Annotated in this window: 53 protein-coding genes and 2 pseudogenes (1 of these 55 running past the window's edge); 30 read left to right on the forward strand and 25 right to left on the reverse strand. The window is 63.1% G+C overall.

Translation table 11 applies throughout. The features are described 5' to 3' along the window. Window positions 1-748: 748 nt before the first annotated feature. Together O9Z63_RS20040 and O9Z63_RS20045 are read right to left on the reverse strand one after the other, a co-directional pair. Window positions 749-1,285 (reverse strand): YceI family protein, encoded by a 537-nt coding sequence (locus tag O9Z63_RS20040; protein WP_270129454.1) that lies wholly within the window; start codon window positions 1,283-1,285, stop codon window positions 749-751. Window positions 1,286-1,427: 142 nt separating this feature from the next. Next, window positions 1,428-2,477, reverse strand: coding sequence for an RNA-guided endonuclease InsQ/TnpB family protein (locus tag O9Z63_RS20045; protein ID WP_270129456.1), 1,050 nt, complete (start codon window positions 2,475-2,477; stop codon window positions 1,428-1,430). Window positions 2,478-2,514: 37 nt separating this feature from the next. On the opposite strand from O9Z63_RS20045, the gene O9Z63_RS20050 reads away from it, so the two are divergent. Continuing rightward, window positions 2,515-2,700 carry a hypothetical protein gene (locus O9Z63_RS20050; protein WP_270129457.1) on the forward strand — a complete coding sequence of 62 codons (186 nt, stop codon included), beginning with the start codon at window positions 2,515-2,517 and terminating at the stop codon, window positions 2,698-2,700. A gap of 93 nt (window positions 2,701-2,793) precedes the next feature. Here the strand turns inward: O9Z63_RS20050 and O9Z63_RS20055 are convergent, their stop codons facing one another. Continuing rightward, window positions 2,794-2,916, reverse strand: a complete 123-nt coding sequence (locus O9Z63_RS20055) for a hypothetical protein (RefSeq protein ID WP_270129458.1) — start codon at window positions 2,914-2,916, stop codon at window positions 2,794-2,796. Window positions 2,917-3,278: 362 nt separating this feature from the next. Between O9Z63_RS20055 and O9Z63_RS20060 the strand changes: the two genes are divergently transcribed. The 4 genes from O9Z63_RS20060 (at window position 3,279) to O9Z63_RS20075 (ending at window position 6,114) form a co-directional block, all read left to right on the forward strand. After that, entirely contained in the window at window positions 3,279-4,022 is a 744-nt protein-coding gene (locus O9Z63_RS20060; RefSeq protein WP_044018010.1) for a ParA family protein, read from the forward strand. Window positions 4,023-4,034: 12 nt separating this feature from the next. Further along, window positions 4,035-4,664, forward strand: coding sequence for a hypothetical protein (locus O9Z63_RS20065; RefSeq protein WP_270129460.1), 630 nt, complete (start codon window positions 4,035-4,037; stop codon window positions 4,662-4,664). Between the two features lie 390 nt (window positions 4,665-5,054). Beyond that, window positions 5,055-5,624 carry a TetR/AcrR family transcriptional regulator gene (locus O9Z63_RS20070; RefSeq protein ID WP_270129462.1) on the forward strand — a complete coding sequence of 190 codons (570 nt, stop codon included), beginning with the start codon at window positions 5,055-5,057 and terminating at the stop codon, window positions 5,622-5,624. A gap of 55 nt (window positions 5,625-5,679) precedes the next feature. After that, window positions 5,680-6,114: a hypothetical protein gene (locus O9Z63_RS20075; RefSeq protein ID WP_270129463.1), complete on the forward strand. Its 435-nt coding sequence runs from the start codon at window positions 5,680-5,682 to the stop codon at window positions 6,112-6,114. 38 nt (window positions 6,115-6,152) lie between these two features. On the opposite strand, the gene O9Z63_RS20080 is transcribed toward O9Z63_RS20075, so the two are convergent. After that, window positions 6,153-6,530, reverse strand: coding sequence for a cupredoxin domain-containing protein (locus tag O9Z63_RS20080; RefSeq protein WP_270129465.1), 378 nt, complete (start codon window positions 6,528-6,530; stop codon window positions 6,153-6,155). 6 nt (window positions 6,531-6,536) lie between these two features. Continuing rightward, window positions 6,537-8,810, reverse strand: a complete 2,274-nt coding sequence (locus O9Z63_RS20085) for a heavy metal translocating P-type ATPase (RefSeq protein ID WP_270129468.1) — start codon at window positions 8,808-8,810, stop codon at window positions 6,537-6,539. 374 nt (window positions 8,811-9,184) lie between these two features. Between O9Z63_RS20085 and O9Z63_RS20090 the strand changes: the two genes are divergently transcribed. The 8 genes from O9Z63_RS20090 to O9Z63_RS20125 all read left to right on the forward strand — a co-directional run bounded on the left by O9Z63_RS20090 (window position 9,185) and on the right by O9Z63_RS20125 (window position 18,811). Further along, window positions 9,185-9,661, forward strand: a complete 477-nt coding sequence (locus tag O9Z63_RS20090; protein ID WP_270129470.1) for a hypothetical protein — start codon at window positions 9,185-9,187, stop codon at window positions 9,659-9,661. Between the two features lie 308 nt (window positions 9,662-9,969). Beyond that, window positions 9,970-10,917: a heavy metal-binding domain-containing protein gene (locus O9Z63_RS20095; protein WP_270129472.1), complete on the forward strand. Its 948-nt coding sequence runs from the start codon at window positions 9,970-9,972 to the stop codon at window positions 10,915-10,917. Between the two features lie 130 nt (window positions 10,918-11,047). After that, window positions 11,048-11,773, forward strand: coding sequence for a DUF305 domain-containing protein (locus O9Z63_RS20100; protein WP_270129473.1), 726 nt, complete (start codon window positions 11,048-11,050; stop codon window positions 11,771-11,773). Between the two features lie 72 nt (window positions 11,774-11,845). Beyond that, window positions 11,846-12,397 carry a heavy metal-binding domain-containing protein gene (locus O9Z63_RS20105; RefSeq protein WP_270129474.1) on the forward strand — a complete coding sequence of 184 codons (552 nt, stop codon included), beginning with the start codon at window positions 11,846-11,848 and terminating at the stop codon, window positions 12,395-12,397. 69 nt (window positions 12,398-12,466) lie between these two features. Further along, window positions 12,467-13,708, forward strand: a complete 1,242-nt coding sequence (locus tag O9Z63_RS20110; RefSeq protein ID WP_270129475.1) for a TolC family protein — start codon at window positions 12,467-12,469, stop codon at window positions 13,706-13,708. A 1-nt stretch (window position 13,709) separates the two neighbouring features. Continuing rightward, complete coding sequence (locus O9Z63_RS20115) at window positions 13,710-14,321, forward strand: hypothetical protein (protein WP_270129477.1); 612 nt, start codon at window positions 13,710-13,712, stop codon at window positions 14,319-14,321. Beyond that, entirely contained in the window at window positions 14,305-15,450 is a 1,146-nt protein-coding gene (locus O9Z63_RS20120) for an efflux RND transporter periplasmic adaptor subunit (RefSeq protein WP_270129478.1), read from the forward strand. Before O9Z63_RS20115 ends, O9Z63_RS20120 begins: the two co-directional genes overlap by 17 nt. A 157-nt stretch (window positions 15,451-15,607) precedes the next feature. Further along, the gene (locus O9Z63_RS20125) at window positions 15,608-18,811 is read left to right on the forward strand and encodes an efflux RND transporter permease subunit (RefSeq protein WP_270129479.1); all 3,204 of its coding nucleotides are present in this window, start codon (window positions 15,608-15,610) and stop codon (window positions 18,809-18,811) included. Between the two features lie 317 nt (window positions 18,812-19,128). Here the strand turns inward: O9Z63_RS20125 and O9Z63_RS20130 are convergent, their stop codons facing one another. After that, window positions 19,129-20,004, reverse strand: a complete 876-nt coding sequence (locus O9Z63_RS20130; RefSeq protein ID WP_270129481.1) for an NAD(P)/FAD-dependent oxidoreductase — start codon at window positions 20,002-20,004, stop codon at window positions 19,129-19,131. A gap of 69 nt (window positions 20,005-20,073) precedes the next feature. Here O9Z63_RS20130 and O9Z63_RS20135 point away from each other — a divergent pair. Continuing rightward, window positions 20,074-20,777, forward strand: a pseudogene (locus O9Z63_RS20135) (ABC transporter ATP-binding protein). Between the two features lie 22 nt (window positions 20,778-20,799). On the opposite strand, the gene O9Z63_RS20140 reads toward O9Z63_RS20135, so the two are convergent. Genes O9Z63_RS20140 through O9Z63_RS20150 form a run of 3 tightly spaced genes read right to left on the reverse strand, consistent with a single transcriptional unit; the run spans window position 20,800 to window position 21,510 of the window. Beyond that, a complete protein-coding gene (locus tag O9Z63_RS20140; RefSeq protein ID WP_044018000.1) occupies window positions 20,800-20,991 on the reverse strand; it encodes a hypothetical protein in 192 nt (63 codons plus the stop codon). Window positions 20,992-21,030: 39 nt separating this feature from the next. Next, window positions 21,031-21,288, reverse strand: a complete 258-nt coding sequence (locus O9Z63_RS20145) for a HipA N-terminal domain-containing protein (protein WP_270129483.1) — start codon at window positions 21,286-21,288, stop codon at window positions 21,031-21,033. 3 nt (window positions 21,289-21,291) lie between these two features. Further along, window positions 21,292-21,510 (reverse strand): helix-turn-helix transcriptional regulator, encoded by a 219-nt coding sequence (locus O9Z63_RS20150; RefSeq protein WP_270129484.1) that lies wholly within the window; start codon window positions 21,508-21,510, stop codon window positions 21,292-21,294. Between the two features lie 337 nt (window positions 21,511-21,847). Between O9Z63_RS20150 and O9Z63_RS20155 the strand changes: the two genes are divergently transcribed. Then, window positions 21,848-22,285, forward strand: coding sequence for a PD-(D/E)XK nuclease-like domain-containing protein (locus O9Z63_RS20155; RefSeq protein WP_270129485.1), 438 nt, complete (start codon window positions 21,848-21,850; stop codon window positions 22,283-22,285). A 129-nt stretch (window positions 22,286-22,414) separates the two neighbouring features. After that, the gene (locus O9Z63_RS20160) at window positions 22,415-23,716 is read left to right on the forward strand and encodes an amidohydrolase family protein (protein WP_270129486.1); all 1,302 of its coding nucleotides are present in this window, start codon (window positions 22,415-22,417) and stop codon (window positions 23,714-23,716) included. A gap of 38 nt (window positions 23,717-23,754) precedes the next feature. Here O9Z63_RS20160 and O9Z63_RS20165 read toward each other — a convergent pair. The 8 genes and pseudogenes from O9Z63_RS20165 to O9Z63_RS20200 all read right to left on the reverse strand — a co-directional run bounded on the left by O9Z63_RS20165 (window position 23,755) and on the right by O9Z63_RS20200 (window position 31,081). After that, a pseudogene (locus O9Z63_RS20165) lies at window positions 23,755-24,804 on the reverse strand (PDDEXK nuclease domain-containing protein). Window positions 24,805-25,070: 266 nt separating this feature from the next. Beyond that, window positions 25,071-25,229, reverse strand: coding sequence for a hypothetical protein (locus O9Z63_RS20170; RefSeq protein WP_270129487.1), 159 nt, complete (start codon window positions 25,227-25,229; stop codon window positions 25,071-25,073). Between the two features lie 134 nt (window positions 25,230-25,363). Beyond that, on the reverse strand, window positions 25,364-26,608 hold the full coding sequence (locus O9Z63_RS20175; protein ID WP_270129488.1) for an alpha/beta fold hydrolase: 1,245 nt from the start codon (window positions 26,606-26,608) through the stop codon (window positions 25,364-25,366). Window positions 26,609-26,991: 383 nt separating this feature from the next. After that, the gene (locus O9Z63_RS20180; protein WP_270129489.1) at window positions 26,992-27,588 is read right to left on the reverse strand and encodes a hypothetical protein; all 597 of its coding nucleotides are present in this window, start codon (window positions 27,586-27,588) and stop codon (window positions 26,992-26,994) included. A gap of 166 nt (window positions 27,589-27,754) precedes the next feature. Beyond that, entirely contained in the window at window positions 27,755-29,644 is a 1,890-nt protein-coding gene (locus O9Z63_RS20185; protein ID WP_270129490.1) for a carboxypeptidase-like regulatory domain-containing protein, read from the reverse strand. Window positions 29,645-29,874: 230 nt separating this feature from the next. Beyond that, the gene (locus O9Z63_RS20190; RefSeq protein WP_270129491.1) at window positions 29,875-30,513 is read right to left on the reverse strand and encodes a hypothetical protein; all 639 of its coding nucleotides are present in this window, start codon (window positions 30,511-30,513) and stop codon (window positions 29,875-29,877) included. Window positions 30,514-30,567: 54 nt separating this feature from the next. Beyond that, window positions 30,568-30,879, reverse strand: coding sequence for a hypothetical protein (locus O9Z63_RS20195; protein ID WP_270129492.1), 312 nt, complete (start codon window positions 30,877-30,879; stop codon window positions 30,568-30,570). After that, window positions 30,869-31,081, reverse strand: a complete 213-nt coding sequence (locus tag O9Z63_RS20200) for a hypothetical protein (protein WP_270129493.1) — start codon at window positions 31,079-31,081, stop codon at window positions 30,869-30,871. The genes O9Z63_RS20195 and O9Z63_RS20200 overlap by 11 nt, the downstream gene beginning before the upstream one ends. 252 nt (window positions 31,082-31,333) lie before the next feature. Here O9Z63_RS20200 and O9Z63_RS20205 point away from each other — a divergent pair, with 252 nt between their 5' ends. Then, on the forward strand, window positions 31,334-31,504 hold the full coding sequence (locus O9Z63_RS20205) for a hypothetical protein (RefSeq protein WP_270129494.1): 171 nt from the start codon (window positions 31,334-31,336) through the stop codon (window positions 31,502-31,504). Window positions 31,505-32,091: 587 nt separating this feature from the next. Here the strand turns inward: O9Z63_RS20205 and O9Z63_RS20210 are convergent. The 5 genes from O9Z63_RS20210 to O9Z63_RS20230 all read right to left on the reverse strand — a co-directional run bounded on the left by O9Z63_RS20210 (window position 32,092) and on the right by O9Z63_RS20230 (window position 39,396). Further along, entirely contained in the window at window positions 32,092-35,547 is a 3,456-nt protein-coding gene (locus tag O9Z63_RS20210; RefSeq protein WP_270129495.1) for a hypothetical protein, read from the reverse strand. Next, the gene (locus O9Z63_RS20215) at window positions 35,544-36,881 is read right to left on the reverse strand and encodes a DNA/RNA non-specific endonuclease (protein ID WP_270129496.1); all 1,338 of its coding nucleotides are present in this window, start codon (window positions 36,879-36,881) and stop codon (window positions 35,544-35,546) included. The genes O9Z63_RS20210 and O9Z63_RS20215 overlap by 4 nt, the downstream gene beginning before the upstream one ends. A gap of 292 nt (window positions 36,882-37,173) precedes the next feature. Then, window positions 37,174-37,422 carry a hypothetical protein gene (locus tag O9Z63_RS20220; protein ID WP_270129497.1) on the reverse strand — a complete coding sequence of 83 codons (249 nt, stop codon included), beginning with the start codon at window positions 37,420-37,422 and terminating at the stop codon, window positions 37,174-37,176. Between the two features lie 77 nt (window positions 37,423-37,499). Then, a complete protein-coding gene (locus O9Z63_RS20225; protein WP_270129498.1) occupies window positions 37,500-38,816 on the reverse strand; it encodes a Y-family DNA polymerase in 1,317 nt (438 codons plus the stop codon). 112 nt (window positions 38,817-38,928) lie between these two features. Then, window positions 38,929-39,396: a LexA family protein gene (locus tag O9Z63_RS20230; RefSeq protein ID WP_270129500.1), complete on the reverse strand. Its 468-nt coding sequence runs from the start codon at window positions 39,394-39,396 to the stop codon at window positions 38,929-38,931. 440 nt (window positions 39,397-39,836) lie between these two features. Here O9Z63_RS20230 and O9Z63_RS20235 point away from each other — a divergent pair, with 440 nt between their 5' ends. Beyond that, window positions 39,837-40,055, forward strand: a complete 219-nt coding sequence (locus O9Z63_RS20235) for a hypothetical protein (RefSeq protein WP_270129501.1) — start codon at window positions 39,837-39,839, stop codon at window positions 40,053-40,055. A gap of 69 nt (window positions 40,056-40,124) precedes the next feature. Here O9Z63_RS20235 and O9Z63_RS20240 read toward each other — a convergent pair whose 3' ends face one another. Both O9Z63_RS20240 and O9Z63_RS20245 read right to left on the reverse strand, forming a co-directional pair. Next, on the reverse strand, window positions 40,125-40,754 hold the full coding sequence (locus O9Z63_RS20240) for a hypothetical protein (protein ID WP_270129502.1): 630 nt from the start codon (window positions 40,752-40,754) through the stop codon (window positions 40,125-40,127). 216 nt (window positions 40,755-40,970) lie between these two features. After that, complete coding sequence (locus O9Z63_RS20245) at window positions 40,971-42,164, reverse strand: replication initiation protein (RefSeq protein WP_270129503.1); 1,194 nt, start codon at window positions 42,162-42,164, stop codon at window positions 40,971-40,973. A 2,241-nt stretch (window positions 42,165-44,405) separates the two neighbouring features. Here O9Z63_RS20245 and O9Z63_RS20250 point away from each other — a divergent pair. The 3 genes from O9Z63_RS20250 (at window position 44,406) to O9Z63_RS20260 (ending at window position 46,613) form a co-directional block, all read left to right on the forward strand. Further along, window positions 44,406-44,873: a hypothetical protein gene (locus O9Z63_RS20250; RefSeq protein WP_270129504.1), complete on the forward strand. Its 468-nt coding sequence runs from the start codon at window positions 44,406-44,408 to the stop codon at window positions 44,871-44,873. 1,165 nt (window positions 44,874-46,038) lie between these two features. Continuing rightward, complete coding sequence (locus tag O9Z63_RS20255; RefSeq protein WP_270129505.1) at window positions 46,039-46,197, forward strand: transposase; 159 nt, start codon at window positions 46,039-46,041, stop codon at window positions 46,195-46,197. A 161-nt stretch (window positions 46,198-46,358) separates the two neighbouring features. Further along, window positions 46,359-46,613 (forward strand): hypothetical protein, encoded by a 255-nt coding sequence (locus O9Z63_RS20260; protein WP_270129506.1) that lies wholly within the window; start codon window positions 46,359-46,361, stop codon window positions 46,611-46,613. Between the two features lie 270 nt (window positions 46,614-46,883). Here O9Z63_RS20260 and O9Z63_RS20265 read toward each other — a convergent pair whose 3' ends face one another. After that, window positions 46,884-47,249, reverse strand: coding sequence for a winged helix-turn-helix transcriptional regulator (locus tag O9Z63_RS20265; RefSeq protein ID WP_270129508.1), 366 nt, complete (start codon window positions 47,247-47,249; stop codon window positions 46,884-46,886). 133 nt (window positions 47,250-47,382) lie between these two features. Here O9Z63_RS20265 and O9Z63_RS20270 point away from each other — a divergent pair, with 133 nt between their 5' ends. The 9 genes from O9Z63_RS20270 to O9Z63_RS20310 form a co-directional block, all read left to right on the forward strand. Beyond that, window positions 47,383-48,054, forward strand: coding sequence for a nitroreductase family protein (locus tag O9Z63_RS20270; RefSeq protein WP_270129510.1), 672 nt, complete (start codon window positions 47,383-47,385; stop codon window positions 48,052-48,054). A 305-nt stretch (window positions 48,055-48,359) separates the two neighbouring features. Continuing rightward, window positions 48,360-48,953, forward strand: a complete 594-nt coding sequence (locus O9Z63_RS20275) for a recombinase family protein (protein WP_270129511.1) — start codon at window positions 48,360-48,362, stop codon at window positions 48,951-48,953. A 103-nt stretch (window positions 48,954-49,056) separates the two neighbouring features. Further along, the gene (locus O9Z63_RS20280; RefSeq protein ID WP_270129513.1) at window positions 49,057-49,734 is read left to right on the forward strand and encodes a response regulator transcription factor; all 678 of its coding nucleotides are present in this window, start codon (window positions 49,057-49,059) and stop codon (window positions 49,732-49,734) included. Continuing rightward, window positions 49,731-51,005 (forward strand): sensor histidine kinase, encoded by a 1,275-nt coding sequence (locus tag O9Z63_RS20285; RefSeq protein WP_270129515.1) that lies wholly within the window; start codon window positions 49,731-49,733, stop codon window positions 51,003-51,005. Before O9Z63_RS20280 ends, O9Z63_RS20285 begins: the two co-directional genes overlap by 4 nt. A gap of 129 nt (window positions 51,006-51,134) precedes the next feature. Continuing rightward, the gene (locus O9Z63_RS20290) at window positions 51,135-51,851 is read left to right on the forward strand and encodes a phosphatase PAP2 family protein (protein WP_270129516.1); all 717 of its coding nucleotides are present in this window, start codon (window positions 51,135-51,137) and stop codon (window positions 51,849-51,851) included. 71 nt (window positions 51,852-51,922) lie between these two features. Continuing rightward, window positions 51,923-52,753, forward strand: a complete 831-nt coding sequence (locus tag O9Z63_RS20295) for a phosphatase PAP2 family protein (RefSeq protein WP_270129518.1) — start codon at window positions 51,923-51,925, stop codon at window positions 52,751-52,753. A 24-nt stretch (window positions 52,754-52,777) separates the two neighbouring features. Further along, window positions 52,778-53,530 carry a COG4705 family protein gene (locus O9Z63_RS20300; protein WP_270129590.1) on the forward strand — a complete coding sequence of 251 codons (753 nt, stop codon included), beginning with the start codon at window positions 52,778-52,780 and terminating at the stop codon, window positions 53,528-53,530. A 64-nt stretch (window positions 53,531-53,594) separates the two neighbouring features. Further along, on the forward strand, window positions 53,595-54,308 hold the full coding sequence (locus O9Z63_RS20305) for a phosphatase PAP2 family protein (protein WP_270129520.1): 714 nt from the start codon (window positions 53,595-53,597) through the stop codon (window positions 54,306-54,308). A gap of 264 nt (window positions 54,309-54,572) precedes the next feature. Continuing rightward, window positions 54,573-55,664, forward strand: the 5' portion of a protein-coding gene (locus tag O9Z63_RS20310; protein WP_270129522.1) for a TolC family protein. 273 nt of this gene lie beyond the right edge of the window; only the first 1,092 of its 1,365 coding nucleotides appear in the window; it begins with the start codon at window positions 54,573-54,575; its stop codon lies beyond the right edge, outside the window.

A 55,664-nucleotide genomic window follows, 5' to 3' on the forward strand; every position in this document is an offset into this window, starting at 1 on the left:
GATAATACAGATAATACAGATAATACAGATAATACAGATAATACGATTCTTATATCCGCTTTTTGTATTACCAGTATTGCTTGTATTATGCGTGTTACCCGTGTTATTGATATTATGTATGTTATGCGTTTCAAAGCAGGGCAGGCGAAATGTATGTCTGGTAACACCTGTAATATCGGTCACACGAATAACACCAGAACTCGCTTCCAGGGGCCCAGGTAGACCATGCCGGTAGCTTTGGGGAAGCCTGCCTATCAGTTTCAGCAGGCCACTTCAGCAGCATGATGGGGCGCCAATCGGAAGTTTGTGAGATGACCTGCGTGGGGCGGCTTCGCGAGCATAAGAACGTCACCGTCGCGGCGCCAGGGTAGGCCACACCCCAGGATGCCAGGTGGCAAGGCAAACAATGCCGAGTAACTGACAGCGTTGTTTCACAAGAATATATAGCTGAAAAGCAGATGCTTAAGCTAGTAAGCGCACGATAATGTTACCTGGTAACATCAATAATACCAGAGCGCCCGTCACGGCATCAGTAGGCGGGGCGGGCAGAGGATATCACAGACCGGAAACCGGCTAAACGAATGTTGGCGGCGAGCTGCGCAACGTGGGAAGCAGCTTGTTTTGTGGCCTGTTAGTTTGGGGCTACCAGATGCTGTGTGGTGCAGCTGGTTTGTCGCCGGCTTTTCCCGGAGCGGCCTGGGAACGATTTCGCCCGGCTGGCCCTGAAAATACCCGGTAAGGCGCTACCCTAGCGCCTCACCGGGACCCGCAGCATGACGTCGAGCTCCTCGCCGACAGTGAAGCCCAGCGCGTTGCCGTTGATGCCGAAGTCTCTGCGGTTCACCTTGAACTGGCCGGTGAACACGCCTTTGTCTCCTTGCTGGCTGAACTGAAACGGAATGGTCACTGGCTTCTTTACGCCGTGCAGGGTCAGGTCGCCGCGCACGGCATAGCCGCTGCCGACGCGGGTGAAGGCCGTCGACTGAAAATAGATTTTTGGATAGGTCGCCACGTCGAACCAGTCTTCTCCGCGGGCATGCTTGTCTTTCAGAGAGTTTCCCGTTTTGATGGTGGCTGCGTCCACCGTCACGCGCATGGAGGCGCTGCTCAGCTCAGCCGGGTTGTAGGTGATGGTGCCCGTCAGGCCCGTGAAGGTGCCTTCAGCCCGGCTACCCGCAAACCTGATGGTGTAGTTGGGGTCGAGGTTCCAGCTGCTGACCAGCAGCCCGGCAATAGGGGCGAGCAGTAGCGCGGCTTTGGCCATCACGGGACGTAGAAGAAACATGGGCGGAGAAGGAAGGAGAAACCAGAGAAAAAAAGGACGGGACTGAAAACCCCAGGTGCCAGCAAGGCAGCAGCCGGTCGGGTAGCCCGTGCGGCAAATCGAGTGACTGGAAAACGAACACCGGATTGACATCCTCTCCCGCCTAAAGGCAGGGAGATTCCCTTTGGCGCTGGATGTCCCCAGCGGAACGCAGGATATTTGCCGCAGCATTCTGGTCCCGGTTGTGTTCCGTTCCACAGGTGCTACAGCCCCACGTTCTTACCCCCAACGCGCTTAGTCCACTCGGACCCGTCCTTTCGGAACAGACCGAGCAAGTCACGGTGGAGAAAGATTCGTTGACTTCGAGGTACGTGATGCCGAGTCGTAGGCTCTTGTAGGAAAGCATCGTTTTGAAGTCTGCCCAACCGGCGTCTGACACCGATTTAGCCATTGTTGTCTTTTTGAGTTTGGAACTACTCACATTGCCCACCACCAATACGTCGTACTCATTGGTCAGCAGCGTGGTTTGCTTGTGGTTCCAGTCTTTGCGCTTGTTCTTAATCTTGGCGTGAATCCGCGTTACCTGCTTTTTCTTGCGGGCACGTTGCGCCGTGGCAAGCTGCACTTCAAAGGTGCGCGTCAGGCTTTCGCGTGTGAGTTCTACACCGTCTGAGAGCGTTGCCAGCGTTTTCAACCCGAGGTCGATACCGGCTTGCTTGCCAGTTGGCGCACGTTCGGGCGTGAGGTCTTCACAGACGAAGTTCACGTACCAGCGCCCTTGCGCATCTTCGGCAAACGAGCCGAAGCGCACCTTGCCGGGCAATGGACGCGAAGACCAGAAGCGGAACGTATGCCCGTTGTACGTTACGCTATCGGCGCTAACCTTCACGCCCACGGCTTTGAACGGTATCCAACCGAGGCTACGCTTGCGGCTACGCCAGTTGAGTTTCGGGCGCTTGAACTGCTTGCCACACTTGGCGTATTCATCCACTACGGCTTGCACCGTTTGGCTATGCAAGCCCAGCTCTTTACCAACGCCAGCGGTCAACTTATGCAGGTCGAAGGCAGAAAGCAGCTTGCGGCGAAACGACCACTGATAGGCATTGCGCTCGTTGCAGTAGTTCCAGATATCGTTACACGCCCAGCCCAGCTTGCGCAGGCGAACCCGGCAAGCTGAATCTTTGAGGCGGAAACGATACGTGGTGAGTTTCATTTGATAAACATACGAAACAACATACTATATTTGCAACATGAGCAAGCAAAAACCACCCTATCAAGTGCGTATGTCGGATGAACTCTATGCTCTTGCGCAAGCCAAAGCGAAAGCCCTTGGCATCTCATTTGCCGCCTACGTGCGCCTGTTAATCGCCAAAGACAGCAACGATTCAGTTCACGTTTCCCATCCCCTGCCTAAAGGCGAGGGGCTTTCAACTTAGCGTAACCTGAGCAATGGCCGTCTGTTTGGCATAGCACCTGCCGGCGCCTCATCCGTCGCAGGAAGAGAGGGCCGGCATGCTTGCGGAGCATCTTCAGGGCAATATGTAGATCAGCCCCAGGACGGCCAGGTCGTGGAAGCGGTGGTAGGTGATGGCGTCGCGCTCATGCTTGCTACCACCCCGCCGGGCCGGATAACTGTGCCAGGAGCGAGACAAAGCGCGACAGGAGGGAGGGGCACACTGAATGCTGTGACAAAAATCGGCTTTGAACTCAAGGCCGACACGGGCAGTGAGTTCGGAGACTGCGACTGCCCCATATTTCTTGATGCACGCCATACTCTTGTGCCTTCTGCGCGGGCGCTACGAACGCCCGGACGACCCGCACTGGGTCTTCACCAAGCAGGCCTGCGCCCTCGTTACCCTCAAGACCTGCTTGCGGTTTTGCTGGAAAATCTGAAGCACGAGGTAATCTAGAGCACATATAGTAACACTAGTAACATAAATAATACGGATAACCCGATGCGCATGAGTAACACTATATTCATGGATAACTTCGATAACCTTCGTAATATTGGCCCATGGCTAAAATCATTGCACTGAGCAACCAGAAAGGGGGCGTTGGTAAAACCACTTCCACCGTGAACATCGGCGCCGGCCTGGCCCGTGCCGGCCATAAGGTGGTGCTGATTGACCTGGACCCGCAGATCAACCTGACGCGCGGCCTGCGCCTCGACCATTCCGAAAACAATATCTACGGCGCCCTGCTAGGCGAATATGCGTTCCGGGCCCAGCCGCTGCAGCCCAACCTGGCCGTGGTGCCCGGGGCCCCGGCTTTGTCGAGCTTCGACAAGGTGAAGGGTGACGAGCTGGACCGCGAGTACCTGCTCAAGGACCTGCTCACGCCCATCCTCGACAAGTGCGACTTTATTCTGCTGGACTGCCCGCCGGCCCTGGGGCTGATTACGCTCAACGCCTACGCCTGCGCCGACTCGCTGCTGATTCCGCTGGAGGCGCAACTCTACGCTACCGACGGCCTGGAAAAGGTGCTGGAGCTGGTCTCGCGGGTACAGCGCCGCCTCAACCCGACCCTGAAGATTGACGGCATCTTCTTCACCCGCTTCGACGGCCGCAAGATTCTGCGGCGCGAAACGGCCGAAGCCATCCGCGAGAAATACCCCGAGCTGGTGCTGCGCAACGTCATCCGCGAAACCATCGGGCTGGGGGAGGCCCCCCACCTGGGCCAGGACATCTTCTCCTACGCCCCCAACAGCTCCGGCGCTACCGACTACCAGCAGCTCATTGCCGAAATCCTCACCCGCTAACCTTCCTTCCGCATGGCCAAGTCCTTCAAGCAGCTGTCCTCCGGCACCGCCCAGCCCACTAAACGCACCTCGGAAATAGACCTGCTCGACTTCCTGGAGCAGGACCGCCAGACCACCGCGGCCACCCCGGAGCCAGCCGTGGCCGCAGCACCTGCCGCCGCACCTGTTACGGATAGCTCCGGCAGCACCGCCCCGGCCAAACCCGGCCGCCGCCCGGCCGCCGCTCCAGCTGCTCCGGAAGCTGCCGCGCCTGCCCGCAAGGCCCCCGGCCGCCCGAAGGCCGTCGCGCCGGCCCGGCCGACGCCGGTTACCGAAAGTGCCGATGTTACAGATGTTACTAGTGTTACTGCTGCCACAACAGTTGCCGAAGCAGCTGTTGGCACGGCGGCGACCGGTGTGGAGGAAGCGTCCGACAGCGACGTGCGGCAGACCTTCGTGCTGAGCCGGCAGTACCTGGAGAAGCTGAAAAACTTTGTGCACACCCAGCGCATGGGCGGCCAGTACGACTTCACCCAGAAGCAGGCCCTGCACCAGGCCCTGGACCTGCTGTTTGATAACGCCGAGATTGAGGAGCGCCCGCTGCAGATCCGGCAGAAAGAGGAAGTGCGGCGCCAGCAGATCCGCAAGGGGCGGGGCCGGTAGGGGAGGGGTTTGCCTGTCTGGCCGGCCGGAGCTGTACCGCTGTGTGGGCTGCATCCATTCAAAGTCACTGGAGTTGCCGCGGAGTCGGATTCCCATGAAGTGGATTATCCCGTAGGATTGGCTGGGAGCCGTTGAAAGCCGGCCACGAGGTCAGCAGGATTCGGCCCACCATTCCCAGGCATGTTTCGCCGGCAACGGTCAGGAGCCGGCCAGCATCGACATCATGCCCCGAAGCCGGAATTTGCCGGGCTTTTCGCCAAGCTCTGAACCGGCTCCGGTACAATGCGCTTGCCCTGACTGACCGGCATCCGTTAGCGGGAGAAGGGCAGCAGGCGAGGCAGGGCGCCACCCATGGCCCGCCCGGCGGCAGGAATTCCCTATGTTCGACACATGAAAGAAGACCCCACGGCCATCTGGCTGCAGACGGGCTACGCCCTGTTTGCAGCCACCGGCCCCGACGGCCTGAAAGTGGAGGTGCTGGCCCGCAAGGTGGGCATCAGCAAGTCCTCGTTTTACCACCATTTCGCTGATTTGGAGGTGTTCACCCGGCAGCTGCTGCGCTACCACGTCGGGCAGGCGCGGCTGCTGGCCCGGCGCGAGGCGGCGTGTGAGAGCCTTGACCCCGGCCTGATTACGGTGCTGCTGGAACACAGCACGGACCTGCTGTTTCAGAGGCAGCTGCGGGTGCACCGCCGGCACGGCCTCTATGCCGAGTGCCTGGTAGAGGCTTCGGGGCCGGCGGCTGAAGCGTTTCTGGCCCTCTGGGCGCGGGAGCTGCCCCCGCACCTGACGCCCCACCTGCTGGGCGGGGTGTTTCAACTGGCCCTGGAAAACTTCTACCTGCAGCTGACCGACGCCACGCTGACCCGCGAGTGGCTCTCGGCCTACTTCCGTCAACTTACGCAACTGGTGCGCACGCTCAGCGCGGGCGGGGCGCCCACATTGGACGGTAGCGGCTAAAATCCGCGCCGGCGGGGCCTTACCTATGTGGCGGATTCACCAATTCAGCCCCATTATGCCGCATTATTTCAGCTCACACAGATTTCACCGGTTCTGGCTTAAAGTCACCGCGCTGGTAGTCGGCTCGTTCGGGCCGGTATTCACGCTGGGCACGCGGGCGGCCACGGCCGGCCCCGCCCGCTTTACACTAGACCTGCTAAGCTGGCCTCTGGATGGCAGCAGCACCTTTGCGGCCCCCGACACCCGCTTTCTGTCGGCCCTGACGGGTGGCTTTCTGGCCGGCTGGGGCGTGATGATCTGGCTGCTAGCCGGGCGCGTCTACGATCAGGCGCCGGAGGACGTGCGCAAAGCAGTGCTCGGAGGCGTGCTCACTTGGTTTGTGCTGGACAGCGCCGGCTCGGTGGCCTCGGGCAACCCATCCAACGCGGGCTTCAACGTGCTGGTGCTGCTGCTGGCCGTGGGCCCGCTCTGGCGGCCGGCCCGCACCTGAGCGTGGCGGGCAGGCCGCCAGAGCAGCGGGGCCGGCACTCACTTCACTACCAGACGGCCGCGCAGCATGCCCATGCCGCAGGTAAACGCAAACGTGCCCGCCTGCTGGGGCAGCAGCTCTACCAATGTGGTTTTGAAGGCCGGCAGGTCGCGGCGGATGCTGAAGTCGGGGAGCAGCAGCTCCTCGGAACAGCTGTTTTCCTCGTCGCGGTAAAAGCTTAGCTGCACGGGCTTGCCGCGCTCCACCTCAATTACGTCGGGCGAGTAGCCGCCTTTCACGGTGATATCCACCTGCTGCACGCCGCCGGAGGACGATACGGCGCTGGTCGTCGGGCGGGCGGAGAGGAAGAAGTACCAGACCACGAAGGCGGCCAGGGCCAGCCCCACCAGGGTTACAATGATTTCGGTAGTATCCATGGGTGGTTAGGACGGGAGAGGGGAGAAGCCGCGCAGGCGCAGTGAGTTGGTGAGCACCGATACCGAGCTCAGGGCCATGGCCCCGGCCGCCAGCATGGGTGAAAGGAGGATGCCAAAGAAAGGATACAGCAGCCCGGCGGCAATGGGAATGCCCAGCGTGTTGTAGATAAAGGCGAAAAACAGGTTCTGCTTGATGGTGCGAATCGTCTGGCGCGACAGATCGATGGCCGTCACCACACCTTGCAGGTCGGAGCGCATCAAGGTGATGCCGGCCGCCTCCATGGCCACGTCGGTGCCGCCGCCCATGGCCAGGCCAATGTCGGCCTGCGCCAGGGCCGGCGCGTCGTTGATACCGTCGCCGACCATGGCCACCGTCCGGCCCTCGGCTTGAAGCTCCTTCACCTTGCCAGCCTTGTCGGCAGGAAGCACCTCGGCGAAGTAACGCGCGATGCCCACCTGTTGGGCGACCTGGGCCGCGGTCTGGGGGGTGTCGCCGGTCATCATCACCACTTCCAGGCCCATGGCCTGCAGGCGTTTGATGGCGGTGGCCGAGGTTTCGCGCACGGTATCGGCTACGCCAATCACGCCGGCCGCCTGGCCCGCTACTGCCACGTAGAGCACCGTTTTGGCCTGGGCCAGCAGGGCATCGGCGGCCTGGCGCACGGCGGGAGGCAGGGAGATGCCGGCTTCTTCGAGCAGGCGGAAGTTGCCGATGAGCACGGGCTGGCTGTTTACCACCGCCTGCGCGCCTTTGCCTTCGATGGCCTGAAAACCCGCGGCCGCAATAACGCTGGCTTCCTGGGCCTCGGCGTAGCGCACCACGGCTGCGGCCAGCGGATGCTCGCTCTGCCGCTCTACTGCCGCTACAACTTGCAGCAGCGCGCCCGCATCCTGCCCGGGGGCCGGCACGAAGTCTGTCACGGCGGGCTCCCCGCGGGTGATGGTGCCGGTTTTGTCGAGCAGGACGGTGTCTACTTGGTGGGCTTTTTCCAGCGCCTCGGCGTTGCGGATGAGCACGCCGTGCTCGGCGCCTTTGCCGGTGCTGACCATGATGGCCGTGGGCGTGGCCAAGCCCAGCGCGCAGGGACAGGCAATGATGAGCACGGCCACAAAGTTGACCAGCGCCAGCGGCAGGCGGCTTTCCACCGGGGCCAGATCAAACCAGAGCACGAACGTGAGGATGGCAATGACGACCACCGTGGGAACGAATACGGCACTCACCTTATCGGCCAGCCGTTGGATGGGCGCGCGACTGCCCTGGGCGTCTTCCACCAGCTTTACAATCTGAGAAAGTAGGGTGTCGGCACCTACTTTGGTGACGCGGAAGCGGAAGGAGCCGGTTTTGTTGAGCGTGGCCCCGAACACCAGGTCGCCGCCGCGCTTTTCCACCGGCAGACTTTCGCCGGTGAGCATGGCCTCGTCCACAGCCGAGTGGCCTTCCTCGATCAGGCCGTCGGTGGCGACCTTCTCGCCCGGCCGCACCAGGATGATGTCGTTCAGCTGCACCTGCTCGATGGGCACGTCCACTTCCTGGCCGCCGGGGCGCACTACGCGGGCGGTTTTGGCCTGCAAACCCATCAGAGCCTTAATGGCGGCCGAGGTCTGGGTTTTGGCCCGCAGCTCCAGTAGCTTGCCAAGCAGAATCAGGGCAATGATGGTGGCGGTGGTATCGTAATACACCTCGGGCATGATGCCCTGGCGCGTAAACCAGCCCGGCACCACCGTGGCGGCCAGACTGTAGAGGAACGCGGCGCCGGTGCCCACGGCAATGAGTGTATCCATGTTGGCGGCCCGGTGCCGGAAGCCGTTCCAAGCCGAGACATAGAACTCGCGGCCACTGTAGAGCAGCACCGGCAGCGTGAGCAGCAGAAGGCCGTAGTTCAGCACCTGCATGTTCATCTGCTGCATCAGCGCGGGCCAGAGCATGAGCATACTCAGCGGCATGATGAGGACGGCCAGGCCCGCCGCCACCCAGAAGCGGCGCTTGAGCTTGCCGTAAGCCACGGCTTTCTGCTGGTCGATTTCCGCCTGCCGGTCGGCGGCCGAGGTGTCGGGGTCGCGCTCTGTTACGCCGTAGCCGGCCTTCACTACTGCTTCTTTCAGCGTGGCCGGGCTGGCTTGCGTGGGCAGGTAGTCGATGGTGGCCTTTTCGGTGGCGAAGTTGACCACGGCCCGCTGCACGCCCGGCGTGCGGGTCAGGGACTTCTCGACAAACGACGCACAGGAGGCACAGGTCATGCCTTCGATGTCGAGGGTTTCCGTTTTGGTGGTTGGTTCCATAAAAGTCAGTAGGAGGGGCAACGGTGCCGGCCGGCGGAATCCGCCAGCCCCCGCAAACACTCTGCAAAGGAACGGCGCTCCGGACCCGTAGTTGGTACGGAATCCATCCGGAAACATGCATAATTTGCACTTGAGCCCGGCAGGCCGGGTTTACAGAATCCGGCTGAACTCATGCATAATTTCGCTGGCTAATGGCCCGGCGGCGGCTGGTGGCACTCGCCGGAAATCCCCGCCGGGCAACGCACGCCAGCTTTTTGCCGACGGACCGGCGGCATCGGCAGACCATAGTAAAACCCTTAGGGTGGAATGATAGTAAGCAGCAGCACCGCACTTTTCGTGCAGATGTCTAGTTTTGCAGTTGCTTGGCGCCTGTTATGTTCCGTAGTCTGTTCCCTTTCCGCCGTTTGCTGGCGACGAGCTTCCTGCTCGTCTTCGTCAACGTGTTCGTGGGGCAGTGCTACTGCGCGAGCCTGAAGGCGGCCCCCGTGGCTTCCAACGTAACAGCGCCGGCAGCGGCCAGGTCCACCCACCCCGGCTGCCACGGCCACGCCACGGCTACCGCCCGGCAGAAGCCGGCGAAAGCCTGTCACGGCCAGGCCGGCTCCCATCCGGCCGGCAAGCACGACTGCTGCAAGGATAAGTCTGCTACGCTGCTCAAGTCGTTGGCCGCACCCGCCGAAAAGCAGCTGCTTACGCCCGCGCCGGCGGTGCTGCCCGCTGGTAACGACTTCTTTTTCCGGCCGGCCGCCGGCCGGTGGGACCGTGCCCACGCGGTGGTCCTGGTGTTGCGCGAGCACCTGCCGCCCAAAATCCCCGACATCCGGATCTTCATTCAGTCCCTGACGGTCTGATTGGTTAACGTACTCTAGGCTCGCCCCGGTATAGCACTGCTATGGCCGGTGGCGAGCCTTTGCGTGTGCGTATGCGCTGGCAGCTAATGCGCGCCTAATTGCCCTTGTCTATCTGATTCAGATGCTCGGTCCGTAGCGCCGCGGACCGCCAGCTGGTTCTTCGCTTGCTTGCCGGACGCGGTTTGCCGCCTGCTTTGCGGGCCTGCCTGCAACGATGATTGCTGCCTGCTTTGGCAGTGGCCCCAAGCTCAAATTCCCGGTTAGCTGCTTCGCAGATGACCGGATGTTCAACTCCCAACCTTTGCTGTATGTTCCGCTTCCCTCTTTCCTTGCTGGCCCTCGCCAGCCTGCTCACCGCTACCAACTGCTCCTCCGATTCGGCCTCCAGCAGCGCCACCGATACCGTCACGACGCCCACCAACGGCCCGGCCGCAGGCACCGCCGACCACGCCGGCGGCCACACTTACGCCTGCCCCATGCACCCCGAGGTGACCAGCACCAAGGACGGCGAGAAGTGCTCCAAGTGCGGCATGAAGCTGGAGCACAACGACGCCGTTTCCAATGGCAAAACCTACGAAATGAAGCTGGTGCCCACGCCCATGCAGGTGACGGCCGGCCAGCCCGCCACCCTGGCTTTTACGCCCCGCGAAACCGGCAACGAATCGGCGCCCGTGCCCTTGGCCGTGGTGCACGAGAAGAAGATTCACCTCATTATCGTGAGCAAGGACCTGGGCCAATTCTACCACGAGCACCCCGAGTACACGGCGGCCGGCGACTACAAAGTGCAGTACGCCTTCCCGAAGGGCGGCGACTACGTGCTGTTTCAGGATTACACACCCGCCGGCTCGGGCCACCAGCTGGGCCGCCAGCCGCTCACGGTAGCAGGTCCGGCCTACGTGCCCGTCAAGTTTAAAAACGACGATATGCAGTGGGAAAAGGATGGCTACCAGGCCACGCTTTCCTTCGATAAGGACCTGAAAGTGGGTCAGCTGCTGGGCATGAAAATCAACATCAGCAAAGACGGGCAGCCGGTAACGGACCTGGCCAACTATCTCGGGGCGCTGGGCCACGTGGTGGTTATCAGCGAAGACACCGAGAACTACCTGCACGTACACCCCAACGACCAGGCCGACAAGGGCCCCAACATAGGCTTCAACACCAACTTCGAGAAGCCCGGCCTCTACCGCGTGTTCCTGCAGTTCAACCACGCGGGCAAAATCCACACCGGCGACTTCACCATCAACGTGAAGGCCTAGTACCCATTTTTCACTTGAGTTGTCAGTTGTTCGTTATCAGTTGTTAGTTGTCAGGCCTCTACTAAAAAACTGACTAACAACTGACAACGAGCAACTGACAACTAATAACCACCTACTTACCACGCAACTCATGAATACCTCCGCCTTTCTGCTCGCCGCCCTCTGCGCCGGCTCCCTGCTGACGACCAGCTGCAACAACGATAACGCCGCTGACACCACGGCGACGACCACCGAAACCACTACCGCCGCCGACGGGGCGCACGATATGGCCGGCATGGACCACGCGGGCATGGACCACGGCAGCGCGGCCCCGGCCGGCAGCTCGCCGCAGCTGGTGGCCATGAACGAGATGATGCAGAAGATGCACGCCACCAAGCCCAAGGGCAACACCGACCACGACTTTGCCCACCACATGCTGGAGCACCACAAAGGCGCGGTGGTAATGGCCGACCTTCAGCTGCGCGACGGCAAAGACGCCACTATGCGCCGCATGGCCGAGCAGATCAAAGCCGACCAGCAACGGGAAATTGCTGAACTGGAGGCCGCCGCCACCCGCCTCGATATCGCCCCCACCAACTACCAGCCCAACAACCCCGCCGACCCGTTCACCAGCAAAATGAAGGCCTCTATGGACGGCATGATGCAGAATATGCCCAAGACAGTGGCCGACCCCGACATGAACTTCAATATGCTCATGACTGTGCACCATCAGAGCGCCGTGGACATGGCCAAGGCCGAGCTGGCCCACGGCAAAGACACCAAGCTCAAGGAGCTGGCTCAGCAGATTATTACTACCCAGGAAAAGGAAATAGCCGACTTCAAAGCTTGGCACAACCAGAACGCCGACAAGATGTAAGCCCCCGGCCGGCCCCGCCGCTGGCGCGGGGCCGGCCGCCTCATTCACCCACCCCTCGTACCCGGTTTTTTTATGAGGATTTCCTCCGTTCTCGCCTCGGCCCTGCTGCTGGCTACTCCCCTCTCCATCGTTGCCCAGCATAGTTATACGCCCGGCACGGCCGCCCACGGCCATAAGGCTGCCGGCGAAACCCACGCCCACGCTTCTCCCCACGGCGGCACGGTGCGCACGGCCGGCAAGTACCACCTGGAGCTGGTGCAGCAGGCCGGCCAGCTGCAGGTGTATCTGCTCGATGACAACGAGAAGACGCTGCCCGTAACCCGCGCCACCGGCACGGCCATGCTGCTGAGCGCGGCGGGCAAAACCAGCTCGGTTAAGCTGCTTCCCACCGGCAACCATTTGGTAGCCGCCGTCCCCGCCGGCCTCACGTTGCGCACGGCCATCGTCAGCCTCAACGCCAACGGCAGCTCGCTCAGCGCCCGGTTTGAAAAGATTGATTCAAAAGCGAAAGCCGGTAAAGTTGCCGCTGCTGCTTATGCCTGCCTCATGAACTGCGAAGGCAGTGCCAGCACCAATCCCGGCAGCTGCCCCAAGTGCGGCATGGCCCTCGTGAAAAAGTCGTAGGCGGGCGCCGTTTGGGCCGCTGCCTGCAGCAACCGCGGGCAACCCACCGGCTGGTTTTAACCTGATTGTATGAAGTTCTTGAACATAAAAAGCGGAGGCTGCTGGCTGCTGACGCTGGTGCTGCTGGCGCTTGGCTCCGGCGCGGCGCGGGCCCAAACCGTAGTCAGCCTGGACAGCGCCGAGGCCCAGACCCTGCGCCGCCACCCACGACTGCGGCAGTCAGCGCAGGAAATTGAGGAGCAGCGCGCCCTGAAGCAGGGCTCCTTCGCGCCGGCCAACCCGGATTTCCTGTTCTCGGCTCCTACGGGCGAGATGTGGGCGCCGGGCGTGGTGCAAACCATCGATTTGCCCAACGTGTACCGGCGGCAGCGGCAGGTGGCCGAGGCCGGCATCAGCCTGGCCGAGCGTAACCGCGACGTAAGCCGGGCCAGCGTGCTGCGCGACACCCGCCTAGCCTACCTGAGCCTGCAGTTTGCCGAGGCACAGGTGCGCCAGCTCACCTACCAGGACAGCCTGTTTCGGGTGCTGCGTCTGGCCACCGAGCGCCTGTTCACGGCCGGGGAAGTCACCTCGCTGCAGCGCATCAGCACTGACGCCGAAGCCCGGCAGGTAACCGTGTTGCTGCAGCAGGCCACCGCCGACCAACAGGCGGCCCAGCGCCGCCTAGGCCTGCTGCTGGGCCGCCCTGCCGAGGCCCTGGCCACCATTACCGACCTGAGCCGCACCGGCCAGGAGCTGGCTCAAACCGGCACGGCGCTGCTCGGCGGCCTGCCCACCGATGACAGTGCGGCCCTGGTGCGCAGCCCCACGCTGGCCGTCGCCACCCAGAACGTGGCTTTGAGCCAGTCGGGCATCAGTCTGGTGCGGGCCCGGCGTACCCCGGCCCTCACGCTGGGCTACCAGAACCAGGCGTTTGAAAACTCGGCGCTCCGGTACCGCTTTCAGTTTGGCGTATCGGTGCCCGTGTGGTTCTGGACCTACCGCTCGCAACTACAGGCGGCCACGGCCCGCTCCCAGGCGGCCGGCTACCAGCTGCAAACCCAGCGCCTGGAGCTCAGCACCCAGTACCAGCAAGCATTGGCCGACACGCGCAAGTTCGCGGTGTCGCTGGCCTATTATGAGCAGACCGGCCTGCCCCAATCGCGGGCCATCATCAGCCAGTCGCAGCGCCTGTTTCGGGCCGGGGAAGTGAGCTATTTGCAGCTTATCCTGAGTCTGAACCAGGCCTTTGCCATCCAGAACACCTACCTGACGACCATCCGCGAGTACCGCCAGGCCCTCATTGAACTCAACTACCTGCGGGGCGAATAACATGAAACAGCTACTTTTTCTGCTCCTGGGGTTGCTGCTGACCGGCGCGGCCCACGCCCACGGCGGTGAAGACCACAGCGGCACGGCATCGGCCGCTACGCCGGCCGGGGTTACCTCGTTTTCCGTGGCGGCCCTCTCCGAACAGTTCGAGGTGCTGCTGCGCTACGAGCCGCTGGAAGGCGGCCAGCCCGCCGACCTGCGCCTGTTCCTCTCGGATTATGCCACCAACGTCCCCATCAAAGGCGCGAAGCTCACGCTCACCAACCCGGAGGATGCCAACCTGAAATGGGCGGTGAGGGAGCAGGAGCCGGGCATGTATCTGCTGGAGGGCGAGTTTCCGACCAATAAGCCGTACAGCTTTGCGGTGAACATTGTGGCCGGCGAAAAAGCTGACCTGCTGCTGCTCGAAGGCATTAAGGTGGGCGAAAAGTTGCCCATGGCCGATGCACCGCCCGCTGCTAATGCCGGGCTCTTTTCGTCCTGGCAAACCATTGCCGCCCTGCTCGGGGCCTTCGGGCTGGGCATTGGCCTGACGGTTTTGCTGTTGCGCCGTCGCCGCCCGGTTGCGCCCGTTTCCACCCCCGTTTCCGCCACTCATGAAAACCACGCATAAATTTCTGGCCGCCACGGCCGCCGCCGGACTGGTGCTGACCGTGCTGCTGCCCCTACCCGGCCTAGTGCAGGCGCACGGCGGCGAAGACCACGCCGGCACCGCCAAAGCCAGCACCGGCGTGGCCCTCACCGACGAGGTGCTGCTGCCCAAGGAAAGCCAGTTTCTGTTCGAGGTGCGCACCCAACTTGCCGCGTACTCCACCACCTACAGCCGGGCCACGCTCTACGGCACGGTGTCGGCCGCGGCTGGGGGCGAGGGCCGCGTGGTGGTGCCCCAGACCGGGCGCATCGTGAGTTTGGCCGCGCAGGTGGGCAAAACCGTGTGGGCCGGGCAGACACTGGCCGTCATCGAGCAAACCCTGGATGCCACCCAGCAAATCGGCCTCAGCACCGAGCGCGCCAACGCTCAGGCCGAGCTGCGCGCCGCCCAGCAGGACTATGCCCGCCTGCAAACCATTGCCGACATTGCCGCCCGCAAAGACGTGGTAGCCGCCGAGCTGCGCCTGCGCCAGGCCCGCCAGAACGCGGCCATCTACAACGGGCAGGCCAGCCAGCGGCGCGTCAGCATCACCTCGCCCGTGAGCGGCACCGTGGACGTGTTCAGTTTGGCCGTGGGTCAGCAGGTCAATCAGGGCGACGAGCTGTTCCGGGTCATCAACCCCGGCAAGCTGCGTGTGGAGGCTCAGGTGTTTGCCCAGGACTTAGCTAAAGTTACACCCGGCGCGCAGTTTCGGGTGGAAGGCCTGCAGGGCCAGGCGGGCGTAGCGGCCCGGCTGGTGGTGTTTAGCAACGTGGTGAACCCCGTGAACCAGGCCCGGCAGCTGGTACTGGAACTCAATGCCACCGAAGGCAGCGCCTACCGCGCCGGCCAGGCAGTGAACGTGCAGGTAGTAGGCCAGACCGGCAGCGGCAAGCCCCAGCTGGTGGTGCCTACCGCGGCCATCACCGACCTCAACGGCAAGCCGGTGGTGTTTGTGCACACCGAGCCCGAGCGGTTCAAGATTCGCTTCGTGCAGCCCGGCGCCGTCAGCGGCCAGCAAACAGTGCTCCTGCAGGGGCAGGTGAACGAAAACGACCGGGTGGTAACGGCCGGCACCTACCAACTCAAGTCCATCTACCTGAACCAGTAGGCGAAGTAGTAGAACGTCATGCTGAGCTGGCCGAAGCATCTCTACTGCTTCGTTGCAATAGTAGTGGTTGGCCAGAAGTAGAGATGCTTCGACTTCGCCTCCGGCTGCGCTCAGCATGACAGCCACTAATCCACCATCCCACCAATTCCTACCAAGGATGCTCGATAACATCATTCGCTTTGCCCTGCAAAACCGGCTGCTCATGCTGGCCTTTGCCGTGGGGCTGCTGATTGCCGGCACCTACACCGCCAGCCAGCTGCCGGTAGACGTGCTGCCCGACTTGGACCGCCCCCGCGTGACCGTGTTTCTGGAAGCGCCCGGCATGGCTCCCGAAGAGGTGGAAGCCCTGGTGACGCTGCCCGTGGAAACGGCCCTGAACGGGGCCACCGGCGTGTCGGCGGTGCGCTCCAACTCGGCCATCGGCCTGGGCATGGTGTTCGTGGAATTCGACTACGGCACCGACATCTTCACGGCCCGCCAGATTGTGAGCGAGAAGCTGCAAACCACCAGCGAGCAACTGCCCGAAGGCATTACGCCGGTGCTGGGGCCCATTTCTTCGGTCATGGGTCAGATTATGCTGGTGGGGCTGTCGGGCGGCAAGGAAACCAACCCCGCCGACCTGCGCACCCTGGCCAACTACACCGTGCGCCAGCGCCTGCTCAGTATCCCCGGCGTGGCCCAGGTAATTCCCATCGGCGGCGACAACCTGCAGTACCAGGTGCTGCTGGATATGCCCCGCCTGAACGCCACCGGCTTGACCGTGAATCAGGTGGAAGAAGCCCTGCGCCGCTCCAACCTGAACACCACCGGCAACTTCTTTGACCGCAACGGCTCGGAAGTGCTCATCCGCAACCTGGGCCGGCTGCGCTCAGTAGCTGACATCGAAAACATCATCGTGGGCTACCGGGAGCAGTCGCCGGTGCGGGTGGCCGATGTGGCCCGGGTGGAGTTCGGGGCCCGCTTCAAGCGCGGCGACGGCAGCGTGAACGGTCAGCCGGCCGTAATTCTGAGCATCGAGAAGCAGCCCGGCGCCGCCACTGTGGGCCTCACCGAAGCCGTGGAAAAAGCCCTGGTGGAGTTACAGCCTTCGCTGCCGAAAGATGTGCGGGTGAATACGCGGCTGTTCAAGCAGTCGGAGTTTATCGAGTCCTCCATCAGCAACGTGGAGGAAGCCCTGCGCGATGGGGCCATTCTGGTGGTCATCGTGTTGTTTGCCTTTCTGCTGAACGTACGCACCACGTTTATCTCCCTAGTGGCTATTCCGCTCTCGCTGCTGGTAACGGCGCTGGTGTTCCGCGTGGCGGGTATCAGCATCAACACCATGACGCTGGGTGGGCTGGCCATTGCCATCGGCGAGCTGGTGGATGACGCCATTGTGGACGTGGAAAACGTATACAGGCGCCTGCGCGAAAACAAGCAGCGGCCCGACCCGCAGCCGGTGCTGCGCGTCATCTACGCGGCTTCGTCGGAGGTGCGCAACTCCATCGTGTACGCCACCATCATTGTGGTGCTGGTGTTTTTGCCGCTGTTTGCGCTGGAAGGCATGGAGGGCCGCATTTTTGCGCCGCTGGGCATTGCCTACATCACCAGCATCGTGGCCTCGCTGTTCGTGTCGCTGACCGTGACGCCGGTGCTGTGCTACTATCTGCTGCCGCGCATGAAGCAGATGGACCATCCCGAAACCGACGGCGGACTGGTACGCTGGCTGAAAAAAAAGGATACGCGCCTGCTTACCTGGGGCCTGCAGCGTCCCAAACTGGTGCTGACCTCCACAGCTTTATTGTTTGTAATGGCCGCGGCCATGGTGCCCTTCTTCGGCACCGAGTTCCTGCCGCCGTTCAACGAAGGCTCCCTCACGGTCAACTTCTCGGCCCCGGCGGGCACCTCGCTCACCGAAAGCAACCGCCTGGGTACGCTGGGCGAGCAGCAGATGCTTAAGATTCCGGAAGTGGCCTACACGGCCCGCCGCACCGGCCGCGCCGAGCTCGACGAGCACGCCGAATCGGTCAATAACTCGGAAATCGAGGTGGCCTTCAAGACCGAAGCCGAACTCGAAAAAGCGGGCAGAACCATGCGCAGCCGCGACGAAATCCTGGCCGACATGCGCCAGAAGCTCAGCCTGATTACGGGCGTGAACGTGAACATCGGCCAGCCCATTTCCCACCGCCTCGATCACCTGCTGTCGGGCGTGCGGGCCCAGGTGGCCATCAAGGTATTCGGCAACGATTTGCTGGAGCTGCGCCGCTACGCCAACGAGGTGCGCGCCGCCGCCGGCACGGTGCCCGGCGTAGTCGATTTGCAGGTGGAAAAGCAGGTCCAGATTCCGCAGCTCCTGATCCGCCCGCGCGACGAAGCGCTCCGCGCCTACGGCATGGCCCGGGGCGAAGTGGTGCGCGACCTGGAGACGCTGTTTCAGGGTGCCGTGGTATCGCAGATGCTCGACGGGCAGAAGCGCTTCGATCTGGTGGTGAAGCTGCCTGAAGCCCAGCGCAACGACATTGCGGCCATCAGCCAGACCCGCATCGAAACGCCCGGCGGCGCTATGATTCCGGTGAGTGAAGTGGCCGACGTGGTGTACGAGCCCGGCCCCAACACCGTAAACCACGAAAACACCCAGCGCCGCATCACCATCTCGCTGAACGTGGCCGAGCGGGATCTGGGCTCCACGGTGAAGGAGATTCAGGCCAAAGTCAGCCAGCAGGTGAAGCTGCCGCCGGGCTACTACCTCACCTACGGCGGGCAGTTCGAGAGCCAGCAGTCGGCATCGCAGAAGATACTGTGGCTGAGCTTGTTTTCGCTGGCCGGCATCTTTTTGGTGCTGTTTTCGCACTTTAAATCCTCCTTGATGGTGGGTCAGATTATGCTCAACATCCCGCTGGCGCTCATCGGCTCGGTGGTGGCGGTGCTGCTCACGGGCGGCACGTTCAGCATTGCCTCACTGGTGGGCTTCATCACGCTCACCGGCATTGCCTCGCGCAACGGCATCATGATGATTTCGCACTACATCCACCTCGTCGAGCACGAAGGCGAGAAGTTCGGCCTCCCCATGATTATCCGCGGCTCGCTGGAGCGGCTGGTGCCGGTGCTGATGACAGCCTTAGTGGCCGCCCTGGCCCTGGTGCCGCTCACGCTTGCCAAGGACGCGCCGGGCAAGGAAATCCTGTATCCGGTGGCCACCGTCATCCTTGGCGGCCTGCTTTCGTCCACGTTCCTCGATATTATCGTAACGCCGGTGGTGTTCTGGCTGGTGGGCGAAAAGGCCCTGGCGCAGTACTTCGCGGCGCACCGGGAAACGGGCCTCGATGACCACCCGCAGGAGCTCGACGCGGCGCCGCTCACCCCGCCGGTCGATGCCGGATAATAGGCTGCCTTTCCGGCATGCACGGCGCATTTCAGCGGTTGCGCAGCCTGCCCGCGTCTGCTCATCCGGCCGCCGCGAGCACGCAGTTCGGCAGCAGGAGGCTATAATGCATGAAGCCGCTACGCGCAGTCAGGCTGGAGCAGTGAGGACTCGCAGTGATGGTAAATGGGGACAGGACATTTTTTCACTAGGTGACAACGGCGCGACACCGGGAGTGCGGCACCACCCGGCGGGAGGCAGGCAGAGCGGAGCCCATCGAAAGGCGGAGGCCCGGGCCACGTCAGCTGGCGGGCGCGTAGTCCTGGAAGATCAACGTGTTATTGAGCAGGGCCGCCGCGCCCATGCCGGCCGCGGCCGCGGCTACCACCTGCTGGAACGGGCTGGTCAGGTCGCCGTCGGCGTACACGCCGGGCACGCTGGTCAGGCCCATACCATGTGGTTTGTATATAGATGCCGTCGTCGGTAAAGGCGCAGCCGAGCTGGGCGGCCAGGTCGGTGCGCTGCTGCTGCGGCACGCGGGCAAACACGGCCGCCACCGCGAGCCGGGACTCGTCGGCAAAGGCCACCGTTAGCCCACCGGCCGGCGCGGGCTCAAGGGCCGCCACCGGCGTTTCCAGCACCCGGATGCCCAGCTGCCCGAGCGTGGCGAGCTGGGCGGCGTCGAGTTCGGCGGGACCGTCGGTGCAGAGTACCGGACCGGGGGCCCAGTGATGCAGCAGCACAGCCAGGTGGAAGCCCAGCGCGCCCCGCCCGTAGAGGGCCAGCGGCTGGTCGCGGACTTCCCGGCCGTGGCAGTAGGGACTGTGGTACACGCCCCGGCCCCAGAGCTCCCGGAAGCCGGGAATGGCGAGCAGCACGTCCACCACGCCGGGGGCCAGCAGCAGCGTGCGGGCCGTTACTGCCGTGCCTTCGACCAGCTCCAGGGCGAAGCCGCCCGGCACAGCGCGGGCGGTTTGGGCCAGGGCCGCCCGGATTTCCACCCCGTCGTAGGGCTGTAGCTGCTCGCGGCCCAGGCGCAGCAGCTCGGCGGGCGGGGTGCCGTCGCGGGTGAAGAAGTTGTGGGCGTGGGCGGCCGGGACATTGCGGGGCGGGCCGCCGTCGAGCACCAGCCCGCGGCGGCGCGAGCGGCCCAGGGTGAGGGCCGCGCTCAGGCCGGCGTTGCCGGCCCCTACGATAATGGTGTCAAAATTCATGGAGGAGATGATTTGTGGAAGATGGGATGAGGCGGATTGCCGGGGGTGGGCCAGTGGTTTAGCACGCAGATGCGCCGGGTAGTGAAGAGCGGGTTGGCGGCGGCCGGCGCCGCCGACCGCCCGGCCCTGAACAACCTTAATCTAACCATCGCGCCGGGCGAAAATTCTGTTTGCTGGGCCAGAACGGGGCCGGCAAAACCACCACCATCAATCTGTTTCTTGGGTTTCTGCAGCCCACGGCCGGCCAGGCCCTGGTGGGCGGGCTGAGTGTAGACGAGCACCCGCTCGAAACCCGGCGGCGGCTGGCCTACCTGCCCGAAACGGTGATGCTCTAACCCAACCTCACGGGCCTGGAAAACCTCAATTTCTTCGCCTCCCTGGCCGGCTTCCGCTACTCCGCCTTGGAGCGGCATGACCTGCTACTGCGTTCCGGGCTGCCCGCCGAGGCCCACGCCCGGCGGGTGGGGGCCTATTCTAAGTGCATGCGCCAGAAAGTGGGCATTGCCATTGCCCTAGCCAAGCAAGCCCAGGCCCTGCTGCTCGACGAGCCCACCTCCGGCCTTGACCCCAAAGCCAGCAACGAGTTTTCCGAGCTGCTGCTGGCTCTGAGCCAGGCGGGCACGGCCATCCAGATGGCCACCCACGACATTTTCCGGGCCAAGGAAGTGGGCACTCGTATCGGCATCATGCGCGAAGGCCAGCTGGTGGAAACCCTGCCCACCCACAGCCTCACGGTCAGCGAGCTGGAAACCCTCTACCTGCAAACCGTGTAGCCCGGGCCGGCGTCCTGGCGGCTCAGGAAGGCTGGCACTCGCGGTAGGTGCCGGACAGCAGATAGTCGCGGGCCTGGGCCTCGAATTTGGCTGGCAGCGTCACGGCCGGAATGACCACCTGGTTGAGGCAGAAGATGTGCTGGCAGGCCGTGCACTTGAAGTGCACGTGGTTGTCGAAGTGGGCCTGGGCGCTGCACTCAATGGAGCGCGGCAACCTGCAGGTAACAACGGGTCACTTTCGAGGTCAAGTATATTATCTAACGTCAAATACCGGTGATTTTAATGTCGGGTTGATGCTGAGCTGGATTTGAGGCCAGCCAAGCCGGCTAACCTTAATTAACGCGTCTATTAATGCCAGCCAGGGCTGCTCCCACAGGGGGAGCGTGAGACTGACCGGCTCCGCGCCGGCCCGCAGCCGGTAGGCCGGCGTGTAGGCGAAGGTATAGCCCTGCTCATCCTGGGTCAGGTGTCCCACCACTTCGCTGCGCATCCGTACTTCCGCCCGGCGCATGACTTATTCCGGTTCTGGTGAGCGACTTACCGGTACTGGCCCCACCTCGTGCCCGAACAGCTGCAGCACGGCGTTGACCTTATCCAGGCGCAGGGTTGCTTTGCCCTGTTCCAGCTCGCGCACGAAGCGCAGCCCCACGCCCGCCTTGGCTGCCAGGTCGGGCTGCGAAAGCTGCAGCAAACGGCGGCGCTGCTTTACAAATTTGGCCAATGTATGTGGCATAATATATACCCGTTCGGGTGTAATAAGTAGCTGAACCAGATGTATCGTACCCTATCGGGTATGAAGATGGTGAATGCAGAGTAGGTTATACCTCATCGGGTATAAATTATTCGCTGTAATCTGCGGGTCCAAACCCAGCACCGCGCCCTGCCCCAGGTCAGCAACACCGACCTGAGCAGCCTCAAAAACGAGTTGCTGAGCCTCACCCGTCATCCCCAACCCCGTAGCGCTGGCCTACGGCATCCACCTCCATACCTCCACCCTCGAACCCGCCACCTATGCCCGCACCGACGAGCGCGGCATCAAGTGGGCCGACCTGGAAACGCTGGTCCGCCAAGTGCGCCGCCAGCGCTACTGCCGCGACCTGCTCTACCGCGGCCACGCCGAACAGTCCTACATTGCCATCCACGCGGCCACCGGAGTAGGGGGGAAGCTCCGCCCGGACCTGTTGGTGCGCAGCCGCGCCGGCCGCCAGCTCACGCTCATCGACTTCAAAACCACCAGCAGCCCCGACCTGGCACACTTCCTGATTACCATCGAGAAGTACGACTACGACCGCCAAGCCGCCCTATATCTGGACGCCCTGCAGGCCACCCGCTTCCTCATCATGGGCGTGCAAAAGAAAGCTACGCACGCAGTCTGGCGCGGCGAGCTAACCGCCATGACCGGCCTGCTCGAGCAGGGACGCAAGAAGTACAAGCGGCTAATGCATGCTCTTAGCCACCATCCACAAGCGCCGACGCCGTTGCACAGGCAGCAGCAGCCGAATAACTAGATAACTTGCCACTGCGAGTCAGGCAGGGAGTAATAGCCGTCAACCATACTGCAGCTTGGAAACGCCGGCTACAACTCCCTGCCGCATTTTTAATTAGCCTCCATTCTACTTCCCGAATACGTTCTACCAATGAAGTATTGCTATTTGCTACTGCTCTGCCTTTTTTCCCTTGTGGGCAACAGCCAATCCCTGAAAAAGGCTGACAGAAGCTACGTCTTCCGGGGAGTGAACGTGGTGGATGTAGCGTCGGGATCAATCGTCTCCAACACCAATGTCCTGGTCAGCAATGGGAAGATTGTGGCAGTTGGGCGCCACAAGCCAAAGTTTCCTAAGGGCACGGTGGTGCTGGATGCAAAAGGCAAATTCATCATGCCCGGCATGTACGACATGCACGCCCACTTTCCCAACGTCGATGGCGAACCCTTTCCCGTGGACGAATACCTGTTGCTCAACCTGTCGCGGGGCATCACTTCTCTCCGGATCATGCGGGGCGCGCCGGTCGTATTGGAGTGGAAGCAAAAGATCCAGAACGAAGAGGTAATCGGGCCTTCTCTATTTGTGGGTTCTCCCGCTCTGGTGGTCGACGAAAAGTTGCAGCAGCAAGCTCTGCGCCCGCTCCTGGCAGGCTACCAGCGGCAGGGCTACGATTTCATCAAATACCTCGGCGGCAACAACCAGGGGGTGTACGACTCCATTAACCACATCGCGCAGCAAATCGGCCTGAAAGTCGCCGGTCATGGGCCACCCATGGGCCTGGAGGCCGCCGTCAACGCCGGTCAGTCGTCGGTGGAACACATCGAACCCTTCATCGGCCTCTATTTATACGACAGCACGCGCTATGCCGCCGCCATGACCAGGTTCGTGGAGAAAAAGCTATGGTCATGTCCTGACCTGTACTGGTACCAGATTTACGGGTATCAGATTCCGAAGCCGCAGCTGCTGGCCTCCCCCGGTATTGAGTACGTTCCGAAAGAGATGGTAGCCCGCTGGGAAAAAGAGCTGTACGCCATCGATAGCACCACCCTCAAGCGCAAATACGATGCCTATGCCCTGCGGGTAAACACGTACAAAAAACTGTTGCCGCGCAAGGACAAACAGGGGGTTAATCTACTGGTGAGCCCCGGCGACGGCGTGTTTGTAATCCCGGGGTACAGCTACTTTGAAGAAATGAAGCTGTTCGCCCAGTGCGGTATCAGTAACGCTCATATCTTGGAAGCGTGCACGTCCAACGCTGCCCGCTATTTCGGAGAGGACAACCGGGGTAGAATTGAAGCGAATCAACCTGCCGATATCGTGTTACTCGACGCGAATCCACTGCTGGACATTGCAAATACTACCATGATCAGTGGAGTAATGGTGCGTGGCCGGTGGTTTTCCAAGAAGGAGCTAGACGAGAAATTGGCGGCCATAAAGAAGAAGTACACCAACTGACCGCGCATCCGTAACCACCCACACGGCCACGCCTGATCTTATTGAGTAGGGCTAGATGAAGTATGCGGCGCTGCTGCACTATGCCCGGCAGGCCCCTGACCCGACGCCGCCCGCTTCCCGAACACGGCATCCAACTCTTCCGACGTCGGCAGGCTGCGGCGCAGCTCCGCGGGCAGGGTAGTGGTAAGCTGCCACTCGGCCACGCCAATAGGCTGACTCAGGCCGCGCAGCGCGTACTCTGCTACCACCCGGTTCTGGCTTTTGCACAAAATCAGCCCGATGGTGGGCTGGTCGGTCGGGTGGCGCAGCAGGTCGTCGGCCGCCGCCAGGTAGAAGTTCATCTCGCCGCTGTCCTCGGGCCTGAACTCACCCATCTTCAGGTCGATGACAACAAAGCACCGCAGCTTAAGGTGATAGAACACCAGATCCAGGTAGTAGTCCTGTTCACCGACTTCGAGGTGGTATTGGCTGCCCACCAGCGCAAAGCCCTTGCCCAGCTCCAGCAGGAAGGAGCATACATGTTCGAGCAGGCCCCGCTCCAGGTCCCGTTCCTGCGCCTCCAGCTCCAGGGAGAGGAAATCGAAGGTGTACGGGTCCTTCAGAATCTGCTGCGCCAGCTCCGACTGCGGGGCAGGCAGCGTGCGGCTGAAGTTGCTCACCGCCCGTCCCTGCCGGTGGTAGAAGCCGCTTACCACCTGCGCGGCCAGCACGTTGCGGCTCCAGCCGTTTTCAATAGTCTGCTGCACGTACCACGCCCGCTCGGCTGAGTCTGCTACCTTATCCAGTAGGCGAACATTATGGCCCCACGGAATTTGTGCAACAAGCTGTTGCACAATTGCCGGCTCTGGCCAGGCCTGCGCAAAAGCCCTCATGTACTTGAGGTTACGAGGGGAGAAGTCCGAGGCTTACAGAAACTCCTGCCGCAGGTCCTGCGCCAGCTGGTCAACCACTTTGGCGCCCCAGCCCTGCTGCTCCTACTGTTGCAGAATACTGCGGCCGATGCGCCAGTACAGCTGTACCAGCTCCGAATTCACGGCCAGTGCCGCCCGCACCTGCGTCTCGCGGATGTTAGCCTTTAGCTCGTTCAGAAACTACAGATAATCAGATGGTAGCAAAAGAGCAGACATAGGTAGCGAAGATAAACAGGCCCAAAAGAAACGAAGACCGCTCACGCAAAATGACTAGTGGCCCTTGCCTCGCCTCAGGGCCGTTATTACTTACCCCACGGCTATCTTCCCGGCATCGTGCCACAGGAACCCCGGCAGCGGCGTGGCCAACTCCCAGGTAATAGCCATGGGCCGATTACCCTTATGGCTCATGTACCGCACCGGCCCAAGAAACATATACGGCATCGTTAGCCCTGCCGCATCCTGGTTCCGTTCGCACACGAACAGTTGAGCGCGTTCATCTGCGCGGCCGCGTCCTCGGCCGCCCCGATGGCATCGGCCAGCAGCTTGGTGTAGCGCCGGGCTTTCCGGTCGGCTTTGGCCCGCAGGCGGATGGCGCGCGTCATGCGCCGCTTAAATGAGGTCTTATACGCGGTAAACTGGCCTAGTGAGGCCTCCGCTGGCAGGCGGCGGGGCGGCAGGCAGCAGAAGTGTGGCCTGCCGTCCCGCCGTACGTGCCCATCACTCCGCCAGTCCGGGGCTAACGGCGGCCGGCGAAGAACTCCAGCACGGCTTGGTTGAACTCCGCGGGAACTTCCGTGGGCGCCTCGTGGCCGGCTTTGCGGAAAATCTTAAGTGTGGCGCGGGGCAGTTTGGTGGCTATCAGATCCGTGTGCTCCCGCCTGAAGATGTCGTTCTCGCCCGCCATCACCAGCACCGGCACGTTGACTTGGGCCAGCGCCTCCGGCGCGATGTGCGGCTCGGTGAGCAGCAGGTTTTTCAGCCGGTACTCCATATCCGCCTCCGTCACGCCGCGGCCTTTCATCTCCGTCAGCTGCCGGCGCAGCTGCGCGTTCAGCTTCGGCGACACCGATTTGTCGTCGTTGTAGAGCACTGCCGCCATCGAGGCCAGCTGCCGCACCTTGCCCGGGTGCCGCATGGCCAGCAGCAGGCCGATGTTGCCCCCGTCGCTCCAGCCTAGCACGCGGGCGCTGTCCACGCCGAGCACCTCCAGCAACGCGGCCGCATCGTCGGCAAACAGCTCGTAAGTGAGCCGGGTGGTGTCGGCCTGCGAGTTGCCCTGGCCCCGGCTGTCGAGCGCAATCACCTGGTAGCTTTTGGCCAGCGCCGGAATCTGCTGGCTGAAGGCGTTGATGGACGAGTTGTTGCCATGCAGCAGCAGCAGCGGCTCGCCCGCGCCGTACAGCTCGTAGTAGAGGCGCACGCCGTTCACGGTGGCGTACCGGCCTCGCCGCGTGTTGTCGCCGTACACCTCTGATTCCGCCCGGGAGTTATCAATCAGCAGCGACTGCCGGCCGGAGCGGGCCTTGTCGGTGGTCAGCCGCACGTTGGCCATCTCCTTATACTCCCCCACATACCAGGGGCGTAGCGTGTCGGCCTCAAAGCCCGCGTTGCCCAGCGGCACGCTGACTGTTTTGCCCTTGCTGGTGATGAGCAGCTCGAAATCATCGAAATAATACCGGCCCCGGCCGGAAAAGAACATGCCCACCGACAGTTTATTGGCCTGGCGGTCAATCCGCCCGGAAACCGACAGCGCAGTCCAGGCCCCAGGCTTGTAGCTGTCCATCCCGTACTTATCGAAGTAGGACTTGATGTTCTTCTTGTCCAGCGAGGCGACGGCGCAGGCGATGGCACCCCCATGGCGCGCCTTGTCCTCAATCAGCACCTGGCCGCGCACCTCGAACGTGGCGTTCGGATAAGCGGCTACGTCGACCGTCTGCAGCAGATAGGATAATTTCTCTTGAGCATGAGCGGCCAGGGCCATACACAGCAGCACAAGCAGGAGTAGCGGTTTTCTCACGGTAGCAGAACAGAGAGTGAAAGCGTGTAAGCATAGGGGTGGGCGTAGCCGTGCTGCCGGCTGGAACCGGGGCGCAGAAAGACCGGCCCGTACCGGGGAGGCGGGGCCGGCCCAACGGTATGGTGCGGGTTTCCTCAGAAATCAGGCCAGAGCAATCAGGCCAGGCTGGTAGATAACGTGCGCCCGGTACGCCGGCGGCCGGGCTGCCACTCGTCTTGGCAATCCGCTAGCGGGCGATCTGGCCGCCGCTTCTTCTGCCGCATGCCGCTGCAGCCCGGAACCATCTATCCCCAGGCTGGACAGCGGACATCCCAACGCGTGCAGCCGGCGCGGCTGGGTGCCGGGCCTTAGAGCCGGTCCCAGGCCGTGCCGTTGCGCTCCTCGAACCGGATCAGCCCATCGGCTTTGGTCAGGCACATGAGCACCACCGCCCGCGACCCTGAGCCGGGGGAAAAGGGGCCGTTGCACCACACCGCCGGATAGGTGCGGCCCGCGAAGGTGGCGGGCGCCAGCGCCTGGGTGCCGTTCTCAATCTGCTGCAGCGGCGGCTCCACGCTGCTGAAGCCCATGGACAGCCGCGCCTCCGTCCGGGAGGAATTTTGCGCCGCCAGATAGAACCGGATGAGGTGTTCTGCCCCCTTGCCGGTGGAATCGGTCCGTTCCAGCGTGCGCGTGGCATACTCGCGGTAGTACGCGGGGCATGGGTCAACCCCTGAGCCGGCGCCGTCCATCTTTCCTTCGGCCTCAGTCACGCGGTAGCTGCGCACGTAGCCCGTGCCGGCGTTGCGGAACCGCAGCACCGCTCCCTTGGCGTACGGATCAACCCAGGCGCGCAGGCCGGGCGTCAGCGGGTACTGGGGCAGGTTGTCGGTGTCGCAGACCTTGTCGCAGGCCGGGCAAAGCAGCAGTAACCCCGCTGCTAGGGGGAATAGGTAGACGCGCACAGCGTGAGAGCAATAAGCGATACAGAATAAGCAGGCGGAAATATAGGAAAAGGGAATGCTTTCAATCCGGTAGCGGGCGCGGCCCGCCGGCCAGGCCCGCGCTTTCGCGCCGCGGGGAAAGGGCTGCCGGCCGGCAGGGCGGCACCCAGTCCGGCCGGCCCGCCGCTTACCGGCGCACCAGAAACCGGGTCTTCTCCCAGCCCAGGCCCGTGAAGAAGGTCAGGAAGTAGACGCCGGTGGGCAGATGATCCACCCGCAGCGCCGCTTGGTGGCGCACCGGGGCCGCGCGCAGCAGCACCTTGCCCGCCGCGTCGGCAACGAACAGCTCCTGCACGTCACCTTCCAGCTCCACGTGCAGCACGTCGGCGGTGGGGTTGGGGTAGCACGACCAGGCGTAGCGCCGGCCGGGCCGGGTGGCGGGGGCCGCCGTGCTGTCGCGGGCAGCGGTGTAGCGGGCAGCGGTGTAGCGGCCGGAGAGCGTGCCGGGCCGGCGGCCGGCCGTTGCGGCCGGCACCTGGCAGTCGGTGGTGGCGGCGTAGCGGCCGATGATCTTCACCAACAATGCGTTGAGCTGCTCCACCTCGAACCGGTCGGTGGTGGGCTTGAGGTGGGGGTTGCCCACGCCGCTGTCGTCGGTGAGAAACACGTAGGTGCCGTTGGTGGCCAGGGCCAGAGCGCGCAGCAGGTACTCGGTGCTTTTGTCGATGCCGCTGGCCGCCACGGGAATCAGGCGGATGCCCTGGGCGGCGGCCTTGAGCACCGAGCGCTGCAGCGAGGCCAGCACCTGCGGGTTTTCGTGGGGCGGGGCGTCGAGAATCAGAAACAGCAGCCGCGCCCGGGCCTCGGGGGCCCAGGCCAGCTCGTTGACGGCCACGTCCAGGGCCTGGTCGACGGCCTCGGGAAAGTCGCCCCCGCCGCCGGCCTGCTGGGCGCGCAGGAAGTCCAGGGTCTGGCTCAGGTTGGCGCTTAGGTTGGTTTGGCGGGTCAGGTACTCGTCGCCGGCGTCGCGGTAGAACACGCTGCCCACGTTGAGCGTGACGCCGGCCAGCGAGTCGCGTACCTGCCCAATGACGTCTTCCAACTCGGCCTGCAGGTAGCGGATCTCGTCGCCCATCGAGCCGGTGGCATCCACCACGAAGGCCACGTCCACCACGGCCGGCGTGCGGCAGGGCCGCGGCACCCGGATGCTGTTGAGGCCCTGCTGAAAGCGCGTGGGCTGGCGCACGGTGTAGGTCTGCCCGTCCACTAGGGCCTGCAGGCTGGCCACCTGCCCGGGGCCCGCGGCCGGCCCGGCCGTGAACAGGTTACTCCAGAGCTCACACCGGCCGGTGTTGTCGGTGCGGGCCTGCCAGAGCAGCAAGTCGCGCTGGTCCTTGAGCTGCACGGCCGCCCCTACCACGGGGTAGCCGTCCTCGGTCAGCAGCTGGGCAGTGTAGCGCTCCAGGGGCCGAATGCGCCACTGCTCGCCCCAGCGGCTCAGCTCCTGCTGGGCAATGTCGGGCCACAGGTGCCACTTGCCGAAGTCGTTGACTTCCCCGGCCGTCAGCACGCCCGCGCTGGTTTTCAGACCCGAAGAGCTGGTTTCACGCTTGGACCGGGTGCTCAGCTCGGCGCGGGACGGGGCCGCCAGGGTGCTCAATCCCCGGATCCGTATACCGGGCGCGGCCCCCTTCACCGTGCTTACGGCAGCGCTGATGTGGCTGGTTCCGGAGGGAGCATGCCCCGTTACCACCACTTCGGACAGGGCCTTTGCGTCAGCTTCCAGCCACACCGTTACCGAATCGGGCCGGCCGGCGAGGCTGATTTCCTGGAAAACATAGCCAATTGAGGACACGAAAAGGCGCGGGGCGTGGCCCGAGACAGCGAGCGTGAAACGGCCCTGCGCGTCAGTGGACGCGCCGTTGGTAGTGCCTTTTTCCAGCACCGTGACCCCGGGCAGGGCTAGCCGGCTGGCTTTGTCGCGCACAATGCCCGAGACGGTGGTGGACTGGGCGGCGGCGCCCCGGAACACAAGTAGCAGCAGCAGAAGTAGCAGCAGCGGGAGAGAGTTTTTCATGGCAGCAGGCGGGCTGGGTGCACCCCGCCGGGCCGGCTTCTTCCGGGAAGCCGCGCCCGGCGGGCCTGCCAGTCTGATGCCGCGCCGATGCCGTTTGCACACGGCCGCCGCCGGTTTTTTTCTGCCGCCGCCTGCGGCCCGGTCGCGCGGGCCGCATAAAAGCAGGTCCGGCCCCGTGTGGCCGCCGGACAGGCGGCCGCACGGGGCCGGGCAAGGTGCTGCGACGGATATTACCGCGCGGTGACGCGGACGCGGGCTTTGCGGCGGGGCTTGCGGCGGGCCTCCATCTCAGCCAGCAAATCAACAACCAGCTGCACGGGGCTTTCCTGCATCTTCCCGGCCAGGGCCTCGATGGCGCTCAGTGACAGCCGCCCCGGGTTTTGCTGGGCATCGGTCAGCGACTCGGCCCCGATGCGCATCGTCCGGCACAGCTCACGCACGGTGAAGCCGGCCTTGCCGTCGGGGCGCGGGTGGTAATGGATGATACTGCTGAGCGTGCGCTTGCCGGCCGCCCGGGGCCGGGGCGTCGGGCCTGCAGTTGCCTTCGCCTCGTCAGCCGGCACGTCGGCGGCCGCATCGGTTGCGGGCTGGGCGGGGCGGGCACCGTCCGGTCCCGGCAGCGCCTCCAGATGCCGGGCCAGCCGGTGCAGGTCGTGCCAGTGCAGGAAAACCTGCTCGCCCTTTACCAGCAGATCGGGCTGCTGGCGCAGAAAGGCTTCCTCCCAGGTGGGCCAGCTCGGGTCGGGAAAGTACTGGGTGAGCCACTGCAGGGTGAAGCTCATGGCCCTGGCAATCAGCGGGGCTGAGGCCTGCCGGAACGGAATGCGGGTGGGCGTGTCGGCGGTGGGAAGTCCGGTTTCAGCTGACATACGGGTAACGATGGAGTAAGCCTTTAATGAGGGAGTAGTCGGGAAGGGGCGGCGTCAGTCGGCCCGTCCGCGGGCCGGGTGGGGGCGGGTTTGGCTGCCGTGCAGCAATTCGTGCTCGTGCCAGTCCTGGCGTATCTGCCGGGCTTCGGCCTGCAGAGTCTTGCGGCGCTCATTAAGGACTTCCAACAGCGTGCCGACCACCTGCGCGCCCGCTTCCCGTTCGATGGGGATGATCAGTGTCCTGGTTGCTGAGTGCAGCGTCAGGGCCGTGATGCCTTCCAGCTCCAGGGCCAGCATCTGGTGCTGCCAGGCCCGGACCGCCTTGCGGGCCTGGCGGATTTGGCGGAGTTGCTTGCTATACCCCATGGTTGGCCGAGGCAGTAGGAGTGGAGAGGATGGCTGCCTGGCGGCGGGCCAGCACAGCGGGTAGTTCGGCCAGCCAGTGGGTGAGCTGCCCGGTATCCTCACATTCGTGGATGCGGTGGTTGGCCAGTAGCTGCTCCAGCGGGGAAAAGAGCGGGTTGCCGAAAAATGCGGCCGACAGGGCGTGCCGAAGCTCTCCAGGCACAGGCTGCCTGGTTACATGAGTTTTCATGTAATTTTGGGATAAGGTTTGTAAGAACCCTACCGTAGTGCCTGCTCATACAGGTGCTATAATGGAGGTCATCCCTTGCCGGGGATGACCTCTTTCGCTTACTACGGATCGGGTTGTTCAGCTTGAACTGAACAAATGTAATGAGTAAAACAATTAAAATACAAGCAAAAATCTTGTGTTTTAATTGTTTTACTCCCGCTTTAGTGTAACTCCTATCTTTGCCTCATGAAGAGTGAAGAAGCGAAGCCAGTACGCAAGCCCTTGCTGAGCATTGAATGCGAGTCGAAAGAGCAGAAGGAGCTGTTCGCCAGGGTGGCTAAACGCCGTGGTGTGACTACGGCCGCGCTAGTTCGGCTGCTGCTGCTGGATGAAGCCCGGCGACTTGGTGTTGATTGAACTGACTTACCCATTTGGCCAGGCCCAACCCTGGTTCAATAACCGGCCCGTTGCCCCGCAACACATCACGACTTGGTCGACATCAGAGAGACAGAGCAATTTGGTCTGCCTCAGTACCGTGACAGTGTAGTTCGACTAGGTGTATAGTCCCAGGATGTGATGGTGTATTTTCCGGTCTGGAATTACGCACAACGTTATGGGACGAATACGAAGAATGCTTCATGGCAGCGCCCGCACAACGCAGGCAGTACAGCGCGCTTTCCAACGTAGCCAAGAAAGCCTGCAAGCGCTAGCTACGCGCCACGCCACCGGCATTATCTCCAAGCAGGCGGTAGTTGTAACTCAGGCAGCCGTGCTGTTGACCTGTCCCGTCCATATTGCCGGATGCTTTTCCTAAAGACAGTAGCCTCTGTCCTTTTTACGAAGGAGATATCCGGTGGCCTGCCCTTAGTATCAGCCGGCGGACAGGACATCCTGGCGAACAATAAGGTGAAGAGACTCCGGCCTTTGTAGTAGCGGCCCCAAACAGAAACGGCCACCCAATGGGTGGCCGTTTCTGTTTGGGGCAAGTGTGTGCGTCGCCTGTTCTAGCGCACTAGCACGAGACGGGTGTGCAGGGGCTGGCTGCCGGCACCGGTGACGCGCAGCACATACGTGCCTGCGGGCAGGGTGGCCGGCAGCGTCAGCGGGAACTGCTCGGCATCGGTCAGCGGGCGCAGGGCCTGGGTGTGGTGCAGGCGCCCGGCGTTGTCGAGCAGCTGCAGCGTCAGGACTTGGCCGGCACGGCCGGTGAGCAGCAGCGTGACGGGCCGCGCCGGGTCAGCGGGGTTCGGGGCCACGGTGAGGGCCGCGGCGGGTGTGCCCAGTCCGGCGGCCACGCTCACCACGCTGCTGTAGTGCAGCGTGCCGTCGGTGTCTTCCTGAGCGAGGCGGTAGTAGAGTTGGCGGGTGGGGGCACTGGCATCCAGCACCGCGTAGCGCCGGGCCTGGGTGGTGGTGCCGGCGGCGGGCTGCGCCGCCACCCGGGTGAACGTGCGCCCATCCGTGCTACGCTCCACGTGGTAGGTGCGGGCGTTCAGCTCCTGGGCCGTGGCCCACTGCAGCTGCACCCCAACATTGGTGCGCCGGGCGCTGAAGGCGGTGAGCGTCACGGGCAGCGGGGCGGCCGAGAAGGCCCGGGCGGCGCTGTAGCTGTTGGCCACGCGCAGGCCGTCGACCAGCAGCTGGGTGGTGTTGGCGCTCTGGCGCAGGGCCACCGAGCCGAGGTTGGCGGGGGCCGAGCTGGCGGCCTCCGTGCTGGTGGCGTCGGCCGTGGCGGGCTCCGCCTGGCCCGGGTTCACGTAGAGGTGGGTTTCGGTGCCCGAGGGGCCAAACACGTAGCGCATCGTCAGCAGGTAGGTCTGCTTCAGCTCGTACTCGGCAGCGGCGTACTGGATGGTGCCGCTGCCCGCCACGCCGAACTGGATCTTGCCGGCGGTGGCGGCGGGCCGGACGTAAAGGCGGCCGCGGAAGGTGGTGCTGAGGGGGGCGGGCCCGAGGTGGAAGAAATAGTCGGCCGTGGTTACCGCATTCACGCTCACCAGCAGCGAGGCGTACACGGCCGTGCCGGCGCCCTGGCTGGGGAAGGTGCGGCTTACGTCCTCCCCCGAGGCGGCGAGCGAGGCCGCAGTATTTGCGGCGGCGGGCCGGCTGGCAGCATCGGCATCATAGCCACTGTAGCTCAGGCCTGTAGTGCTGACCAGGATGGCATTGGTGCCGGGTGCACTGTGGGCTGTCCAGCCGTGGGCGGTAAGCCGGTCGCCGGCCGGGTAGTCGAAGTTATCGGCCAGCAGCAGCCCGGCCGGCGGGGCGGGCGTGGACAGGGTCAGCTCGCCGGCGGGCGTGAGCAGGTAGTTCTCGGCCCCGCTGGTGTTGTCGTCGTTGTAGTCGAACACGGTGTAGGTGTACTCCGTGCTGGCCGAGAGGCCGGTGACGGTGACGCTGGCCGTGGCGGCGGCTCCCACCACGTACACACCGGGCGCGGGCTGGTCGCCCTGGCCGAAGACGGTGTTGGCCAGGTAGGTGGTGCCGTCGGCGGGCTGGAAGCTCAGGGCCGGGCCGGGCGTGACGAGCAGCAGCTTCTTGGCCCCGTCGCCCCCGCTGATAGCGAGCGTGACGCCTGTGGGCGTCACGGCGGTGGCCGTAAGAGTCGAGCCCTGGGTGGGCTCAGTGGCCAGTGATACGGCCGCGGTAGTGAAGTTGCGCTGCTCCCCGTAGCTGGTACCCTGGGCGTTGGTGGCGTAAGCGCGCACGTAGTAGGTGGTGCTTGGCAGCAGGCCGGTCAGCGCGGAGCTGAACGAGCCAATGCCGGTGCCGTCCTGAGTGAAGTCGTCCTGGGTGGTGGGCGCCTCGGTGAGGGCGTAGACCACGCCGCGCGCCGTGACGGAGCGGCCGCCATCCTCAAGGATGGTGCCGCCGGCCGTGGCCGTGGTGCTGGTGACGGTCGACACGGCGGCCGTGCTCAGGCTGGGCGGGTAGGCCGGGGCCACGCCGGTGCCCGACACGGCAATGCCGTCGAGCAGGGCCGCGCCGGGGCTGGTGAGCGTAATCACGCCGCTGTAGGCCTGCGCCGCTTCCGGCACGAAGCGCACCTCGACGGTTGCCGTGAGCGAGCCGCCGCTGACGGGCAGCGTCAGCGCCGCGCAGGAAAAGGCCGTGGTGCCGGTACGCAGCTGGAAGCCCGCGGGGGGCGTGAGCGTTACGTCACCGCCCAGGTTGCGGCCGCTAAGCGCCACCGAGCGGGCGGCCGAGGGCGTGTTCACCGGGACACTGCCGAAGTCCGGCACAGGGTTCGGGGTGGCGGTTACACTGGGCGTGGGAGCCGTTACGGTGATGGTCACCGGGGCGCTGGTGCCCACGACGCTGCCGCAGGTGCTGGTGGCCCGCGCGACCAGGTAGTAGGTGCCGGCGGCGCCGAAGTCGGCACCTCGGGGCGTGTAGCTGGCGTCGGTGGCCGTGGCAATGGCCGTGGTGAACGGGCCGTTGCTGCTGGTTGAATACAGCCAGGCAAAGGACGACGGGGCGGCCGGCGTGGCCGTGATGGCCGCGCCCGTGCCGGTGGTGACCAGGCTCTGGGCCGAGGCGGGCGCAACCGTGACGTCGTTGGTGGCGGGCGCAGTGGTGACGGTCAGGTTGGCGCCGTTGGGCTGGCCAGCAGTGGCTGAGGATACGTGCACCACCCGCACCCGGTATCCCGTACCGGCGGCGGTGCCGGCCGGCAGCGTAGCAGCCAGCGGGGAGCTGCTGCCCTGCCCGATCAGGTTTTGCGTGAGGTCGGCGGCAAATACGCCCTGCGCGGAGGAAAGCTGCACGGCAAACGGGGCGCTCAAGTCGGCCGGGTTGGTGTAGGGCACCGAAATAGCGGTGCCGCTGGTTGCGGTTACGCAGAAGGGGCTGCCGCTCACGGCACCCGTAGTCAACGCCGGTGGCGTACCGCTCAGCGGCTGCACGTCAAACTCGTCGATGTTGAGGCGGGCACCGCCGCCGCTGAGCTTGCGCACCTGAAACCGGACGTTGCCGCTCTGATTGACAGCAAAGGTGGCCGTCTGCAGCGTCGCCGTGCTGGTAACGGGACTGCCCACCGTGACGAAGCTGGTGCCGCCATCCGTGGACTGGCGCAGCTCCCAGGTGGAAACGGCATCGGTGCCGTAGCGGGCGTGCTGCAGCGAAACCGTGGAGGCGCCGGTGCTCACGTCAAAGCCCATGGTGAGCGTTCCCACGTTGACGATGCGCACGGACTTCGTGCCGACTTTCTTGTCATTGGCTATCGTGCCCAGCAGCGCATCGTCCAGCACCCAGGCCCCGGTGGGCAGCGTGACGGTTCCGACTGCATAGCCCCCCTTAGTGGCGGATTCAAAGCCTTCGGGAAAATTGGATTGGGCCTGGGCGGGTCCGTACAGCGCCAGCAGGAGCAGTAAACCCAGCAGCCACTTCCGTCCGGAATAAACTTTCGAGTTGCCCGGGCGAGAAGAAGCGAAGGGCGAGAAGTAATGGAGCATGCTCATTGGGTCGGGCCGTTGTCAATGGTAGATTCCACCACCTGCTGCACGCTGGTGGGCAGGGCCGAGAGCAGGTCGAGGCCGGTAGCGGCCTCAATAGCGTCGACGCTGGTGCGGTACTGACCCCAGTTGGTGGTCATGCCGTTCTGGTTGGGCGTGTCGATGGCGATGATGCGGGTGGCAGCCGACACGCGGCTCACGTCGTTGTTGCCGGTGGGCAGCACGACGATGACTTTCCAGATGCGGTTGGGGACCGTCACGCGCCCCCCGTCAATTGTGGTAGCTGAAACGGGGATGAACGGCGTGCTGGTGCGGATTTCGCCCTGGCCGCCGATGCCGTAGGAGCCCATGATGATGTAGAGCTCGTTGCCGGCGTCCACCAGTGTGCGCGCGTAGTTTTCCAGGGCCGCCCAGGTGCGCTGGTTGTTGTCCGGCGACTGGGGAATCATGTTGGTCATCAGGAAGGTAGCCGAGTTGTCTTCGGGCGTGCTGGTGCGGTCGGCCGAGGGCGTATTGTGGCCCCGGTCAAAGCCGGAGCGGGAGTAGCTGGTGCCCTGCACCCGGTACCAACTGGCGGGCAGAGTTTCGTCAGCGCGGAACAAGTCCACCCGGGGGGCGGAGCCGATCCACACGGGGGCCAGGTACCAGCTCACCCAGTTGGGCGTGCCCCGGTCGCGGTGGTAGGACAGCGCGTACTGCGGCTTTTCCAGCAGGTAGTTGAAGGGCATACTGACGTCGGCGGTGGCCCCGCTGGGGTTGCCCATGGTCAGGTGCTGGTTGTCGCCGGCCACCGGGGGCGGCGGGGCCGTGGTGGTGAAGGCCGTGACTGTGAAGTTGTCGAGGTTGAGGCGGGCGCTGCCGCCGGTGACCTTGCGCAGCTGAAAGCGCAGGCCGCCGGGCACGTTGACCGGGAAGGAGGCCGTTTGCAGGACGTAGGAGAATGCCACCACCGGCTGGCCGGCGCGCACCCAGGTGTCGCAGCCCTGGGTCTGGTACCAGAGCTCGAAGGCGGCGGTGGCGTCGGTGCCGTAAGCGGCGTGCTGCACGCTGACCGTGCTGGCGCCGTCGGGCAGGAAGAAGTCCATGGTCAGCGTGCCGGCCTGCTGCAGGCGGGCGGCCTGAGCGCCGGCGCGGTGATCCTGGGCGTCGGTACCGAGCAGGGCGTCGTCGAAAATCCAAGTGCCGGTGGCCAGGGGGACGGGCGCGGCCGGGTAGGTGGCCTTGGTGCCGGAGTCAAAGGACTCCGTGGTGGTCTGGGCCCAGGCGGCGGGGGCCAGCAGGCACAGCAGGGCCAGCAGCAGCCCCGTGCGGGGGCGCCGGCCAGTTAAGTGAACGGGCATTAAATGAAACAGTAAAAGTGGGTGTGCAGGTGAAGTGGGTGGGGTGGGCACGAAAAATCCTGCAAAGCTACCCCTGCCGCCGGGCACTGCCGGCACTACCACCGCATTCGTAACAGAAAGGACACATAGCCGGAAGCCGGCCGGCCGATTGGGGCAGCAGAGGGGGCATCGCGCCGCGTCAGTCCGACCGGCCTTTCCACCGGAAAAGCAAACGGCTACCCAATGGGTAGCCGTTGCAGCTGCCAGCGTGGCGGGCAGCGTGGTAGGAGAGGCTATGCCGCCGCGGGGCCTGTTAAAAGCACTTCAGACAGGCGCGCTTGCCGAGCTCCTCCGCCGCGGTGGTGGACATGCTCTGCACCTCGTGGCTGCACCGGTTCAGGCCGGCGCACTCGTTGGTGGAATGGTACGCCACGGAGCCTTTGCTCATGCACACGTAGACCGCTGCAGTGGTGGTGCGGTGGGTGACCGGGGCGGCAAGCCGGGCGGGCAGGGATGCGCTGGTCAGCAGCAGGGAGCCGGCCAGGAGTAACGCTTTGAACATAGAGGGGGAAATAGGTGAGTAAGGATTTTGCTGCTGAAATATACTGCCGGCATAATAACCTCCTTGCCCGGCGTGGCTCAGCCCACCACCAGCATGTCCTCAAACCGGGTGGTGTAGGCCGGGCTGCGGTGCCGGGCGTTGCCCTGCCAGGGCGCGGGCTGGCCGGCGGGCGTAATGGTGGCCGCCGGCCGCACCGTGCCGCGCCCGAACTGCCGGTTGAGGGCGTCAAGGGTGCGCATGAGCTGCTGCGCGCGGCCCGCGTCGGGGGCCGGAGCGGCGGCAGCAGGCGCGAACAGGTCGAGCTGCCGGCCGCGGCCGGGGGGCTCCAGGCCGTCGAGTACCACGCCGGCCTTCACGTAGAGGCGGCCGGGCTCGTAGATCCGCTCCAGCAGGCGGCGGCCGTAGGACAGCAGCTGCAGGGTGTCGCTGGAGGGGCCGCCGGGCAGCGTGAGCGTGGCCGAGCGGGTGTAGGGCGGCGGTACGCGGCTGTCGTAGCGGTCCTGGCTGAGGTACACGGTGAGGATGTGGGCCTGATCACCCTGGGCGCGTAGCTTCTCGGCAGCGCGGCTCAGGTAGGTGGTCACGGCGCCCCACAGGTCGTCGAAGGCGGTGAGGCGCTGGCCGAAGCTGCGGGAGCAGCTCAGGCTCTGGCGGGCCAGCGTGCCGTCCTCCGATGGGTTCAGGTCCTGGCAGGACTGGCCGCGCAGCTCCTGCACCAGCCGCCAGCCCACCACCCCGCCCAGCTGCCCGCGGGCCCAGGCCTCGGACACCTGGCTCAGGTCCCAGGCCGTGCGCAGGCCGTGGGCGTGCAGCTTGCCGGCGTACTGGCGCCCGATGCCCCAAACGTCCTCGACAGGCAGGGCCCGCAACGCCCGCTCGCGGCGGCTTTCGGTGTCGAGGCGCAGGACGCCCTGCAGCTCGGGGTACTTCTTGGCCAGGCGGTTGGCGACCTTGGCCAGGGTCTTGGTGGGGCCCATGCCCACGCAGGTGGGAATGCCGGTGCAGCGCAGCACGTCCTGGCGCAGGCGCTGGACGCGGGCATCAAGCGTGCCGCAGAAGGCTGTCAGGCCGTGCAGGTCGAGGAAAGCCTCGTCGATGCTGTAGACCTCCACGGCCGGCACCTGGTCGGCGAGGCGGGCCATGACGCGGCGGCTCATGTCGCCGTAGAGGGCGTAGTTGGAGCTCAGGGCCTGGCCCTTGTGGCGGCGCAGCAGCTCGCGCACCTCAAAAAACGGGGCGCCCATGGCAATGCCGAGCTGCTTGGCCTCGGCCGAGCGGCTCACCACGTTGCCGTCGTTGTTGCTGAGCACCACCACGGGGCGGCCGTCGAGGCGAGGCTGGAAAACCCGCTCGCAGCTGACGTAGAAGTTGTTGCCGTCGACGAGGCCGTACATGGGTAGTTGTTAGTGGATAGTTGTTAGTGCTTGGTGCTTAGGCGCAACGAAGCGGTAGAGATGCTTCGGCAGGCGGACGCCAGATCAGGCAGGCCATTCTGTATAAGGTTATTTAGTCGCGGCTGCGGAGCAGGGCGGTGAGCTTACCGGGGATGAGCTCGTGCACGACGTGGGTGACCACGCCCCAGATGCGCAGGTTGTCGGGCTCTGTGATGCAGTAGTCGGCGTAGGCCGGGTTTTCGGCCTGCAGCCACCAGCTGGTGCCGCGCCGCACCAGGCGCTTGACGGTGCACTCGCCCTCCACCACGGCCACCACAATGTGGTTGTGGTCGGCCTCGAGGTGCTTGTCGACGGCCAGCAGGTCGCCGGCGTGGATTTCCGCGCCCTGCATGCTCTCGCCCGATACCCGGATCAGGTACGTGGCCTCGGGGTGGCGGAACAGGATGCGGTTGAGGTCGAAGAGCTCCTCCAGCTCGTCGGAGGCCGGCGACGGGAAGCCAGCGGGCACCAGGCTGGCAAATACGGGCAGCCACAGCGTGGTGGTCGGCTCGCCGACGTCAAAGAGTTCGATGGTGGTCATACGGAGCGGAATATAGCGCGAACACGGCAAGTATACTAATATAATTAGTAAATTGTTTGATAAGCCGGCTTTGCGCCCAGTCATCAGCCCGGGTGTTACCTGTTAATATTCAGTCGAAAGCCTGTTCTGGATCGCTGCTGCACTTCCGTGGGCCGGCCGGGCTGCGCGCGTCATTCAGCTAAAATTGCTGGCAATAATGCGGGGCGGCGGGCGGCGAATCCGCCAGCTGTGGTGGGCATCACATCATCGTATGATGCGGATAAATAATATAATAAAAGACAATGAGTTGCTTTAAACAAGTTTTATCATGCTTCATCCTCTGCCTTTCAGCCCGCCCCAGCCGGGAAAATGGCGGTGGAGGCTGCCCGAAAATAGCTATAGGTTTGCGTCCGCGGGCCCACTGGGCCGGGGCCAGCCTATCGTTACTTCCGTCGGGGTGTATGCATAAGCTGTTACTGAGTCTGCTGCTGGCGGTGGGCCTGTCCGCCCGCGCCCATCGCGCCTACGACATGTGGTATATCGGCAACTACGCCGCCCTGCGCTTCAACCTCGGCGGCGGCACCAAGCTCATTACCGGCAGCGCCATGCAACTGGCCGAGAGCACGGCCAGCTGTTTTACAGAAACGGAGTACAGGGCTGGAACCGCAACAACTAGCTGATAACCAACGGCACCAGTCTGGGCGGCGGCCACTCGTCCACGCAGGCTCGACGTGCTGGAAGTGTGGGGATTAGCCGGGTCTTCCAGGAAAGCAGGGCGCAGTCCTTGCCATTGGGTTTCCCAGCAGCGTGCTGACGAAAAACGTGCGGGCAATAACGTAGCTTCGGCCGATGAGCAACAGCTGGTACGGGGGCGTGGTGGTTGGGGAAACGTAGTGTTCCCCGGCGGTTTGCCAGTAGGTTTCCACCCCATACTCAGCGCAGATGGCGGCCACGGCCTGAGCCACGGGAACGGGTACGCTCTCCAGGATAATGCCCCCGGTGCGAGTGAGGTCGGGGCGTACGTTGTTCGCCGCCAACCGGTGCCACCACATGGCCCAGGTGGCGGGCGCGAAGCTGTACCACGCGCCGGCCTGCTTGCGTAGCTCCTGCCGAATGGCCGCCAGCAGAGCCGGCGCGTCGGGGACGTAATGGCTGGTAGCCCGGGCCATGAGGTAGGTCTGGGGCCGGTTGACGCCGTTGAGCAGCGGGTGGTCGTGGTGGAAGGAGACGGGGCCGTGGGTGCCGCGCTGCAGCCGGGCGCTGAGCTTGCCCACGATATCGATGCGGTGGACTTCGGTATCGGTGACGAGCTCCAAGTAGGTGGTCTGGATGTAGCGGATCAGGCCCGAGGGATAGAGCTGCGCAAATTGCGTCATCATGGCTGAAAGCTACGGCGTTTCGGCGTGCGTCGGAAAAGGCAGATCAAGCGTTTTCCAGCTGTCACGGTAGATTCGGCAACACCCCTTGTGGCAGGCTAGGTCGCGCCTTCGTCGAAAACAGTGGTGCCGGCCTCAATGGCCGGTCTGATGCTGCTGCAACGCGCAGGGAGTGCCTTCATTGCCCTTGATAGCGGTATGGTGCGTCTGCGGCTGGGCTCAGGGTTTGATTAGCCACTGGATGCCCTGCGCGTCCGTTTCCTGGCGAAAGCCGGCGGAGAGCCATACCCGGGCTAGGTTCTGCTCGAAGTTCTCATCGGGAATGAGCCTGCGCTGGCGCATGGTTTCGTACATGGCGTGCACGTCGTCAAGCGTATGCCGCTCCTGCTGCGCGACGACCGGTCTGGCAGGCTTTCGCTCCGGCTCGCCCGCCTCCCCGTGGCGCAGCTGTCGCCGGTAGTCTTCCAGCAGATAGCCTTCCAGCAAAGCCTTGTACACTGCTCCTGCCAGCTTCTTCACCTTGCCGGCTGCCGCCTGGCGGCGAACATGCGCGACCACAAAATAGATGTAGCCTTCGTCGTAGTAGCCGTTTTCCAGCTGTGTTTTTATGCCGGCCAGGCTTTTGGCGGCAATGCCCGCCTCCAGCAGCGTAGCTTCCCAGCTGGTTTCCGGTGCCTGTGCCGGTGCCGGCACAGGCGCGGCGCCGGTAGGCTTAAACAGAAAGCAGATATGCGTGATTGTACGGCCCTGCTTTTCCAGCACATACGTGAAGGCCATATCGGTCTGGGCCAGTTCGCTTTGCGCCGGGTCCAGGATGCGGGCTCTGAAGTTGGTGAACCGGTCGTATTCCTCTTCCACCCCCAGGATGGTTTTCAGCTCCGCCACTGCCATCACGCGTTTGCCGAAGGCGGCATATTCGCGCAGCAGCAGGTAGACCCGGTAGGCATTGCTGCTTTTGAGCTTCAGCAGCTCCGTGAGCTGGGCTTTGGTGAAGTTTTCGCGGAGCTGCAGCAGGTAGGGCATCAGAAGATCGTTGAAGCGCGCCTCAACCACGCCTTCGTGATGCTTGTACTCGGCAAATGCCAGCAGCGGCAGAATGGAGAAGTCGGGCTGGGTCTGGCGGCGAGCGGTGGCATCCAGCTTCTCGATCAGCAAGGTGCGGGAAGCAAAGTGCCGGAGTGTTTTGCGAACCAGCTCGTAGGTGGAGTTGCTCGTGCTGTGGGCCATGAGCTCGCGCACCGGGATCCGGCACACCTGAAACTGCGTGTCATCCCGGCCGATGCGGCTGAGCAGCGCCAGAAACAGCCGTGACTCCGTGGTATTGAGCACGAACCGGGCATTGATCAGCGCGTTGTGCTGCACAATCAGTGGGTGTACCGGGTGGGCTGCGTTCATCGAGTCAGGCTGTTTCATAGACCTAAAATACACAGCCGGGGCCTATTATGCTACATGTCTAAAAAAATGTAGCGGTTTAACCCCTTTTTTGTAGTCATATCAAGGGCTGGCGGGCCCTTTTTTGTAGTCATATGACCCCTTTTTTGTAGCAACTCACCCCTTTTTTGTAGTTGTATGACCCCTTTTTTGTAGCATTATGCCTCTGTATAATTTTGAATGTCAGTGTCTTATGGCACCCGTAAACTAGTAAACTTCTTAAATGAAGAAAACTACTAGTTTCTTGAGTAGTCTTTTTGAAAGTGAGTTTTCAAAAGATCATGCAGTAGCAGCCTCCCGGTAGCCGTTAAGCTGGAAACGATGGGTTAGGGCTGACCCCTTTTTTGTAGTTATATGCTCCGCAGCCATCCGGATCAGCTGATTTGCGGGATGTAAGAGCCGTAAACGGCAGGGAGGTGCCGCAGGGCAGACCCTCTTTTTGTAGTCATATGCTGTAAATTGCTTTATATTAATGAGTTGCGAGTAATGTCCGGAGCGCCGGGAGCTGTATCTATACAACTACAAAAAAGGGGTTATATAACTACAGAAAAGGGGTGGGAAGTCGCGTTTTGCTTCCGTCTGGCAAGCCGGTAAACAGTATAGCGCGGGGCGTTTGCGCAATCCGGGCACAGGGTGAAAAACACCCTCCCAGTTGTATCCGGATCAGCCAGAACACCTCAAATTATTGTGGTCAACAACGTTTTGTCCACTCAGAGCCCGCAGCCGCTGGCCAATATATTTCCTGAAATCCGGCTGCTGCGCACGCCCCCGCAAGCTTGGCTTCGCCGGCAACAGCAACCTGGGCGTTCGCCTGACTCGAGGCGAGTACCGGCTCTTGGCAATGACACGGAAGTGGGGTCCGGCCTGCTCAAATTGTTGCTGGCCGTGTTCCAAGCCGATCTTCGGGCCAATGCCGCCGCTGGGCCCGCAAGTTCGACTCGCGTCAGGACGGGGTCTTGCTCGACACGTTGGAAGCGCGCGTGATGCGCAATCCATTCCGGCTTGTCCTGAGCTGATGGCAGGCGCAACCTTTTGGGAGGGGCGCTGAGTCGAGTGCCTTTCAATTCCTACTGGAAGTAGGGTTTGGCAACGGGGTGGGCGTCAGGAATAAAGCCAGCATAGTGGCTTGCCTGCGGGAATGCGTTCAGCGCCGCTGACCGGGGGAGGAACGGTCTCATCTATTACAAAAACCACGACAGGAATCAGGATCTTCCGCTTAGTCCGTAGAAGATTTTGCTTCCGACGAGCACTCAGCCACCCACACCTGCTTGGGTAAGCGCGAAGCAGTGCCTCTGCGTGGTTTTGGTAATAGATGCCCGTTCACTACGGGGGCGGGCCGGCAGGAGTCTGCGTGGTTCTGGTAATAGGTGTCCGGCATACGACAGGTCGTAAAGCACCCGTGCAAGACATCATTTTCAATGTATTTAAATTGAAATAACTAGATGATATAAAGGCTTCTAAGTCGTGAGACTTCAAGTGGGATAAAAGGTCTGACTGATTATTCGGCGTCATCCATCTATTACAAAAACCACGACAGCGGCGGCCCTTCCTTAACAGCCTTTTCTTGAAAGAGACGACCTGTTTAAACCTGATTGTTTCCCTGATTTACATGTTTCCAGGGTGTCTAACTGTTTGACTCTTAGTTGATAAATGCCTCATCTATTACAGAAGCCACGCGGGAATGCGCCAAGCAGCTCACCTTATTTGATTCTCTGCACTCGAAGAGCATGTCAGCCAGATCGTGGTGCAGCACAGCGCGATGTTGAACGCACGCGTTGATTTGTCAACGGTGTAAACGCGCCTGATTATGGCCATGCTTGCATGCATCGGGCGCAGCAACAGCGAGTTATGGCAGATACGCATTCCGCTCACTGAAATTGTGGCCCTGTCCCGGCGCCGGCCTGGGGCAAGGGCTACCAATAGGTGGCCGGCACATGCGACCAAATGGTGAGCCGCATCCTGCATATTGAGTGGTCAGATCTGCTGCGCAGCGCTTTGGCTGTCCTGCATCGATGCCCGGTACCCGGTACCTGCCAGCCGAAAACCAGCAATAGATGAAGCCGACTCGCAGCATAAGCATCATGGTTTGCGTAGCACTACCAAGCGTCGGCACGCGGCACCTGGCTACTGTAACGGACCAGGTAGCGGCACTAGGGCCCGTAGGTGCCGGGAGCCTGCCTAGCGTTCAGTATCCTGCCGTTTTCAATCCATTGTATGAATCAGATGAGCTCCGGTCCCTTTGCCATGCCTTCCCACCTGCGACAAGCCCAGCTGGCGCTGGACGCTGCAGGCATTCCCCTGGAGGCGGGCATACAGGCCCTGGCCCTGGCTAACGAGTTCTATCACCAGACGCCCCAGGTCAGCCAGACCGATTCGCTGCGGCGGGAACGCAACCAGCTGCAGGATGAAATGGAAAGTCTCAGCAGCCAGCTGCAGCAGCAGCGGGCGGCAAACCGTCAGCTCGCCGAGCAGTTAGCCTCGGCCCGCCAGTTACCAAAGGAGCACCAGCAGAAAGCGTATCGTCTGCGCAAACAGCTGCGCGCAATGCTGCAGGTGCTTGAGCACCCCCAGGCCAGGGAGCGGACTAAGCTGGCACGGGTGGAGCAACTCATCAGGGCTTCGCTGGCGAATCCGGGAACTGGTCCTGATATCCCGTATGATACTGAGCAGATACCCGCCGAGCCGCAGTAGCTGCTCGCCTCCAAGCAGATCACTTACTATCACTAGGAGGTGCACCGGCCGTCAAGTACCATTTCCAGCTTAACCGCTAGCTCCCTAAAGCCGGTCAAGAGCAGATTAACTGCGACCATCAGCAGGCCACTCGCCGCATCACTGATAGGCTGGGCATCGGGAAGCCAAAACATCTTAGTACATGAATGTCATCCGCTACTACCGCGTCCGCTATGGCAATATGTACTGCATTGCCCTCAATAAGCCACACGAAACCACCACACTAGGTGCTTGCAAGCCTGCTGTAGCATGCATGCCCGCCCGTTCAGCCCCGAGTACCCTACTACCCTTGCTGAAGTGGAGCATTGGCACTTGTGTTGAAGTTCCTGGCTATGAATTCCCTGATTATGCTCGGCCCCCCAGACTCCAAGCTTCAGGAAGCCGAACCTAATCCCAAATCAGGATTGCTGAGATGGCCAGCTCCAATCAGCATGTAGGACTGAAGTGGGTATGCTGGTTCATCAAGTCGTTCATGTACCGCTGTTTCAGTCAGTATATAAGCTGAATAACCTTAAGAGAGTACTAGAAGAACCGGTTATTATAGGTTTCCCTCCTGAGGTGGCTGATCTTGTCCCGGTGGGTACGGATGCTGTCCCATCTGGCTCGACCAGCGTTTTTTGCTTTCTGCGATAAACCGGGATATTTCCCGCAGACCTTCTTCCGTAAGTGGCTCAGATTGAATAAGACCTGCATCTTCTGGCTCATCGTCTTCATTATGTCGTTGCTTGCTCATGAGGAAATGAATTCAGGTGATAAGTAGTTGCAAAAGAAGTCTCAATCATGCCAGCGTACAGTGCCGCAACTGCTAGCAGCCAAGCGCTTATTGCCCGATACAGGTAGGCATGAGAGAGGCAGATGAAGTTAACACTCCAGTTTCAATTATCCTTGGTTGACACAGGAGGAAGGCGGTAGCCCGTCTGTTATCAATCCCCTGGTCGGGCACGAGTTCGCTACATAAAATCTATGCTCTCCAGACGCGCAGTTACACGTGTTTTTTCAATGCCCCCACGACGGCTGTGACTGCTTTGCTTTGTCTACAGCCTGTTATGGACTGATACGTTAAATTGGGGGTATGGCCCGGCAAGTTGGTTACCCCAGTGATGTAACGGATGCAGAATGAGCGTTTGTGGCGCCGCAGCGGCAGCATTCGTTGCGGGACTTGTTCAACGCGGTCCGCTGCCTGATCAAATCAGGCTGCGGCTGGCGCTACCGCCCGCACGATTTGCCGCCTTGGCCGGCCGTGTATCAGCAGTGGGCGCGCTGGCTTGGGCAACCGCTGTTTTGAGCATCTGCTGGCTAATTTACGCGAACTGGCGTGTCTGTTGGCCAGTCGCCAAGCCGAACCTACGGCCGTGATTCTGGACTCGCGTACGCTGCAAAGCACGCCCGAGAGCGGAGCCCATGCGGGCTACGTTGGGGCCAAACGGCGCAAGGGTAGCAAGGTGCATGTGGCCGTGGATACGCTGGGCCACTTGCCTGGCTGCCATCGTCACGCCAGCCAGTGAACCGGACCGCGGGCAAGTCGCCACGCTGTGTGAGCGGGTGCAGCAGGTAACGGGTCAGCGCGTCGAAGTGGCCTATGCCGACCAGGGCTACACGGGCGAGGAAGCCGAATACGCGGCCGCCGTCCACGACATTGCTCTACAAGTTGTTTTGCTGGCGGTCATCATGCCGGGAACGCCCCAGACGTTGGGTGGGTAAGTCGCTTTCCACCGCGGCTCATTAAGCATCCGTTAACTCATACCGTGCTGCCATACCCTAAGATACGCAACACGCCTTTTCAGACACAGCCTAAACGTCAGCATCAACGAGCGTACCGTTATTCTAACAGTAGAGCGGCGCAGCCTGCTTGAGCTGAAGGAGCACGGAGCTCTTCCTTGATACAGTGGCAGCTATCTGATCATTGAGAGTCGCGCATCAAGGGGTGTGCACGGGCGAATGCCGGCGGCTTCGATCAAACTGCGCGAAGGTTTAGTTGCCTGCCTGCATCATGCGGGCGCGGTGGGCCAGGCCCCATTCCGCCAGGCTGTCGGTCAGGGTGGTCAGCGAGCGGCCGGTTTCCGAAAGGCTGTAGGTAACCGTCAGGGGTTTGCTCGTGGCCACGTGCCGCACAATAAGCCCATTGGTTTCCAGGTCTTGCAGCTCCCGGCTCAGTACTTTGCCGGAGATGCCCGTCACGTCGCGCAGCAGAGCCGAGTAGCGCATCGGCTGGTGGCAGAGGCGGGCAATGATGGCGAGCTTCCACTTGCCGCTCAGGATATCGAGTGTATCGTCGATGGCGCGCATGCGATGGGCACAGGCGCCCGTGAAGGAATGATCGGCCGAATCTTGCTGCATGAGAAGGAGTGGTTACCTGGTTGTCACCAGAGGGCCGCGGATGTCCCGGTTACCTTTTGTCCCAAAGGTACGGCTTGTCAGCAAGAGCCTTTACCTTTGCCCCGGATCTAATTCCAGGAAAACACCTTTCAACATGTCCTTACTCGAAGACCTGACGTGGCGCTACGCCACCAAAAAAATGAACGGCGAGCGTATTCCCGCCGATAAGCTGAATTACATTCTGGAAGCGGCGCGCCTGGCCCCGTCCTCGTCGGGACTGCAGCCCTACAAAATCCTGGTTATCTCGGACCCGGCGCTGCTGGCCAAGATCCGGGAGGTGTCCTTCAACCAGAGCCAGGTGACGGACTGCTCGCACCTGCTGGTGTTTGTGGCCTGGGACGGCTACAGCGAGGAGCGCATCACGCGCGTCTTCAACTACACCATGGACCAGCGCGGCCTGCCGCACCAGACCATGGCCGACTACAAGCAGAATCTGTGGTCCATGTACGAGCCCCTGGGCCAAGAGTGGCACGCTCAGCACGCAGCCAAGCAGAGCTACATTGCCTTTGCCATGGCTATTGCGGCAGCGGCGGAACAGCGCGTGGACGCTACGCCCATTGAAGGCTTCAACGCCGAACAGCTCGATACCCTGCTGCAGCTGAGAGGCAGTGGCTACCGCAGCGCGGTGCTGTTGCCGCTCGGCTACCGGCAGGAGTCGGAAGACTGGCTGGTGAACATGAAGAAGGTGCGCACCCCGATGGAGGAATTCGCCCAAGAGCTGACGCTGGCTGATCTGACGAACGCTGAGGAGCAGGCCGCCCAGTAGGCACCTGCCCTTGACGAAAGTGCCCCGTAATCGTCCTATTCCTGGCTTATCCAGCGGGCAGTAGGTTGTTACGGGGCACTTTTGCGTGGTAAAGGGGGGCGCACTATAGTAAGAACGGAAAACAACGCTAAGGTCAGTTAATCAGATTCCGGTGGTGGGGTGTCGCAGGAAACGGGCGTTTTTTCGGCCCAGTAAATAGCGCACGGAAAAAGCAGCAGAAAGTGGTCTGCAACTGTCTCATTAGCTGTTCTCATTATTCAACGGCTCACTATCCTTGCCCCCGTTGACTTATCGAGAAAAGCACTATGATTTTTGGTTATGCCCGCGTTAGTACCCCCGACCAGCAGTTGCATTTACAGACCGACGCGCTGCAAGCCTACGGCTGCGTGGAAGTCGCTCAGGAAAAAGTGTCATCGGTCAAAGAGCGGCCAGCTCTCCGGCACCTGCTGACCCGCTTGCGGCCGGGCGATACGCTCGTGGTGTGGAAGCTCGACCGACTGGGCCGTTCGCTCAAAGACCTGGTCACCCTAGTCAGCGGCTTCCAGCAACTGGACATTCACTTTGTCAGCCTGCAGGACCACTTGGACACGACGACGGCACAGGGCCGGCTGATGTTTAACCTGTTTGCCTCTCTGGCCGAGTTTGAGCGCGATATTATCCGGGAACGAACGAAAGCCGGCTTGACGGCCGCCCGCGCCCGCGGCCGGCAGGGCGGGCGGCCCAAGGGGCTGTCCAAAGAAGCCCTGTCCAAGGCCCAGGCCGCGAAAACGCTCTACCTGCAGCAGGATAAGACGGTGGCGGAAATCGGCAAACTCCTAGGGGTCGGCCGGGCCACCATTTACCGCTACTTGGCGTACCTGGGAGTGGCAACCGGCGGAAAAGCGCAGGAATCGGCGTAGTTGCCGCATTGCCGAATTGCCGGGTGCCTGCTCGTGGCGGCTGCCGTCAGAAAGTCTTCAGAATTGCCGGCTACCTTTCCGCTGTTCCTAACCCTGCTCTCCCGTGAAGCTGCTGATTGTAGAAGACGAGCCCGCCCTGCGTACCTCTCTGGTGGAGTACCTGCGCCAGGACGGCTATGTTGTGGAAGCCGCGGCTAGTTACGAGCAGGCCCACGAGAAAATCAAGCTCTACCAGTACGACTGCGTGCTGCTGGATTTGACCCTACCCGACGGCAACGGGCTGGACGTGGTGCGCACGCTCAAGGCCGACCGCTCCCCGGCCGGGGTGCTGATTATCTCGGCCCGGGGCGCGCTCGACGATAAAGTGCTGGGCCTGGAGCTGGGGGCTGATGACTACCTGGCCAAGCCGTTCCACCTCTCGGAGCTGAGTGCCCGGCTGAAGGCCATCATCCGGCGGCGGCAGTTTCAGGGGCAGCGCCACCTGCTATTTCAGGAGTTGACCGTGTTTCCCGACCAGGCCCAGGTGCTGGTCAACGGCGAGCAGGTACTGCTCACGCGCAAGGAGTTTGACCTGCTGCTATATCTGCTCACCCATCCCGGCCGCGTGCTGACCAAGGAATCTATTGCCGAGCACGTGTGGGGCGACGCGGCCGATGCGGCCGACTCCTTCGACTTTCTCTACACCCACCTGAAGAACCTGCGGCGTAAGCTGCAGGAGAAAGGAGTCGGGGACTACATCCGCTCCGTGTACGGGGTAGGCTATAAGTTCAGCGCGGAATGAAGCTGCTGGCCGCTACCAACCGCTACTACCTTCTGCTGGCCACCGTACTCTTCACCGTGGGCAGCGTACTGCTGTACTATGGCGTGCGCTGGACGCTGCAAAGCGAGGTAGAGGAGCGCCTGTTTCAGCAGCGCGACTACCTGCGGGAGCAGGTGCAGCGCACCGGCCGCCTGCCCGGCACCCCGTTTGAGGGGCGCATGCAGCTCAGTGCAAAGCCCCAGCCGGAAGGCCTGCGCGACACCCTGCTGCTGGAACCCCTGGAAAACGAGCTGGAGCCCTACCGTCAGCTCACGTTCCGGCTGCAGCTCAATGGGCAAACCCAGTGGGTGTCGCTGAGCAAAGCCCTGCTGGAAACCTACGAAGTGCAGCGCCTGATTTTGTTGCTGCTGGTGGGTGTGCTGGGCACGCTGCTGCTGGGCGTGGTGCTGCTCAACCGCTGGCTGACCCACCGCCTCTGGACCCCGTTTGAGCAGACCCTGCACCAGCTGCAGGGCTATGATATACGTCAGCACCAGGTCCTGCAGCTGCCCGTCACCCGCATCGAGGAGTTTGCCCAACTCAACCATACGCTCACCCAGCTGAGCGAGCGGGTCGCGGCCGACTACGCCACGCTTAAGGAGTTCACCGAAAACGCGGCCCACGAAACCCGCACTCCGCTGGCCATCATGCAGGCCAAGCTGGAACAGCTGCTGCAGCTGCCCGATCTGCCCGCGCCGGCCGGCCCCTTGGTGGGCGACCTGTACGCAGCCGTGCAGCGGCTGGCCCGCCTGCACCAGGGCCTGACGCTGCTCAGCAAAATCGAGAACCAGCAGTTTGCCGCCACCCAGCCGCTGCCGCTGGCCGAGTTGCTGCGCGAGAAGCTGGGCCAACTGGAAGAGTTCATGCAGCAGAAAAACCTGCAGCTGGACGTACAGATCAGCGCCGAGCCAGTACTGCTGATGCACCCGGCCCTGGCGGATTCGTTGCTTAGCAACCTGCTACACAACGCCATCCGGCACAACCAGCTGGGCGGCCTGCTGCGGGTGCAATTAAGCGCCACCGAGCTGATGATCACCAATGCCGGTCCGGCCCTGACGGCGCAGCAGGAGCCCGCCCAGTTTTTCGAGCGGTTCCGCAAGCAGAACGCCGCGTCCGAGTCGCCCGGTCTGGGTTTGTCCATCGTGCAGAGCATCACAGGCTTCTATGGCTTTACCGTGACGTATGGGTACGCCCCGGACCCGCCGCGGCATACGCTGCGCGTCCGGTTTGGGCCGGCGGCTAGCGCGCGCTGACAACTACAGAATGTGCACAGAATTGGCTCTTACGTTTGGGGCCTACCTGCTGCTGCCTTCTGTATGTTTCGCTCTGTACTGCTCCCCTGGCTATGCTGTCTGCTGCCCCTATTTCCAGCCCGGGCCCAGATGGTACCATCCGCTTCGCTAACGCCCTCCACGAGTGATTCCACGGCCCATCGGGCGCTCTGGCAGCGGCCGGTAAGCCGGGCAGTGCTGGTGCCCACGCTGCTGCTCACGGCCGGGGCCCTGACCACCCACCGGGTGGAACTGCTGGAATCAGACGAGGAGCTGCGGGAGGAAATCCGCGAGCACATGGGCCGGCCCGCGACCACGCTCGACAACCAGCTGCGCTACCTGCCGGGGGCAGTAACGCTCGGCCTAGGTTTGGCCGGGGTGCCGGGCCGCCACAAACCGGTGGATCAGCTGCTGCTGGCGGCGCTGGCCTTCACCCTCAACGACGCGGCGACCAGCAACCTGAAGAGGCTCACGCAGGTGCAGCGCCCCGACAGGTCCGACTTCCATTCCTTTCCCAGCCAGCACACCAGCCTGGCCTTCGCCTCGGCCACGTTCCTGCACAAGGAATACGGCGGGCGCAGCATCTGGTACAGCCTTGGGGGCTACGGCGTGGCCGCCACTACGGGGGGCATCCGCATGGCCAAGGATGCGCACTGGCTCTCCGACGTGCTGGCCGGCGCCGGCGTGGGCATTCTCTCCACCGAGGCGGCCTACTGGCTGTATCCGCGCCTTATGAAGCCGATGCGCCGGGTGCTGGGCAGCCGGGCACTGGTGGTACCCACATACCAGCAGGGCGCCGTGGGGGCCACCGCGGTGGTCCGGCTGTGAGGCCGCTGCTCCTTCTTTTCCTGAATCCGGCCCCGTTTCTTCCTGTGGCCCCACTTTCTGCCAGACAGCATATGCGCAAGCGACTTATCCAGTACCCGTTGCTGCTCCTGTTGAGCGGCGTAGTAGCTCACCCTCTTTCTGCGCAGGTAGTGCCCCCGCAGACAGTGCCCCCGCAGACGATACTCCCGGATACCACGCACAAGTTTGAGAACCCCAATGCCCTAGCGGCAAGCAGCAAAAAGCCCTGGTACGCCGGCAAGCTGGTGAAAGCCACCATCGTGCCGGCCGTGCTCATTGGCTACGGGGCCTACACCTTTAACGGGGGCGGCTTTTACACCAACCAGCAGGCCAACCGCGACATTCACCGGGTATTCCCCACCTTCCGCACCCGCGCTGACGACCTGCTCATCTTCGCCCCGTACCTGGAGCTGGGCGCCGTGCTGTTCTCGGGCGTGGAGTCGCACAACGACCGCCTCAACATGGGGCTGGTGGTGCTGAAAAGCGAGCTGATCATGCTCAGCACCACTTACGCGGTGAAGTTTCTGTCACGCGAAACCCGGCCGGATGGGTCCGATAACCTGTCGTTTCCCTCGGGGCACACGGCGCAGGCGTTTCTGGCAGCCAGCATCGTGCACACCGAGTTCCGGGACAAGAGCCAGTGGTACGGCATCGGCGCTTACACGATTGCCACCAGCGTGGCCGCACTGCGCATGATCAACAGCAAGCACTGGCAGAGCGACGTGGTGGCCGGGGCCGGCTTTGGCATCCTGTCGGCGCACCTGGGCTACCTCACCCACCGCAACCGCTGGGGCCGCAAGCCTACGCTGGTGGGCCTGAACGTAGCCCCGGCCTACTTCGGCGGTGGCACGCCCGGCCTGACGGTAAGCTGGCGCGCCCGCTAACGGCCCGGTTGTATGCAATCCGTCCTGAAAAAGATTCCCGAGGTTACCCTGCTGTTCTGGGTAATGAAAATCTGCGCGACGACCCTGGGGGAAACGGCCGGTGACCTGCTGGCCCAGACGCTGCACGTGGGCTACGGAGCCAGCACCCTGCTGTTGCTCGGGCTGTTTCTGGCGGTGCTGCTGGGGCAGCTGGTCGCCCGGCACTACGTTCCCGCCCTGTACTGGGCCGTGATTCTGGCCACGAGTACGGCCGGCACTACCCTCTCGGACTACCTGGACCGGACCCTGGGCCTGGGGTATGCCACGGGGGCGGGGCTGCTGGTAGGCCTGCTGCTGGCCGTGCTGGGGCTGTGGTGGGCGAGCGAAAAGTCCTTATCCGTGTCCGATATCCGCACCCGTCGCGGCGAGCTGTTCTACTGGACGGCCATTCTGGTGTCCAACACGCTGGGCACCGCACTGGGCGACTACCTGGCCGACAGCTCCGGGCTGGGGTTCGGGGGGGGCGCGCTGCTGATCGGCAGCCTGCTGGCCGCCGTGGTAGGCGCCTACTATCTCACCGGCATTTCGCGGGTGCTGCTCTTCTGGCTGGCCTTCGTGCTGACCCGGCCGTTTGGGGCCACCTTTGGCGACCTGCTCACCAAGCCGGTAGCGAAAAACGGGCTGGGGTTCGGCACGCAGGGCTCCTCCCTGATTCTGCTGCTACTGTTGGTGGCGCTGGTGGCGTATACCACCTGGCGGCCCCAGGTCCCCGCGCAAACCCATTCACCGCGCCGCTAATCAGGCGCCGCGGCTCCCGCTGGCAGCCACCAGCTGCCGACTACTCCCCTTTCCCGCCCGCCGCATGTACCTATCCGCACTTTGGGGCTTTGGCCGACTGCTCTGGCGGCGGCACCGCCAGCTGCTGCTCGGGCTGCTGCTGGGCTTCGTGGGGCCCTGGTGCGTGTTCATCAAGGTGGCCCAGGAAGTATGGGAAGACCAGGGCTTCTTCGGCGACCAAGCCCTGCTGGAACTGCTGCACCGCACTGGCAGCCCCGGGCAGGACGCCGTGGCCCTGTGGATGGCCCGGGCCGGGGGCATGTTCTGGACGCCCCTCGTGGCGGCGGCCGTGCTGCTAAGCCTGCTGCTGGCCCGGCAGCGGCGGGCGGCCCTGTTTTTTCTGCTCGCCGTGGGCGGAGCCGGCGTGCTGAACCTGTTTGCCAAGCTGCTGCTGGCCCGGGCCCGCCCGGCGCTCTGGGTGTCGATCGCCCCGGAGACCACCTACAGCTTTCCCAGCGGGCACGCCATGGGGGCAGCGGCCTTGGCCCTGACGCTCGGCGTGCTGCTCTGGCCCACCCGGGGCCGCTGGGTAGCCGTGGGCCTCGGCACGGGCTGGGCGCTGCTCATGGGCTGGTCGCGCATGTATTTGGGTGTGCATTTCCCTTCCGATGTGCTGGCCGGCTGGGTGGGGGCCGTGGGCTGGGTGGGTGGCATGCACCTGCTCTTTGACCGGCACGCCCTGGATCTGGGCCAGCTGTGGCGCGATACCCGCACCTACTGGCTGGCCCGGCGGGGCTGAGCACGCGCCCGGCCAGTTGATGCGCACGAGCATCCCTCATCGTGGTGGTGGCAGGACGACTACAGAATTGCTTCAGAAAGGCCTCGTAATCTTGGGTCCGTTTCAACTTCACGCATTCTTCATACTTGGGTTTAGTACTACTCGTGCGAGCCAGAAAAGGCGGTGAAAACACGCCGGAGCCAGCGAGCTAAGTCCAAGATCCTACTCTGCACCTATCCTGGCGGTAGTCCTCTGCCCAGGTAGTTGCCCCCAGCAGCTGTTGCCGTGACCATACATTCCCCGCTTTCACCTCCCGTTTACCTGGGTGCTACGCTGAGCCGGCGCGGCCTCTGGCTGCTGCCGCTGCTGCTACTGCTGGCGGGCTGCGTGAGTACCAAATCGACCTACACCCGTGAGCATGTGGCCCGCCGGCTGCAGGCCCGCGCCGGCTACGAGTTGGGACCTGCCCGCGTGTCTAGCACCCCCGCCCCCGCGCTGCCCAACCTGCAGGACGGCCTGAGCGAGGAGGAAACCGTGAGCCTGGCCCTCACGCGCAATCCTGCCTTTCAGGCCGACCTGAGCACCCTGGCCCTGGCCCAGGCTGATTTGCAGGACGCCGGCCTGCTGGCCAACCCCGTGCTCACGGGCGTGACGGCCTACGGTACCTCGCCCGTGTTTCTGGCCCTGAACTTCGCCTCTGACCTGCTCTGGCAGCGCCCCGGTCGGGTGGGGGCCGCACAGCTCGAAACCCAGCGCGTGGCCGAAAGCCTGGTGAGCCGGGGCCTGCTCGTGAGCCGCGACGCGCAGGTAGCCTACACCGACATTACCCTGGCCGAGGAGCGGCTGCGCATTACCCGCGAGGCTATTGTCATGCGGGCCGAGGTGGCGCGCATCGTACGGGCCCGCTACCGGGTGGGCGAGGCCAGCGAGCTGGAAACCGTAGCCCCAAGCGCCGACTCGCTGCGCGCCGTGGACGACTTCTACCGCGCCCGCCGCGACGCCCAGGTGGCGCGTTTGCGCCTCTTCGCCACCCTGGGGCTGGACTCGGTGAATGCCGACTCGGTGCGCTTCACGGCGGCTCCTACCTCGGCTACTACCGTGCCGCCGCTGCGCACCTTGCTGGATTCGGCCTACGTGGCCCGGCCCGATTTGTGGGCGGCGCGCATCGGCATCGAGGGCATCGGCAAGCGGCTGAAATGGGAACGGAGCCGGGTGTTTTCGTTTGTACTCTCGCTCAATGCCCGCCTCAACGACCTCAACCCCGTGAGCCTGGGGCCGGGCGCGGCTATCGGCCTGCCTATCTTCAACCGCAACCAGGGCCGCATTTCGCGGGTGAAAGCCGAACTGGAACAGGCCTCCTGGCAGTACCTGGCGTTG

Source organism: Hymenobacter yonginensis, assembly GCF_027625995.1.
In the GTDB taxonomy this organism is placed as follows: Bacteria; Bacteroidota; Bacteroidia; order Cytophagales; family Hymenobacteraceae; genus Hymenobacter; species Hymenobacter yonginensis.

What these genes read in the sequence shown, in the direction of transcription:
- O9Z63_RS20270 (WP_270129510.1), top strand. Translation starts at nt 47,383, where the DNA reads ATGTCCTTACTCGAAGACCTGACGTGGCGCTACGCCACCAAAAAAATG.
- O9Z63_RS20145 (WP_270129483.1), bottom strand. Translation starts at nt 21,288, where the DNA reads ATGCGCCGGGCGGAAGTACGGATGCGCAGCGAAGTGGTGGGACACCTG.
- O9Z63_RS20205 (WP_270129494.1), top strand. Translation starts at nt 31,334, where the DNA reads ATGAAGAGTGAAGAAGCGAAGCCAGTACGCAAGCCCTTGCTGAGCATT.
- O9Z63_RS20295 (WP_270129518.1), top strand. Translation starts at nt 51,923, where the DNA reads ATGCGCAAGCGACTTATCCAGTACCCGTTGCTGCTCCTGTTGAGCGGC.
- O9Z63_RS20305 (WP_270129520.1), top strand. Translation starts at nt 53,595, where the DNA reads ATGTACCTATCCGCACTTTGGGGCTTTGGCCGACTGCTCTGGCGGCGG.
- O9Z63_RS20260 (WP_270129506.1), top strand. Translation starts at nt 46,359, where the DNA reads ATGTGGCCGTGGATACGCTGGGCCACTTGCCTGGCTGCCATCGTCACG.
- O9Z63_RS20150 (WP_270129484.1), bottom strand. Translation starts at nt 21,510, where the DNA reads ATGCCACATACATTGGCCAAATTTGTAAAGCAGCGCCGCCGTTTGCTG.
- O9Z63_RS20190 (WP_270129491.1), bottom strand. Translation starts at nt 30,513, where the DNA reads ATGTCAGCTGAAACCGGACTTCCCACCGCCGACACGCCCACCCGCATT.
- O9Z63_RS20090 (WP_270129470.1), top strand. Translation starts at nt 9,185, where the DNA reads ATGTTCCGTAGTCTGTTCCCTTTCCGCCGTTTGCTGGCGACGAGCTTC.
- O9Z63_RS20245 (WP_270129503.1), bottom strand. Translation starts at nt 42,164, where the DNA reads ATGAAACAGCCTGACTCGATGAACGCAGCCCACCCGGTACACCCACTG.
- O9Z63_RS20115 (WP_270129477.1), top strand. Translation starts at nt 13,710, where the DNA reads ATGAAACAGCTACTTTTTCTGCTCCTGGGGTTGCTGCTGACCGGCGCG.
- O9Z63_RS20220 (WP_270129497.1), bottom strand. Translation starts at nt 37,422, where the DNA reads ATGTTCAAAGCGTTACTCCTGGCCGGCTCCCTGCTGCTGACCAGCGCA.
- O9Z63_RS20110 (WP_270129475.1), top strand. Translation starts at nt 12,467, where the DNA reads ATGAAGTTCTTGAACATAAAAAGCGGAGGCTGCTGGCTGCTGACGCTG.
- O9Z63_RS20210 (WP_270129495.1), bottom strand. Translation starts at nt 35,547, where the DNA reads ATGAGCATGCTCCATTACTTCTCGCCCTTCGCTTCTTCTCGCCCGGGC.
- O9Z63_RS20230 (WP_270129500.1), bottom strand. Translation starts at nt 39,396, where the DNA reads ATGACCACCATCGAACTCTTTGACGTCGGCGAGCCGACCACCACGCTG.
- O9Z63_RS20215 (WP_270129496.1), bottom strand. Translation starts at nt 36,881, where the DNA reads ATGCCCGTTCACTTAACTGGCCGGCGCCCCCGCACGGGGCTGCTGCTG.
- O9Z63_RS20185 (WP_270129490.1), bottom strand. Translation starts at nt 29,644, where the DNA reads ATGAAAAACTCTCTCCCGCTGCTGCTACTTCTGCTGCTGCTACTTGTG.
- O9Z63_RS20120 (WP_270129478.1), top strand. Translation starts at nt 14,305, where the DNA reads ATGAAAACCACGCATAAATTTCTGGCCGCCACGGCCGCCGCCGGACTG.
- O9Z63_RS20275 (WP_270129511.1), top strand. Translation starts at nt 48,360, where the DNA reads ATGATTTTTGGTTATGCCCGCGTTAGTACCCCCGACCAGCAGTTGCAT.
- O9Z63_RS20045 (WP_270129456.1), bottom strand. Translation starts at nt 2,477, where the DNA reads ATGAAACTCACCACGTATCGTTTCCGCCTCAAAGATTCAGCTTGCCGG.
- O9Z63_RS20170 (WP_270129487.1), bottom strand. Translation starts at nt 25,229, where the DNA reads ATGACGCGCGCCATCCGCCTGCGGGCCAAAGCCGACCGGAAAGCCCGG.
- O9Z63_RS20250 (WP_270129504.1), top strand. Translation starts at nt 44,406, where the DNA reads ATGAGCTCCGGTCCCTTTGCCATGCCTTCCCACCTGCGACAAGCCCAG.
- O9Z63_RS20085 (WP_270129468.1), bottom strand. Translation starts at nt 8,810, where the DNA reads ATGGAACCAACCACCAAAACGGAAACCCTCGACATCGAAGGCATGACC.
- O9Z63_RS20060 (WP_044018010.1), top strand. Translation starts at nt 3,279, where the DNA reads ATGGCTAAAATCATTGCACTGAGCAACCAGAAAGGGGGCGTTGGTAAA.
- O9Z63_RS20175 (WP_270129488.1), bottom strand. Translation starts at nt 26,608, where the DNA reads ATGGCCCTGGCCGCTCATGCTCAAGAGAAATTATCCTATCTGCTGCAG.
- O9Z63_RS20065 (WP_270129460.1), top strand. Translation starts at nt 4,035, where the DNA reads ATGGCCAAGTCCTTCAAGCAGCTGTCCTCCGGCACCGCCCAGCCCACT.
- O9Z63_RS20285 (WP_270129515.1), top strand. Translation starts at nt 49,731, where the DNA reads ATGAAGCTGCTGGCCGCTACCAACCGCTACTACCTTCTGCTGGCCACC.
- O9Z63_RS20050 (WP_270129457.1), top strand. Translation starts at nt 2,515, where the DNA reads ATGAGCAAGCAAAAACCACCCTATCAAGTGCGTATGTCGGATGAACTC.
- O9Z63_RS20160 (WP_270129486.1), top strand. Translation starts at nt 22,415, where the DNA reads ATGAAGTATTGCTATTTGCTACTGCTCTGCCTTTTTTCCCTTGTGGGC.
- O9Z63_RS20070 (WP_270129462.1), top strand. Translation starts at nt 5,055, where the DNA reads ATGAAAGAAGACCCCACGGCCATCTGGCTGCAGACGGGCTACGCCCTG.
- O9Z63_RS20265 (WP_270129508.1), bottom strand. Translation starts at nt 47,249, where the DNA reads ATGCAGCAAGATTCGGCCGATCATTCCTTCACGGGCGCCTGTGCCCAT.
- O9Z63_RS20105 (WP_270129474.1), top strand. Translation starts at nt 11,846, where the DNA reads ATGAGGATTTCCTCCGTTCTCGCCTCGGCCCTGCTGCTGGCTACTCCC.
- O9Z63_RS20125 (WP_270129479.1), top strand. Translation starts at nt 15,608, where the DNA reads ATGCTCGATAACATCATTCGCTTTGCCCTGCAAAACCGGCTGCTCATG.
- O9Z63_RS20130 (WP_270129481.1), bottom strand. Translation starts at nt 20,004, where the DNA reads ATGAATTTTGACACCATTATCGTAGGGGCCGGCAACGCCGGCCTGAGC.
- O9Z63_RS20225 (WP_270129498.1), bottom strand. Translation starts at nt 38,816, where the DNA reads ATGTACGGCCTCGTCGACGGCAACAACTTCTACGTCAGCTGCGAGCGG.
- O9Z63_RS20040 (WP_270129454.1), bottom strand. Translation starts at nt 1,285, where the DNA reads ATGTTTCTTCTACGTCCCGTGATGGCCAAAGCCGCGCTACTGCTCGCC.
- O9Z63_RS20235 (WP_270129501.1), top strand. Translation starts at nt 39,837, where the DNA reads ATGCATAAGCTGTTACTGAGTCTGCTGCTGGCGGTGGGCCTGTCCGCC.
- O9Z63_RS20195 (WP_270129492.1), bottom strand. Translation starts at nt 30,879, where the DNA reads ATGGGGTATAGCAAGCAACTCCGCCAAATCCGCCAGGCCCGCAAGGCG.
- O9Z63_RS20240 (WP_270129502.1), bottom strand. Translation starts at nt 40,754, where the DNA reads ATGATGACGCAATTTGCGCAGCTCTATCCCTCGGGCCTGATCCGCTAC.
- O9Z63_RS20095 (WP_270129472.1), top strand. Translation starts at nt 9,970, where the DNA reads ATGTTCCGCTTCCCTCTTTCCTTGCTGGCCCTCGCCAGCCTGCTCACC.
- O9Z63_RS20290 (WP_270129516.1), top strand. Translation starts at nt 51,135, where the DNA reads ATGGTACCATCCGCTTCGCTAACGCCCTCCACGAGTGATTCCACGGCC.
- O9Z63_RS20100 (WP_270129473.1), top strand. Translation starts at nt 11,048, where the DNA reads ATGAATACCTCCGCCTTTCTGCTCGCCGCCCTCTGCGCCGGCTCCCTG.
- O9Z63_RS20080 (WP_270129465.1), bottom strand. Translation starts at nt 6,530, where the DNA reads ATGGATACTACCGAAATCATTGTAACCCTGGTGGGGCTGGCCCTGGCC.
- O9Z63_RS20075 (WP_270129463.1), top strand. Translation starts at nt 5,680, where the DNA reads ATGCCGCATTATTTCAGCTCACACAGATTTCACCGGTTCTGGCTTAAA.